We start from the raw sequence: 56,748 nt of genomic DNA, 5'->3' as shown, positions 1-56,748 counted from the left end.
CGACGACGCGCATCCCGGCGAGCACCGCGGAGGCAGCGTTCGTGCCGTGCGCCGAAGCGGGGATGAGGCACACCGTGCGCTGGTCGTCGCCGCGCGAGCGATGGTATCCGCGGATCGCGAGGAGACCCGCGTACTCGCCCTGTGCGCCCGAGTTCGGCTGCAACGAGATGCCCGCGTAGCCGGTGATCTCGACGAGTCGCCCCTCGAGGTCGGCGATGAGCTCGCGCCAGCCGCGCGTCTGGTCTTCGGGCGCGTACGGGTGGATCCCGGCGAATTCGGGCCAGGAGATCGCCTCCATCTCGGCGGTGGAGTTGAGCTTCATCGTGCACGAACCGAGCGGGATCATCGTGCGGTCGAGCGCGAGGTCGCGGTCTGCGAGCCGACGCAGGTAGCGCAGCATCTGGGTCTCGGAGTTGATGGTCGTGAAGATCGGGTGCGTCAGGAAGTCGCTCGTGCGCGTGAGTTCCGCGGCGAAGCCGAAGCGCTCCGATTCGGCCTCGGGGGCCTCGACGATCTCGGCCCCGAAGGCGCGCACCACGGCCGCGACATGCTCGGGAGTGGTTGTCTCGTCGGTGGAGACGCTCACCGTGTCCGCGTCGACCCGACGCAGATTGACGCCGTGCTCCGCCGCGGTCGCGATGATCTCGTCAGCCCGTCCCGGCACGCTCGCCCGCACCGTGTCGAAGAAGGACTCCGCGGCGAGCGGGATGCCCGCCGCGGCGAGCGAGGCGGCGAGCGTGCGCGCGTGTCGATGCGCTCGGGTCGCGATCTCGGTCAGCCCGTCGGCGCCGTGGTAGACGGCGTACATCGATGCGGTGATGGCGAGGAGTGCCTGCGCGGTGCAGATGTTGCTCGTGGCCTTCTCACGGCGGATGTGCTGCTCTCGGGTCTGCAGTGCGAGACGGTAGGCGGTGCGGCCGGCCGCGTCTTTCGATACGCCGACGAGCCGGCCCGGCAGCGCCCGCTCGAGCCCTGAGCGCACCGCGAGATACGCCGCGTGCGGTCCGCCGTAGAAGAGCGGTACTCCGAAACGCTGCGTGTTGCCGACGGCGACGTCGGCCCCCTGCTCCCCTGGCGGCACGATGAGGGTCAGTGCGAGCAGGTCGGCGATCACCGTGACCATCGCGCCGCGCTCCTTCGCCGCTGCGATCACTGCGGCATGATCGACGACGGCACCGTCGTCGCCCGGCTGCTGCAGCACGATGCCGAAGATGTCGCCCTCGGGCAGCCCCTGCGACAGGTCGGCGACTTCGACCTCGAAGTCGAGCGCTTCCGCGCGGCCGCGGATCACCGCGATGGTCTGCGGGAAGAGATTCGCGTCGATCACGGCGCGTGCGGCGGCGGGCGCGCGATTGGCGCGCCGCATCAGCAGCACGGCCTCGGCCGCGGCCGACGACTCGTCGAGCATGGAGGCGTTCGCGATCTCGAGAGCGGTGAGATCGGAGACCATCGTCTGGAAGTTCAGGAGCGCTTCGAGACGCCCCTGCGAGATCTCGGGCTGGTACGGCGTGTAGGCGGTGTACCAGGCCGGGCTCTCGAGCACGTTGCGCCGGATGACGGGCGGAGTGTGCGTTCCGGAGAATCCCTGTCCGATCATCTGGGTCTTGACGACGTTCTTCGCGGCGAGCGCCCGGAGGTCGGCGAGAATCTCTTCTTCGCTGCGGCCCTGGGGCAGGTCGAGGGGTTCGGACTTGCGAATCGAGGCAGGCACCGCATCGTCGACGAGTGCGTCGAGCGACTCGTAGCCGAGCTCGGCGAGCATCGTCGCGACATGCGCCGGGTCGGTGACCCCGATGTGTCGATCGGGGAAGGTGCGGGGTGCGGAAAGGGCTGTCACGAGGATCTCCGAGGGCTGTCGCGCGCGAACGCGCGGATGTACTGGGATCCTCCCCGCTCTGTATGGGACCTGAGAGATTCGGTCGCCGCCAGAGCGGGTCCCTTGCACCGTCGGTGAGCCGACGCACGCGTCAGCTGCTTTCCAGAGTTGCCGTGCTGGGGCGGTACGGGGGCCTGAGAGATTCCCGGGGAGGGATTGCTCCTACGGCGCCAGGGTCGAATCGTTCTGCCCTGAACTCTCCCGCCACAACTTGATGGCCGGTATTCACAATGTGTGCTCACTCTAGCATCGGGGCGGGATCGCGGCGCGGACGTTCCAGCACCGAATCGCGGTCGCCGTCGAAAGCGCTCGGGGCGGGTGAGCGCCCGCCCCGAGCGGCGCATCAGCGATCCTCGTCTCTCCCGTCCATCGCGAGCAGTTGATCCTCGACGGTTCCGCCGTACCCGTCGCTCTGCGGATCGCCGTGCAGGCCCCCCGAGACCGCGTACTCCTCCTCTGGGGAGAGCACGAGCCGGTGGCGCGTATAGACGCCGAAGATGATCAGACCCAGAACGTAGACGACGACGATGGCGATGATGGCGGGCCGGAAGGTCTCGTTCAGCAGGAAGCCGACGAAGATGAGCGCCGAGATGACGGCGGCGATGATGGCGCCTGGCACGCCCCACGGGCTCAGGTACGGGCGCTTCACGTTCGGATACTTGCGTCGAAGGATGACGAAGGAGAGCATCTGCATGAAGTACGCGAGCACCGCGCCCCAGACGGCGATGTTGAGCACGATCGCGCCGCCCACGCCGCTGTCTCCACCCGTGAGCTCGACGATGATCAGCGCGGCCAGACCGATCAGCGCGCCGGCGATCAGCGCCACCCACGGGGTCTGGCGCTTGCCGGTGAGGGACAGGAATCTCGGGTAGTAGCCCGCGCGCGACAGGGAGTACATGTTGCGCCCGTAGGCGAACATGATGCCCTGCAGCGAGGCGAGGAGGCCGAAGAGCGCGAAGAGTGCGAGGAGGCCGGCGACCCACGCGAGGTCGTCACCGAGGATCGCGCGGAAGCCGTCGAGCAGCGGTTCGCCGGCGACTCCCGTCGTCTCGGATCCCAGGACGCCGGTGTTCAGCACCAGCACGAGCAGGCCGGTGACGATCAGCGTGCCGCGAGCCCACAGCCCGGCTCGCGGGATGTCGCGCACGGGATTGTGCGATTCTTCGGCGGCGAGCGGCAGCTCCTCGATGCCGAGGAAGAGCCACATCGCGAACGGCATGGCGAAGAGGATCGGCAGCACCCCGTGCGGCAGGAAGAGGCTCTGGCCCGGGTCGGGCTCGATGTCGAAGAGGCTGCCCCAGTTCATGGCTCCGCTCGCGAGCGCCATGACGGCGAAGAGCACGAGCACTCCGATGGAGATGAGCGAGACGATGATGGCGAACTTCAGTGAGATGGCCGCGCCGGCCGTGTTCAGGCCGACGAAGGCGGCGTAGAGGATGATCCACCAGAGCCACGTCGGCAGGCTGAAGCCCATGAGCCCCTCGGTGACGCCGTTCGCGTACCCCGCGGAGAAGTAGACGATCACCGCGGTTGTGGCGACGTACTCGATCGTCTCAGCCAGACCGGTGACGAACCCGCCCCACGGGCCGAGCGCCGCCCGGCCGAAGGAGTACGCGCCGCCGGTGTGCGGCATCGCGGCCGCCATCTCGCCGATCGAGAAGATGAGCCCGTAGTACATGACCACGAGGATGGCGAAGGCGATGAGCATGCCGCCGAATCCGGCGGCCTCGATGCCGAAGTTCCATCCGGAGAAGTTGCCGGAGATCACGGCGCCGACGGCGAGGCCCCAGAGCCCCCACACGCCAGCCGATCGCTTGAGCTTGCGTTTCTCGAAGTACCCCGACTCTGCGGTGGTGTACGTGGCACCTGAAACCTTCAGGGTGTCCTTGGCCATGTCGACCTCTTTCACTACGGTGTGATGGATACGAGATGCTGCGTTGCGATGCCCGTCGCTGGGAATCGGCTGAGCGGTGCGCCACTGCCGACTATAGCGAGCTATTGGTCGTTTGCAACCACCTTTGTGCGCTGGCTGCGGCGGGAAGCTTGCATCAAGCCCCGGGCTTCATGATGTAATGGTCTTGAAACCTACCTTTTCAGCGCTGCGGCGCCGGGCAGGCGGAGCACGCATTCTCACCTCGACGACGAGCACAAGGAGAGCACATGATTCCCGCGAGCGGCAATCTCACCCCCGAAGAACTTCGCGGAGCGGTCGCCGCCGGCGAGATCGACACCGTCATCGTCGCGTTCACCGACATGCAGGGACGCCTCGTCGGCAAGCGCGTCTCGGCCCGGCTCTTCCTCGAAGACGTCATGGCGCACGGCGCCGAGTGCTGCAACTATCTGCTCGCGGTCGACGTCGAACTCAACACCGTCGACGGCTACGCCCTGACCAGTTGGGAGAGCGGCTACGGCGACATGGCGATGATCCCCGACCTCGACACGCTGCGACGCATCCCGTGGTTGCCCGGAACCGCCCTCGTCATGGCCGATCTCACGCTCGCGAGCGACCACTCCCCCATCTCCGTGTCTCCGCGCCAGATCCTGAAGCACCAGATCGATCGCCTCGCCGCGCACGACCTCGTGCCCTTCATCGGCACCGAGCTCGAGTTCCTCGTCTTCGACGACGACTACCGCAGCGCGTGGCGCAGCGGCTACCGCGACCTCACTCCGGCGAGCGACTACAACACGGACTACGCTCTGCAGGGCTCCACCCGCATCGAGCCGCTGCTGCGCGACATCCGCAATTCGATGGACGCCGCGGGCATGTACTGCGAGGGCGTCAAGGGCGAGTGCAACCTCGGGCAGCAGGAGATCGCCTTCCGCTACACGCACGCACTGCCGACGTGCGACAACCACTCGATCTACAAGAGCGGATCGAAGGAGATCGCCGAGAAGCACGGCAAGAGCATCACGTTCATGGCGAAGTTCAACGAGCGCGAGGGCAACAGCTGCCACGTGCACGCGAGCCTGCGCAACACCGCAGGCGACCCGGTCTTCGCGGACGACGAGGCTCCCGACGGCATGTCGCAGACGTTCCGCCATTTCATCGCGGGGCAGCTCGCGGCGATGCGCGAGTTCACGCTGCTCTACGCACCCAACATCAACTCGTACAAGCGCTACGTCGACGGCAGCTTCGCGCCCACCGCGGTCGCGTGGGGCCACGACAACCGCACCTGCGCGCTCCGCGTCGTCGGGCACGGCCAGGGCATGCGCGTGGAGAACCGCGTGCCAGGGGGCGATGTGAATCAGTACCTCGCCGTCGCAGGCATGCTCGGCTCCGGCCTCGCGGGCATCGAGCAGCAGCTCGAACTCGGTGAGCCGCTCCGGGGCAACGCCTACACGAGCGACGTCGCCCGGGTACCCACCACCCTACGCGAGGCGGCCGACCTCTTCGAGCAGTCCTCGCTCGCACGCGACATCTTCGGCGACGAGGTGGTCGAGCACTACACCCATGCGGCTCGCGTGGAAGTGCGAGCCTACGACGCCGCCGTCACCGATTGGGAGCGGGTCCGTGGCTTCGAACGACTCTGACGCGCCGGCTCCGCCGCTCATCGGCATCACGAGCTACCTCGAGCAGGCTCAAACGGGAGTCTGGGATGTCCCGGCCTCCTTCCTCCCGCAGGTGTATCTCGATGCGGTCACCGACGTCGGCGGCGTCGCGATCGTGCTGCCCCCGCAACCGGTCGCACCCGGTGTCGCTCGGGGCATCGTCTCTCGGCTCGACGGGCTCATCCTCTCGGGCGGCGCCGACGTCGATCCTGCGCGCTACCGGGCCGACCCCCACGAGCGCACCGGAGCTCCGCGCACCGACCGCGACGCGTTCGAGGCAGCGCTGCTCGATGCGGCCATCGACGCGCAGCTCCCGCTGCTCGGCATCTGCCGGGGAGCGCAGGTCATCAACGTCGAGCTCGGGGGCACGCTGATCCAGCATCTCCCCGACATCGTCGGCGACGACCGGTACCAGGCCGGCCAGGGGGTGTTCACGGAGATCGATGTCGAGGTCGACGCCGGGTCGCGCATCGGAGAGCTGCTCGGCGATGACCGCAACGCCCGCGCGCACCTGTATCACCACCAGGCGATCGATGCGCTCGCCGACGGGCTCACCGCGACCAGTCGCACCGTCGACGGCATCATCGAATCGATCGAGATCGACGCCCTGCCCTTCGGGGTCGCCGTGCAGTGGCATCCAGAGGAGAACCGTGAGGATCGCCGGCTCTTCGCCGGCCTCGTCTCAGCCGCGGCGACGTACCGTTCCCGGCGCGAGAGCGTCATCCCGTCACCCGTCCCGTCATCCGAGCACGCATCGAAGGAGCAGCCGTGAGCTACACCGTCATCAACCCCGCGACCGGAGCCCCGGTCACCGAGGTGGCCCACCTCGACGTCGACGCCACCGACGCCGCGATCACGCACGCGGTCCGAGCTCAGCGCGACTGGGCGTCCGTCGCACCCGCCGACCGCGCTCGCGTGCTCCGACGATTCGCCGACGCGGTGGATGCCGACGTCGAGCACCTCGCACAACTCGAGACCGTCAATTCCGGTCACCCCATCACCCAGTCGCGGTGGGAGGCCGGGCACGTGCGCGACGTGCTGGAGTACTACTCCGGCTCGCCCGAGCGCCTGATCGGCCAGCAGATTCCCGTCGCGGGAGGCATGAACGTCACGTTCCACGAACCGCTCGGCGTCGTGGGCGTCATCACGCCCTGGAACTTCCCGATGACCATCGCCTCGTGGGGCTTCGCCCCGGCGCTCGCCGCGGGCAACGCCGTCGTGCTGAAGCCGGCCGAGTGGACGCCGCTCACGAGCCTGCGGCTCGGCGAGCTCGCGCTCGAAGCGGGGCTGCCGGAGGGCCTCTTCCAGGTGCTGGCCGGGCGCGGCTCGGTCGTCGGCGAACGCTTCGTGACGAATCCGTCGGTGCGCAAGGTCGTCTTCACGGGGTCGACCGAGGTCGGCAAGCGCATCATGGCTGGGTGCGCCGATCAGGTGAAGCGGGTCACGCTCGAACTCGGCGGCAAGAGCGCGAACATCGTGTTCGCCGACGCCGACATCGAGCGGGCCGCAGCGACCGCGCCGTACTCGGTGTTCGACAACGCCGGCCAGGATTGCTGTGCCCGAAGCCGACTGCTCGTGCAGCGCAGCGTCTACGACCGCTTCATGGAGCACTTCGAACGGGCTGTGCAGGGTGTGCGGGTCGGCGATCCGACGCTCGAATCGACGGAGGTCGGGCCCCTCGTCACGCAGGCGCACCGCGAGAGCGTCGCCGGCTTCCTCACCGACGACGTGCCCGTCGCGTTCCGGGGTTCCTGCCCGGACGGGCCAGGCGCGTGGTTCGCTCCCACGGTGGTCACTCCCGAGCGAGGCTCGCGCATCGCCACTGAGGAGGTGTTCGGGCCGGTCGTCTCGGTCCTGCCCTTCGAAGACGAGGCCGACGCGCTGCACCTCGCGAACGACTCCGATTTCGGGCTGAGCGGTTCAATCTGGACGTCCGACCTCGGCCGCGGCATCCGCGTCGCCCGCGGCGTCGAGGGCGGCAACCTCTCGGTCAACTCGCACTCGTCGGTGCGGTACACGACGCCCTTCGGCGGCTTCAAGCAGTCGGGGCTCGGGCGGGAGCTCGGCCCTGACGCGGCAGAGCATTTCACCGAGACGAAGAACGTGTTCTTCGCGAGCGAGTAACCCCGGGCCCGCCCGTCCCCGCATCTCCCACGCTGTACCCTGCTTTCCTCAGGAAGGATCCGTCATGAGCGACATCACCCCCATCGACCTCACGCAGCGCCTCGCCGGCAAGGTCGCCGTCATCACCGGCGGCGGAAGCGGCATCGGTCTCGCCACTGCCCGACGCATGCGCGCCGAAGGGGCGCGCATCGTCATCGGCGACATGGACGAGACGAGCGGCGCAGCGGCCGCCGCCGCAGTCGACGGCCTCTTCGTCAAGGTGAACGTCACCGACGAAGCGCAGGTCAACCATCTCTTCGACACGGCAGCGCGCGAGTACGGCGCGGTCGACATCGCCTTCAACAACGCCGGCATCTCCCCGGACGACGACGACTCGATCGAGGTCACCGAACTGCCCGCGTGGGAGAAGGTGCAGGATGTGAATCTCAAGAGCGTCTACCTGTGCTCGCGGGCGGCGCTCCGCCACATGACGGCGCAGGGATCCGGATCGATCATCAACACGGCCTCGTTCGTCGCGATCATGGGTTCGGCCACCTCGCAGATCTCGTACACCGCGTCGAAGGGCGGCGTGCTCGCCATGACGCGCGAGCTCGGCGTGCAGTTCGCGCGGCAGGGCATCCGCGTGAACGCGCTCTGCCCCGGGCCGGTGAACACTCCGCTGCTGCAGGAGCTCTTCGCGAAGGATCCGGAGCGCGCCGCCCGACGTCTCGTGCACGTTCCCGTCGGCCGCTTCGCTCAGCCGGAGGAGCTCGCCGCATCCGTCGCCTTCCTGGCGAGCGACGACGCCTCCTTCATCACCGCCTCCACCTTCCTCGTCGACGGCGGGCTGACGAGCGCGTACACGACGCCGCTCTGAGCGCCGCACGATGGAAGCGGCAGAGGGCATCGAGCTGCTCATCAGGGCGGCGCGGCCCACCAATGCGTACGAGGAGACGATGCAGCGGCTGCTGCAATCGATCCGCCTCGGCATGATCGGTCCGGGCGAGCGGCTCCCGGCGGAGCGCGACCTGGCGACGATGCTCAAGGTGAGCCGCGACACGGTGCGCGAGGCGCTCGCGACGCTCGCCGACGCCGGATACGTCGTCTCTCGGCGAGGCCGGTACGGCGGCACCTTCGTCGCCGAGCGCATTCCCGAGGACTCCGCGCTGGGAGGCGGCTCCGCGACCCTGCCGAGCGCTGCGGAGATCGAGGACGTCACGACACTGCGCCGCGTGCTCGAGGTGGGGGCGGCCCGCGAAGCGGCAGGGCGAGAGCTCTCCGCGGAGGAGCGGGCCGCGCTCGCTCACGCACTGGAGGAGTGCTCGAGCTCGGAAGCGGCGGATCACCGACGGCTCGACTCGCGCCTCCACCTGCTGATCGCCGAGCTCTCGGGCTCCACGAGCCTCGTACCGCTCGTCGCCAACCTGCGCACGCGCGTCAATGCGCTGCTCGAAGCGATTCCGATGCTGCAGCCCAACATCGTGCACTCGAACGATCAGCACGAAGCGATCGTGTCGGCGATTCTCGCCGGGCGACCGCAGTCGGCGGCGGAGGCGATGCTCGAGCACGTCGAAGGCTCCTCCGCGCTGCTGCGCGGGTTCCTCACGAGGCACTGACGAGGACGGCCGCGCTCTGCACGGCTCAGCGCAGGCTCGCGATGACCTCCGACGCTGATCGCACGCGCGTGAGATGCCCGACCCCTTCGCCGGCATCGACGGGAACGATCGAGTAATCGCCCGCCGCTGCGGCGGCCGCGAACGCGGAGCGCGCCTCGGCGTCGCCCGCGAGTTCGTCCTCGCGCCCATGCCACTGATCGATGAAGGGCGTGCGCAGCAGCCGCTCCGGAAAGCGCTCCGGCCAGGGCCGCTCGAGCGCCACATCGAAGACCCGGGTGACCAGCGTGTCGGCGGCGGATCCCCGGAGCAGCGCGTTCCGAGCCGGTGGCGGGGTCAACGCCTCCTCGCACGCCGCGAATGCGGTGCCGACCCACGCTCCCGCGGCGCCGGCGTCGAGCACCCTGGCCACGTCGCTCGACGTGCTGATCGCCCCTGCTGCGAGCACCGGAGCGTCGACGGCGGCGATGATCTCGGCGAGCAGCGCATCCCGCGGGTGCTGATGGTCGCCGTGACCGCCGCCCTCCCTGCCGCGGGCGACGATCGCACCGACGCCGGCGGCCGCGGCGCGCATCGCCTCGTCGACCGTCGCCGACTGCGTCACGGCGATGGCACCGGAGGCGTGCACCCGTTCGACCCACGATGCGTCGGCGTGCGCGTCGCCCCATTCGCCGAAGCTCACCGAGACGAGCGCTGGCCCTGCGGCGAGCGCGCGCTCGAACAGCTCGGGATCCCGCGCGATGCCCCAGGCGACCAGCCCGATGCCGAACGGCGCTCCTCCGGCGCCGATTCCTTCTCCGAGAGCCCCGAGCTCCCGTTCGAGTGCGGTGACGGAACCCGCACTGCCCATGCCGATCATCCCGAGCCCGCCTGCTCGCGACACGGCGGCGGCCAGTCGTCCGCCGGCGACACCCCCCATGGGTGCGCACACGATCGGGGTGGACAGTCCCAGGGAGCGGGCCCAGTCGGTGAGTCTGCCGTTGCTCATGCCGCCCAGGCTACCGCCGCGCGGTCGCGCCGGAAACTACTCCTGGCCGGCGCAGTAGGTCGACAGCCGCTCCTCGCCAGCGGTGAGCGCCTCGTCCCATGCGGTGAACGCTGCGTCTGTCTCGGCGATGTACGCATCGAGCTCGTCGGCAGGGAGCTGGAGCACCTGCTCCTCCGTGAGCAGAGTGGTGACCACGTCTTCGTAGTACGTCTCGTAGGCGTCATACATGCGCGCCATCTCCGCGTAAGCCTCGGGATCGGTCACCTGCGCCAGCGCCGCCGTGAGCTGCGCGAGCCCGTCGGCCGCCTGGAGCTGCGCCGCGGCGACGTCACCCCTCGCCGCGGCATTGGAGGCGCCGCTGAACACCAGGCCGGCATCGACCCAGTCGCCATTGGCGACCTCGCACGCCTGCGCTGCAGTTTGACCGCTCTGCATCACGCCGCACAATTCGTAGCGCCGCACGTCGGCATCGGACATCTGCTGCTCGAAGGCGCTCTTCTGCTTCCCCAGAATGAGGACGAGATTCGCAGGGTCGTCGGGGTTGGCGACGTACCCTTCGGGAATATCGGCGAGGCCCGTCCAAATGGTGTCGGCGTACTGCTGATGCGCGGCGATCGACGCGTCAAGGGCATCGTGCAGTTCGGGAACGTCGACGCGTTCGGCGATGTCTTGCAGGGTGGAGATCACCGCTTGGTGCTCGGTTCGCTTCCTCTCGAAATCCTTGCTCTCGGTATCCGCCTCGAGGGCCACCCACAGGTCGAGAGCGAATCCCCATTCGGCATTCACCGTCTCGCACGCGCCGTCCAGGCTCTGCTCGGCCTGCGACGTTGGCGCCGGGGCGGGCGCGGCGTCGTCCGTGAACGATGGGATCAGCGCCGTGCACCCCGCCGCGCCCATCGTCAGCGCGATGGCCGCCGCGACGATTCCTCCGCGCCTCATGGCGGTCCTCATGGTGTCTCCTCGATGGTCGCAGTCATCGCGGATGTCGCCGTCCCGCGACGGTACGTCAGGTCGCGGATCCGGCGATCCTTGTCGATGCCCTTCTCCTCGAACGCGGTGAGGATGCGCCCGTCGAAGCGATCGGCCCACTCCCCCGAGAAGTCGCGCTCGAAGCCCTCGGCGGCATCGAGCACCTGCCGCATGTGCTCGGCGTAGTTCTCCCAGTCCGTCGCGAGCCGCAGCACGCCGCCGGGCCGCAGCGCGCGACGGGCCACGCGCGCGAAGTCATCATTCACCAGACGCCGTTTGTGGTGCCGCACCTTCTTCCACGGGTCCGGGAAGAACACCCAGATCTCGTCGACCGAGCCTGCTGGCAGGTACTTCTCGAGCAGTTCCGGCGCGTTCACCTCTGCGAGGCGCAGGTTCTCGACGCCCGCCACCTCTGCCCGGATGATGGTGCGGGCCAGCCCCGCGCGGAATACCTCGATCGCGAGGAAGTTCGTGTCCGGCCGGGTCTGCGATGCGTGCAGGATCGCATGCCCCTGCCCGGACCCCACCTCCACGATGAGCGGCGCCGTCCGCCCGAAGATCTGCTCCGGGTCGCCGGTCTCCCCATCGGCGACGCTCGTGGCCGCCGGGCCGTGCGCGATGTCGAGCACGTACTTCTCATGGTGGTCGGCCCACGCGCGCTCCTGCGACGGGGTCATGCGGCCGCTCCGACGCACGAACGACACGGGCTTCTCCCGGAACGTCGTCGGGTCGAAGCTCTTGGGCGGAAGGGGCTGCTGCTCGGTCACCCCATAACGGTAGTCGCGGCTGCGGCCGGGGGCAAAGCGGGATGGCGCCGTCGCGAAGCGGGAGAGCCGGGAGCGGAGCAGGTTGGCCGGGAGCGGAGCAGGATCAGCCCGCCGCTAGCATGGAACCGACTGCATCGACCCGTGGCCGAGCGAAGGAGCGCAACATGACCGGACGAATCCTGCTGGTGAACGGACCGAACCTCAACCTGCTCGGAACGCGCGAGCCGGAGATCTACGGGTCGGCGACGCTCGCCGACGTCGAATCGCTGGTCACGCGGGCGGCGCGGGACTTCTCGCTGGAGGTGCGCGCGGTGCAGAGCAACCACGAGGGCGAGATCATCGACGCGATTCACGCGGCGCGCGAGGACTGCGCGGCGATCGTGATCAACCCCGGCGCCTTCACGCACACCTCGATCGCGATCCGCGACGCGATCTCGGGCGTCGCGCTGCCCACCGCCGAGGTGCACATCTCCAACGTGCACGCCCGCGAGGCCTTCCGTCAGCACTCCTACCTCTCCGACATCGCCGCATGCGTCATCGTGGGCTGCGGGGTGCAGGGGTACGAGTTCGCGGTGCGCAGGATCGCGTCGCTGCTGGCCGAGTAACCGGGGCCCGGCCCTCGGGCGACTACGGAGCCGTGGGGAACCAATCGAAGACGGCCGGCTGGTGCGCGTGCACGAGCACGGCGAACACGACCGCGTCGAAGAGCAGGTGCACGGTCACCACGTATGACAGCGAACGGGTCCGCAGGTAGATGATGCCCTGGATCAGTGCGAACGGAATCGTGAGCAGCGGCCCCCACGAGCGGTACCCGAGCTCCCAGAGGAACGACACGAAGACGACCATCTGCAGCAGATTCGCCAGCCACACCGGGAAGTGCCGCAGCAGCACGGCGAACACCGTGCAGATGAAGAACAGCTCGTCCCAGATGCCGACCGCGCCCACCCCGACGAAGAGCCGCGCCACGAGTTCCGGGGTGTCGACGACCGGCCAGTTCGTGTAGACGCCTGAGGAGATGAAGTACCAGGGCAGGATCACCCAGGCGAGCACGATCACGGCGACGAGCCACGCCCAGTGATAAGGACCCCAGCGCTCACCCCGCGCAGACCCGGCGCCCCGCCAGGGGAAGCTCGTCGCCCGATCGCGGTAGATGAAGCGCGAGACGACGTAGGGCAGCGCGACGGCGCCGCCGAGCGCCAGCGTGAACTTCACCATCGACCAGTTGTCGAGGTGAGCGGCGAGCGGAATCAAGCGGACGACTCCGAGGCCCATGACGATGAGTGACAGGTCGCGCAGCAGGGACGGCGGCCGCTGCGACCGGTCCGGTTCGAAGCCCACCCGCATGAGGACGTGCGGCGCAGCGCGCCCGTCTCGCGTCCGACTCGCGAGCGCGGCCAGCGCAAGCCCGGTGACGCCGAGGGCGATCCCTGCCCAGATCCAGTGGAGCACGAACCAGACGGGCGCCATGGCGCACACGCAGACGGCCGCCGAAATCGCGAGGGGGCTCGGGCGCCGCGTTTCCGGGCGCTGCGCCCACTCCGCTGCCGGCATCAGAGGAAGCGACTGCGCACGGGGCCGGGGGCCGCCGCCAACGGGACGAGTCGATCATCGATGGGAAACGGCACCCGGTACGCGGAGACCGGGGCCCCGATGTCGCCGAAGTCGTCTTCCTTGACCCCGATTCCGGTCGCAGACGCCTCGACGATGCGTACGCGGACCCACTCCCCGCTCTCGGTGCGCAAGGCGTAGGCATCCGCGAGGTACCCGATCCCGAGTGCTTCGAGTAGTTCCTCGGCCGCGAGCCAATCGATCGGCTCGGGCGACCGCGGGCGACCCAGCAGGTCGTAGGGGACGAACCCGTCGCCGACGGGTTCGATCCATCCCACGGGCTCGCGGTCCTCTCGGCGGTGCGCGATCCACGTCTCGGGAAGGGTCATGCTGCGAGCCTAGCAACCGAGCGGAAGTCGGGGCGCGGATGTCGGCGGCTCCCACTACTCTGACTGCATGACCACCACGCACATCGCAGATTCGCACGACCGCATCCGTGTGCGGGGCGCGCGCGAGCACAACCTGAAGAACGTCAGCGTCGACCTCCCCAAACGCCGCCTCACGGTGTTCACGGGCGTTTCCGGCTCCGGCAAGAGCTCCCTGGTGTTCGGCACGATCGCTGCAGAGTCGCAGCGCCTGATCAATGAGACCTACAGCGCGTTCGTGCAGGGTTTCATGCCGTCTCAGAGCCGACCCGATGTCGACGTGCTCGAAGGGCTGACCACCGCCATCATCGTCGATCAGGAGCGCATGGGGGCGAACCCGCGTTCGACGGTGGGCACGGCGACCGACGTGAACGCGATGCTCCGCATCATCTTCTCGCGGCTCGGCAGCCCCCGCATCGGTTCACCCAACGCGTTCTCGTTCAACGTCGCGTCGATCAGCGGCGCGGGCGCTGTCACTCTGGAGAAGGGCGGCAAGCAGGTGAAGGAGCGTCGCAGCTTCGAGATCCTCGGCGGCATGTGCCCCACCTGCGAAGGGCGAGGCTCCGTGAGCGACTTCGCCCTCGAAGAGCTCTACGACGCTGAGCTGTCGCTCGCCGCGGGCGCGCTGCAGGTGCCGGGCTTCAGCATGGACGGCTGGTACGGGCGCATCTTCGCGGCCCTGCTCCCGATGGATACTCCGATCCGGGATTTCACGGATGAGCAGATCCACCTCCTGCTCCACGAAGAGCCGCGCAAGATCAAGGCCGATGGTGTGAACGTCACCTATGAGGGGCTCATCCCGCGCATCCAGAAGTCGATGCTCTCGAAGGACCGCGAGGCCATGCAGCCGCACATTCGTGCGTTCGTGGATCGCGCGATCGTCTTCCGGGCGTGCCCCGAATGCGCTGGCACGCGCTTGAATGCGACCGCGCGCTCCTCGAAGATCTCGGGGAAGTCGATCGCCGATGTCTGCGCGATGCAGATCACCGATCTCGCGGAGTGGGTGCGCGGCATCGAAGACGCCGGCATCGCCCCGCTCGTGGAGAAGCTCGTCGAGACCCTCGACTCGTTCGTGCAGATCGGGCTCGGCTACCTGAGCCTCGACCGCCCGACCGGCACGCTCTCGGGCGGCGAGTCCCAGCGCACGAAGATGATTCGGCACCTCGGCTCCCCCATCACCGACGCGACCTACGTCTTCGACGAGCCGTCGATCGGCCTGCATCCGCACGACATCCAGCGAATGAATCAGCTGCTCCTCAAGCTGCGCGACAAGGGCAACACCGTGCTCGTCGTGGAGCACAAGCCGGAGATGATCGCGATCGCCGATCACGTCGTCGACCTCGGTCCTCGAGCGGGCATCGATGGGGGCGAGATCTGCTTCGAGGGCACAGTCGCGGCTCTGCGGGCGTCGGGAACCCTGACCGGCACGCATCTCGACGATCGGGCGAAGCTCAAGGATTCGGTGCGCGCCTCGAGCGCTGCACTGGAGATCAGGGGCGCTGATCGCCACAACCTGCGGGGCATCGATGTCGATGTGCCCCTCGGCGTGCTGTGCGCGGTGACCGGTGTCGCCGGTTCCGGCAAGAGCACGCTCATCGGCAACTACATCGCGAATCGAGACGACGTCGTCGCGGTCGACCAAGGGGCGATCAAGGGTTCTCGGCGTTCGAATCCGGCGACCTACACGGGCCTGCTGGATCCGGTGCGCACGGCGTTCGCGAAAGCCAACGGCGTGAAGCCGGCGCTCTTCAGCGCGAACTCCGAGGGTGCCTGCCCGGAGTGCAAGGGCGCGGGGATCATCTTCACCGACTTGGGCATGATGGCGACGATGGAGAGCGTGTGCGAAGTGTGCGAGGGGAAGCGCTTCGCCGCCGCCGTGCTCGAGTACAGGTTCGGCGGCAAGAACATCGCCGAGGTGCTCGACCTGTCGATCGCGCAGGCGCAGCAGTTCTTCTCCGACCCGGAGACGCGCATCCCGAAGGCGGCCAAGATTCTGGATCGCCTGGTGGACGTGGGCATCGGCTACATCAAGCTCGGCCAGCCGCTCTCGACCCTGTCGGGCGGCGAGCGGCAGCGACTCAAGCTCGCCATCCACATGCTCGACGAGGCAGACGTCTACGTGCTCGACGAGCCGACGACCGGGCTCCACCTCGCCGACGTCGAGCAGTTGCTCGCACTGCTCGACCGTCTCGTCGACGCCGGCAAGAGCGTGATCGTGATCGAGCATCACCAGGCCGTCATGGCGCACGCCGATTGGATCATCGACCTCGGGCCCGGCGCCGGGCAGCAAGGCGGCACCATCGTGTTCGAGGGAAGCCCAGCCGACCTCGTCGCATCACGCGCGACGCTCACCGGGGAGCACCTCGCAGAGTACGTGGCAGCGTGAGGCGCGTCGCACGTGGCAGGCCCCGCGCCGCGGTCACACGTCACCGCGGCGCGGAGTCCAGCTCATTCAGCGCCCGAATCAGTCGATAGAGATCCCCCACCGCACGACGACGTGGGGTGAGCACGAGACGCGGCAGATCGAGCGCATCGTCGTCGGCGATCTCCGACGCGAGAGGCTCCGAGCAGGTGATCGCCCCCACCTCGCACAGACCCGAGAATCGCTCGTTCAGGTCATCGAGCTCCGCATCGCTCGGTTCGGCGCGCACCCGGAGCACGAGCTGTTCGCCCTGCCAGCGCAGCGAATCGTAGTTGCGCCAGAATCCGGTCACCTCCGCGATCGCCGCGTCGGGCGAATCGGTGACGAGCACGCGATCGAGATCGTCGACCGCGATGAGCCCGGAACCCGCGAGCTCTTCGGTGACGAAACGCGCGAATCCCTGCCAGTACGTGCCCCCGGCACGATCGAGCAGCACGATCGGCATCGGTTCCATCTTGCCGGTCTGCTGCAGCGTCAGCAGTTCGAAGGTCTCGTCCATCGTGCCGAACCCCCCTGGCAGGCAGATGAAGCCCCGCGACTCCTTCACCAGCATCAGCTTGCGCGTGAAGAAGTACTTCATCGCGATGCGGTGCCCGTCATCGGCGGCGACATCGAGCGGAGCCTCCTCGAACGGCAGACGGATCGAGATGCCGAGCGATCGCTCGGGTCCGGCTCCCGTCGCCGCCGCCTCCATGATCCCGGGGCCGGCTCCGGTCACCACCATCCAGCCCAACTCCGCGAGACCTCGGGCAGCGGCTTCGGCGCCGACCCAGAGGGGATCGTGAGACTGGGTGCGGGCCGATCCGAAAATCGTCACCTTGGGCACGCCGACGAAGGGAGCGAACAGTCGGAACGCCGCTCGCATCTCCTCGACCGCCGTCGCGGTGATCTTCAGATCCAGCCGCGTCGCACCGTCGGTGCCGAGCCCGATTCCCGTCGAGAGAATGCGACGGATCAACCCGCGGTGGCCCGAAGCGCCGGCATCGGCGATCACTGCATCGAGTCGTTCGCGCAGCTCCGCGGCCTGCGCATCTTCTGAGTGTTGCTGCTTCCCGGTCGTCACGCTCACAGTCTACGAGCGCACCGCAGTAGGCTGGCCGCATGCCGAACCGGCGCGCCCATCTCTCCCCCCAGACCGCACACGGCGAGCTCGCGGCCGCCCTCGCCGCGCTCCGGACGGACAACGCCGTGCCGTCCGACTTTCCCGCTGACGCTCGTGCGGAGGCGAGCACCGCCGAGACGTCGGAGCCCGGTGAGGACCTCCGGCACATTCCGTTCGTCACGCTCGATCCCGCCGGTGCGAAGGACCTCGATCAGGCCTTCCACATCGAGCACCGCGACGACGGATTCCGCGTGCGCTACGCGATCGCCGACCTCCCGGGGTTCGTGAGACCGGGAGGCGCGCTCGACCGAGAGGCACGGCGTCGCGGACAGACCCTGTACCTGCCGGACGGCCGTATTCCACTCCATCCCGCGGAGCTCAGCGAGGGCCGCGCCTCACTGCTTCCCGGCGCCGATCGTGTCGCGTACGTATGGAAGCTCGACCTCGACGCGTCCGGCGCTGTCACGAGCGCCGACGTCGAACGCGCCCGCGTGCGTTCCCGAGCGCAACTCGACTACGCGACGGCGCAGACCGCGCTCGACGCTGGTACCGGCGGCCCGCTGCTCGAACTGCTGCGCGACGTCGGCCTGCTGCGCGCCGAGCACGAGCGCTCGCGCGGAGGTGCGAGCCTGAACATGCCGGATGAGGAGATCGTGCGGGAGCCCGACGGTTACCGCATCGTGCGGAGCTTCGCGCGTCCCATCGAGGAGTGGAACGCTCAGCTCTCGCTCCTCACCGGCATGGCTGCCGGTCGCATGATGCTCGATGCCGGCGTCGGGATCCTGCGCACCATGCCGGCGCCCGACGAGGCTGCGCTCGCCGCGTTTCGTGCGCGGGTCGCCAGCCTCGGGCACCCCTGGCCCGCGGACACGACATACGGCGAGTACCTGCAGCAGCTCGATCACGCGTCACCGACGACGCCCGGGGTGCTGCAGGCAGCAGCGTCGTTGTTCCGCGGCGCCGATTACACGCCGTTCGACGGCGTCGTTCCGGAGCAGACGATGCAAGCCGCGATCGCCGCGCCGTACGCTCACGTCACCGCTCCGCTCCGCCGTCTGGTGGACCGCTGGGGGCTTGTGATCTGCGCCGCGATCTGCGCGGATGAGCCGATTCCGGAGTGGGCCAGGGCGTCGCTCGACGAGTTGCCCGCGCTGATGCGCGCATCGAATCAGCTCGCCGGTCAGCTGGGATCGCAGGCGCTCGATCGCGTCGAAGCCGCGCTGCTGCGAGACCGTGTCGGAGAGGTGCTCCCCGCGATCGTGGTCGAAGTCCGAGGCGAGCGCGCCCGCGTGCAGCTCGACGACCCCGCGGTCACCGCGCAGGTCGCGTCTGCCGGATACACCGCCGGGACCCGAGTGGACGTGCGGGTCACCGCTGCGGACGTCGTGAGCGGCACGATCGAGCTCGCGCCGCTCACGGACGCTTCCGGCGATCGTCCCGCCGTCAGCGCCGCCTGAGGCGCTGCGCTAGGCGGTCACGACCTCTGGCGTCCCCGTCCCCTCGGAGGCCGGCATCTCGGCAGCCAGACGATTCGCCTCGGCGATCAGCGTCGCGACGATCTCGTTCTCGGGCACGGTCTTGATCACCTCGCCCTTGACGAAGATCTGCCCCTTGCCATTGCCGGAGGCGACGCCGAGGTCGGCTTCCCTCGCCTCGCCCGGCCCATTCACCACGCATCCCATCACTGCGACCCTGAGCGGCACGCTCATGCCTTCCAGGCCCTTCGTGACCTCCTCTGCGAGCGTGTACACGTCGACCTGGGCGCGCCCGCACGAGGGGCACGAGACGATCTCGAGCTTGCGCTCGCGGAGGTTCAACGACTGCAGAATCTGCAACCCCACCTTCACCTCTTCGACGGGAGGCGCCGACAGGGAGACGCGAATCGTGTCGCCGATGCCCTCGGAGAGCAGAATGCCGAACGCCGTGGCGCTCTTGATGGTCCCCTGGAATGCGGGGCCCGCCTCGGTCACGCCGAGGTGCAACGGCCAGTCGCCGCGCTCGGCGAGCTGGCGGTAGGCCCTGACCATCACGATCGGATCGTTGTGCTTCACGGAGATCTTGAAGTCGTGGAAATCGTGCTCCTCGAACAGCGACGCCTCCCACACGGCGCTCTCGACCAAGGCCTCTGGGGTGGCCTTGCCGTACTTCTCGAGCAGCCGAGGGTCGAGGGATCCGGCGTTCACGCCGATGCGCAGTGAGACTCCGGCGGCTTTCGCGCGCCGAGCGATCTCGCCGACCTGATCGTCGAACTTGCGGATGTTGCCCGGGTTCACCCGCACCGCGGCGCACCCCGCATCGATGGCGGCGTACACGTAGTTCGGCTGGAAGTGGATGTCGGCGATGACCGGGATCTGGCTCTTCATCGCGATGATGGGCAGCGCCTCAGCATCGTCACGGCTGGGGCACGCGACCCGCACGATATCGCAGCCCGACGCGGTGAGCTCCGCGATCTGCTGCAGCGTCGCGTTGATGTCCGTGGTCGGCGTCGTCGTCATCGATTGCACCGAGACGGGAGCGCTCCCACCGACGGTCACCGACCCGACCTTGATGGCGCGCGACTGACGCCGCGGAGCGAGCACTTCGACGGTCTGCGGCATTCCCAAATTGACTGCTGGCACGGGCCGAGTCTACTCGCGTAGGCTGCGTGCCGGAGGCGAGTCCCACCGGCAGCGGCGTCGGAGCACCGCGGTCCGGCGCTACCCGAAGAGCGAGACCGGTTTGACGAGGTCGGCGTAGATGAGCAGCACGGTCATCGCGCCGAGCACAATGGCCACCGCCATCGTCACGGGCACCATCTTGGCGGTGTCGATCGGCCCGGGGTCCGGCTTCCGCCGCAGCCTGGCGATGCCGCGCTTCAACCATTCGTAGACCGCGCCGACGACGTGGCCGCCGTCGAGCGGCAGGAGCGGCACGAGATTGAAGACGAAGAGCGCGACGTTCAGCGAGCCGAGCAGACCGATCATCGTCTGCGCACGGGCAGCGACCGGCGCGTCGTCGAGGCTGACGATCTCCCCGGCCATGCGGCCGACACCCACGACGCTGATCGGCCCGTTCGGATCGCGCGCCTCGCTGCCGAACGCGGCGTTCCAGACGTCGACCATGCGTTCGGGCATGCGGATGATGATGCCGGCGACCCGCTGCACGTTCTCGCCGACGAACGCCGGCACGGCGGTGATCGGCTGCGCGACGTTCTCGCTCGCCGGAACCGCACCGATCATGCCGACCGATTCGGTCTGCACCGTGCCGTCGGCGCGCGTCACCGCGTTTCCGTCGGCGTCGGTGACCGTCCGCGTATTCACCACGGGTTCCAACGAGACGGTCTGCTCTGCGCCACCGCGCTCGATCTCCACGGAGAGTGATTCGCCCGGCGACTCTCCGATGATCGTGCGGAACTGATCCCAGCTGGTGATCCGCGTCCCGTCGACCGAGATGACGCGATCACCGGGGCGCAGTCCGGCCGCGGCGGCCGGCGCGGCCGGATCATCGCTGCTGCACGAGGACGCATTGCTGTTCGCCGGCGCCAGGCACTCGTTGACCTGACCGAGCGTGGTGCTGTTCTGCGGCACACCGAACACCACGAGCACGATCGCGAAGAACACGAACGCCAGCACGAGGTTCATCAGCGGCCCGCCCAGCATGATGATGATCTTCTTCCACGGGGGAAGCCGGTAGAAGGTGCGGTGATCCTCCCCAGAATCGATCGACTCGGCACTCGCCAGCCGAGCGTCTTCGACCACCGCCGCCATGCCTCGCTTGGGCTCGGCGTCGGGCTTGCCGAACGAGGCGCCCTCCTGCACGACCGAGTTCAAGAACCCCGTGGTCGACGGCCGCGCTGCCGCGCCGGGCTGCTCCGGCGGGTACATGCCCGACATCGCGATGTACCCGCCGAGCGGAATCATCTTCACGCCGTACTCGGTCTCGCCCCTGCGCTTCGACCAGATGGTGCGGCCGAACCCGAGCATGTACTGCGTCACCTTGACGCCGAAGAGCTTCGCAGGGATGAGGTGCCCGAATTCGTGCAGGCCGATCGACACGGCGAGACCGATCACGAAGATCAGAATGCCGAGCACGTAGAGCAGTACCTCAGTCACCCGCTCAGGCTACTGCGCACCGCTGGGGAGTTTCGGGGAAGCCGCAGGCCTTCTCAGGATCACCGTCGGTCGCAGCGCGGTTCGACTGCGGCTCGCGTCAGCGCCCGCGCGCGTCAGCGCCCGCGCGCGTCGATCGCCAGTTGCGCGCGCTCGCGCGCCCAGCGCTCGGCCTCGGCGAGGGACTCGAGCGTGAGCTGCGCCGGCGTCTCGTGCGCCTCGACCACCCGGCGCACGGTGTCGACGATGTCCAGGAACCCGATGCGACCGGCGTGGAACGCGTCGACCGCCTCCTCGTTCACGGCGTTGTAGACCGCCGGATACGTGAGTCTGGCCCGACCGACCTCCTTGGCGAGGTCGACGGCGGGGAACGCGGCCGAATCGAGCGGCTCGAACTCCCACGCCGTCGCCGACCGCCAGTCGAGCGGAACTCCGACATTGCCCATGCGATCCGGCCATGACAGCCCCAGTGCGATGGGCAGCCGCATGTCCGGGGGCGAGGCCTGGGCGATGGTCGACCCGTCGATGAACTCCACCATGGAGTGCACCACCGATTGCGGGTGCACCACGACCTCGATATCGCCGTAGGAGACACCGAAGAGCAGGTGAGCCTCGATCACCTCGAGCCCCTTGTTCACCATCGTCGACGAGTTCGTCGTCACCACGCGGCCCATGTTCCAGGTGGGATGCGTCATCGCCTCGGCGGGCGTCACATCGCGCAGCTGCTCGCGTGTGCGACCCCGGAATGGTCCGCCAGACGCGGTCAGGATGAGGCGGCGCACCTCGTCGCGGCTGCCCGACCGCAGCGCCTGCGCGATCGCGGAGTGCTCGGAATCGACCGGAACGATCTGCCCGGGAGCCGCGAGCCCGGTCACCAGATCGCCGCCGACGATGAGCGATTCCTTGTTCGCGAGCGCGAGCGTGCGCCCCGCTTCGAGCGCGGCGATGGTGGGGCCGAGCCCGACGGAGCCGGTGATGCCGTTGAGCACGACATCCGCCTGTACGTCGCGGATGAGCTGCACCGCGGCGTCGGCGCCGAGACCGGTGTGCTCGACGTTGAACTCGTCCGCCTGCTCGCGCAGGCGATCCGCCTGCGTCCCTGCGATGAGGCCGGAGACCTGATACTTCGCAGGATGCTTGCGGATGACGTCGAGCGCCTGCTCGCCGATGGATCCGGTGGAACCGAGGACGATGACGCGCTTCATCGCTCCAGGCTACTCGGCGGGCGCGTCCGCGTGCACCGTGCCGAGGATGTCGAGCACGAAGACCATCACGTCGTCGCCCTGATGCCCCTGCTGCTCCAGCGTCGCCGCACCGTAGCCGCCGTCCTCGGCCGGCACCACGGAGATGACCTGGGAACCGACCTTCTGGCCCTCGAGGGCCTTCTGGAATCCGCCGATGACCTGGGTCGTGAGGAAGTCGGTGGGCTCTCCGCGGCTCCAGCTCGAATCGAACTCCTCACCGGTGCGCCAGATCACGCCGCGGTAGTTCACGTAGACGCGGTCTCCGGGCTGCACCTCTTCGCCGTCGCCCTCGACGAGCGTGGCGATCTCGAGCTTGTCGGGTGCCTCGAGGCCGTCCGGGACGGTGATCGTCGGCTCGCCGTCCTCGGCGACCTTGACCGTCGGGAACCCGGCGGGCGCGGCGACCTGCTTGCCCTCCGCCTTGGAGAGCAGCTCATCGCTCTTCAGCGTTCCCGGCTCGCCCGTCGCAGCGGCAGCGTCGCCCGCATCGGTGATCTCCCCGAACTCCATCACGATGACGAGCGAGTCGTCGGCGGTGATGTTCTCGAGACCGGTCTGCTCGGGCGGCGTCTCGCCGAAGACGTCGGCGTACGGAGCGGCGAGCGCGATCTGCTCGCCGGCGGTGGCGCACCGCAGACCGTCGTACGCCCACTCGGCGAGCCCCGACTTCTCGACCGGGATCGCGCTCGCGGGAAGCTGCTGCAGCGCCGACCCGTCGGCACCGTTGAAGAGCGTCATCGATGTGAGCACCGACTGCCCCTCCTCGACGACGTCCCCCTCGCCCGCTTCCAGCACGGAGCGCTGCATCTTGTCAGCCTCCACCGGGGTGTCCGAGGTGAGTTCGAGATCCTCGCCGACCGAACCGGAGACCTTCACACTGGAACTGGCCGAACCGGAAGCGAGGCAATCGGTGCCGGAAGCATCGGCGCTCGCCGATCCGCTGCCGCTCGAGCAGCCGACCATGAGCAGTGCGCCAACGAGGGCGGCGGGGGCGATGGCGCGCGTCAGTTTCACGGTGATAGGAGTCCTTCGAGTCGCGAGGAGCCGCGTCCGTTCCGATGCACAGGGAGGTGCGGTGGGCGCGCGGCCATGAATGCGTTTCGAGTATGGCGCATTGCGCTGCCCGGCGGCTGGGAGGCTTCCGACCTTCGCCTGTGATCGCGAGCCGACGCGCAGACGCCGCGCTTCACCGACGGCTGGCGAGCGCGGCCGCGTACAGCTCCCGCGATGAGAGTCCGGTGGCCTCGGCCACGGCCCGAGTCGCGTCCTTGAGACGCTCTCCCGCCTGCACTCTGGCCTGCACCTCGACGAGCGCCGATTCGGGCGATGCAGCGCTCGACGCCGCGCCGCTCACCACCACGACGATCTCTCCTCGCACCCCGTCTGCGGCCCAGGCGGCGAGCTCGCGCAGACCTCCCCGCCGCACCTCCTCGTGCAGCTTCGTGAGCTCGCGGCAGACCGCCGCCGCGCGATCATCCCCGAACGCGTCGGCGAGGTCGCCGAGCGACGCCGCGAGCCGGCTGGGCGACTCGAAGAAGACCAGCGTTCGCCGTTCGGCGGCGAGTGCGCTGACGGCACGCGCGCGCTCGCCGGACTTGCGGGGCAGGAAGCCCTCGAAGGCGAAACGATCGGTCGGGAGGCCGGCTACGGCGAGGGCCGTGATGACCGCGCTCGGGCCGGGGATCGCACTGACGGGGACCCCGCGCTCGGCGGCCAGTTGCACCACTCGGAACCCGGGATCGGAAACGGTCGGCATGCCGGCGTCGCTCACCAGCACGATGTCTTCAGTCTGCGCGCGTTCGACGAGCGCTGCCGCCCGCTCGTGCTCGTTGTGATCGTGCAGCGCGATGAGTTCCGGTCGATTCTCGATTCCGAGGAGACGGAGCAGCTGGGCGGTGTGACGCGTGTCCTCCGCGGCCACGACGGTCGCTTCCTCGAAGGTGCTGCGGAGCCGCGCGGAGGCGTCACCGAGGTTTCCGATCGGCGTCGCCGCGAGAAGGATCATGCCTCAATCGTATGCGCGCGCGTCACCTGGCGGGTGCGGCGGGTGCGGCGCCCTGGCCTGGGCCTGCTGACAGAATGAATCCATGACCGATCCACAGCAGCCAGTGCCAGCACCGCCCCACCCCTACGCCGAATCGGGCTCGGCATCGCGGCGACGCGGCAACGGCAACCTCTCGATCGCAGCCATGGCGCTCGGTCTCGCCGCTCTGGTCACGGTGATCGTCTCCGCGTTCTACTTCGGTCTCGGTGCGATTCTCGGAGCGCTGCTCGCCGTCGCAGCGGTGGTGCTCGGCATCGTCGGTGTGATCTCCCGCAGCCGCCGTGCTCCGGCGGTCGTCGGGCTCGCCTCCGGAGCGCTCGCGCTGCTCGTCGCGCTGGTGCTGGGCGTGGTGTCGGCCGTGACTCTCGCAGGCTCGATCACCGCCCCGTCCGGCTCCCATTCCGGCGCCCCCGGCGCTGCAGACGAGCCACAGGGTTCGGAGGATCCGATGTCGTGGCCAGAGAACATGGCCACGGGAGGCATCGTGTTCGATCAGGACGGCGTGGTCCGATCCGAGATTCCGAGCAGCGGCGCCCCCGAACCGCAGGAGGCAGGAGCCGAGGCGCACGCGGTTCGCGTGTACGTCGATTACCGCTGCCCCTCCTGCTCCGTCTTCGAGACCACGAACGGGGAAACGCTCGAGCGGCTGATGGAGAGCGGCCAGGCATCGGTCGAGATCACTCCGCTGACATTCCTCGATCGCATCTCCCCCGACCAGTACTCGTCGCGCGCCTCGGCCGCCATGGCGTGCGTGGCGGAAGCGCAGCCGGAAGCCGCATGGAAGGTGCACCGCCACCTGTTCGATCCGGCGGTGCAGCCGGCGGAGACGACCGGCGGACTCGACAACGGTGCGTTGATCGACGCGGTCGACGAGGCGGCGGGCGGCGCGAACGACGACGTGCGATCATGCATCGAGTCAGAGCGGTTCGTGCCCTTCGCCCAGGCGCTCAACGAGTGGGTGTTCGACAATCCCGTGCCGGGCGCTGAGGATCCGCAGCTCGCCGTGACCGGCACGCCGTTCGTCGTCGTCGACGGCGTTCCCTTCACGGGCTCCCCCGGTGACGCGCAGGCGTTCACCGATTTCCTCGCCGAGCAGGAAGTCGCCGTGGGATCCGTCTCGTAACGAGCTGCTAGACTCGGCCGGCTATGCATCAGACGAGCGAGCACCCGGTCCCTGACACGTCGCCCCGCGGGGTCACGCTCCTGAGTCGAACCGGGAAGCTGTACTACCCGCTCGCCCTCGTCTCGCGTCTGCCGTTCGCGATGATGGTGATCGGCGTGCTCACGCTCGTCGTCTCCGCGCGCGGCTCCGTTGAACTCGGCGGTCTCAACTCGGCGATGGTCGGGCTGGGCGTCGCCTGCGTCGGGCCTCTCATCGGCGCGGCGGCAGACCGTTACGGGCAGCGGCCAACACTGCTCATCGCCGCCATCGCGAACAGCGCACTGCTCGGCGCCCTGGCCTGGATCGCGTTCAGCCCGCTGCCGACGTGGGTGCTGTTCCTCGGATCATTCCTCGCCGGCGCCACGGTGCCGCAGACGTCGCCGATGTCGCGTTCGAGGCTCGTCGCGATCGTCGCGCACGATCTGCCGGCGCAGCGGCGGCCGAGGGTGCTGTCGAACGTGCTCGCCTACGAGTCGGCCGCCGACGAGGTCATCTTCGTGTTCGGCCCGGTGATCGTCGGCGTGCTCGCCACCACGATCGGCGCATGGGCGCCGATCGTGGGTGCTGCCGTGCTCACGCTGCTCTTCGTCACCGCCTTCGCCCTGCACCGGACGAGCGCGCCCGCGCAATCGCCGGAGCAGCGCGCGGCAGTGCTCGCTCCCGCGTCGGAACTCGCACGACCCGCGCTCCTCGTGACGGTGTTCGGCATCGTGACCGTTGGGTTGTTCTTCGGCTCGATGCTCACGTCGCTCACGTCGTTCATGCAGGATCGCGGCGACCCCGAGAGTGCCGGCCTGATCTACGGGGCGATGGGCGTGGGCTCCGCGATCTTCGCCATCGGGGTCGCGGCGCTTCCCCCGCGCTTCTCGCTCCGCGCCCGGTGGCCCGTGTTCGCGGTCTGCATCGTGGCTGGCGCCGTGCTGCTGCAGTGGTCGCACGACGTGCCCTCCATTCTGCTCAGCCTGACGATCATGGGCATCGGCGTCGGGCCGCTCCTCGTGACGCTCTACAGTTTCGGCGCCGCACGCAGTCCCATCGGCCGCTCGGCGACCGTCATGACGATGCTCGGCTCCGGACTCATGGTGGGCCAGTCGGCTGCCGCCGCCCTGACCGGCGTCGTCGCGACCGATCTCGGCACGCGCGCGGCGCTCGTGCTGCCGCTCGCGGCCGCCGTGCTGGCGCTCGCGGCCGGCGCGATCAACTGGTGGCTGAGCGGAGCGGACGATCGCGCCGGGCACGGTCCGAACACTGCGCCGGTGACGCTCGACGCGGAATAGCGCGGTGCTCGGCGGCGTTGCACTGCAGGCCGGTACCGCCACCCCGAGAGGTGGAAGAATGGAGAACATGCCTGACCTCGCGCTGCATCCCGCGCTCACCCCCGAAGACGTCGCGCTGCTGCGCGCGGAGTTCCCGTACTTCGTCGCGCAAGACGCGCTCGAGTCCGCTCCCGCCTACCTCGATTCCGCCGCCACGTCGCAGCGCCCGGGCCGGGTGCTCGACGCCGAACGCCGGTTTATCGAGTCGTCGAACGCCGCAGTGCATCGCGGCACCAGCGGCGCGGTCGGAGCCGCCACCGAGGCGTTCGAGGGTGCTCGTGCCGCCGTGGCGTCCTTCGTGGGAGCGGAGGCGCCCGAGCAGGTCGTGTGGGCGGAGAACGCGACCGACGCGCTCAACCTCGTCGCCACCGGCATCGGTGAGGCGAACGCCGGTCTCGGCGTCTCCGGCAGTGAGCGCTACCGACTCGAACCCGGTGACGAGATCCTGATCACGGAAGCCGAGCACCACGCGAACCTCATTCCCTGGCAGCGGCTCGCGAAGCGAACGGGAGCGAGCCTGCGGTACATTCCGGTGCGGGCGGACGGCACCTGGACGATCGACGACGCGCGCGCTGCAGTGACCGAGCGCACCAGGGTGTTCGCATTCGCGCACATCTCGAATGTGACCGGCTTCGTCGCACCCGTCGCGGAGCTCGTCGAGCTCGCGCACGCGGTCGGGGCGGTCACCGTGCTCGACGCCTGCCAGTCGGTGCCCCACATTCCCGTGGACTTCACCGCGCTCGGCGTCGACTTCGCAGCGTTCTCCGGGCACAAGATGTTCGGTCCGAACGGCATCGGAGTGCTCTACGGGCGCCCGGAGATGCTCGACGCACTGCCGCCGGCACGAACCGGCGGCTCCGCGATCACGAAGGTCACGATGGAGTCGGCGCAGTTCATGCCGGCTCCGCAGCGTTTCGAGCCGGGAACGCAGCCGGTTTCACAAGCGGTCGGCATGGGCGCAGCGGTCTCCTTCTTGAACGCGATCGGCATGAGCCGCGCAGCCGCACGCGAGCACGAACTCGTCGAGCGGCTGGTCGCCGGCATCCTGGAAACGCCGGGTCTGCACCTGCTGGGGCCGGCCGATACGGCGCAGCGCGTGGCACTGGCCGCAGTCTCGGTCGAGGGCGTGCATGCACACGATGTGGGGCAGTATCTCGACGAGCAGGGGGTGCGGGTGCGCGTCGGGCACCACTGCGCCCAGCCGCTGCATCGCGCGCTCGGCCTGACGTCGAGTACGCGCGCAAGCGTGCACGTCACCACGACCGAAGACGAAGTCGATCGTTTCGTCGACGCGCTCCGCGGCGCTCAGCGGTATTTCGGGGCGGAGGTTTCGGCATGAGTGCACTGGACGGGTTGTACCAGGAGGTGATCCTCGATCACTCCAAGCGACCGATCGGCAAGGGCGAACTCGAGGCGGATGCGGCCGCGTTGACCGCGTCGCACCATGAGTTCAATCCGAGCTGCGGCGACGAGATCGATCTGTCGATCTCAGTCGACCCCGAGACCCGCCTCATCCGACAGGTGGCGTGGCAGGGTCAGGGGTGCTCCATCTCGATGGCATCGGCCTCCATCCTGTCGCAGTTGGTGCGCGACGACGCCCTCACCGTCGACGAGGCTCGGACGCGCATCGACGCATTCCGGGAGATGATCCAGGCGCGCGGCGAAGGCGATCCCGACGAGGAACTACTCGGCGACGCGGTCGCGCTCCAGGGCGTCTCCAAGTTCGTCATGCGGATCAAGTGCGCGATGCTCGGCTGGGTGGCTCTCGAGGCCGACCTCAAGCAGGTCGAGGCGCAGCGCTCCTAGCTTCCGCAGCTCCTCCGACGCGCGTCACGAGATTCGACAGTTCGGCGCCGGGCGCGGTGACGCGGTCGGCGACCTCGCGGATCACCGCCTGCAGCGCGGCGCAGGCGCGCGTGGGAGCCATGTCGACGCGGCGCGCGATGCTCACGGTGCGCGAGAGCGCCGCGTCAGCGAGTGGAGCCGTGCGCAGCATCGGGCGGTCCGCCGCCACCATCGCTGGCACCACGGCGACGCCGATCCCTCGACCGGCGAAGCTCAGCGCCGCGTCCATCTCCGCTCCCTCGACCGCGACGAGCGGGGTCACTCCGCGTGCGCGGAACGCGGCGTCCACCGTGACCCTGAGATCGTAGTTCTCCGGAAACACGACCTGCGGCACTCGCGCGAGCTCCTCGAGTTCGACGGGACGGTCGGGGTCCTCCGAACCGGTTTCGTCGCGGCAGAACGGATCCGGCCGGGTCGGATCCGACACCACGACGAGACGCTCGCTGAGAATCTGCTCGCGTTCGAGCACCGCACGCGCCGCTCCGGACGACACGCTCGTCACGATCAATGCAAGATCGAGTGCTCCTTCGACGAGCGCGGCGATGAGGCTCCGCGAGCCCCGCTCCAGAATCTCGATCTCGATGCCCGGGTAGCGGTCGCGGAACGCGGCGAGCACATCGGCGACGAGGCTCGTGCAGAGCGTCGGTGTCGCGCCGAGCCGTATGCGCCCGCGTCGCAGCTCGGCGAGATCCGTCATCTCGTGGCGCGCTGTCTCGGCGTCGGCGAGCATCCGCCGCGCGATCGGCAGGAGCCGCTCCCCTGCTGGGGTCAGAGCGACGTTGCCGCGGACGCGGTGCAGCAGTTCGACGCCGAGATCCGCTTCCAGGGTTGAGATCTGCCTGCTGAGCGATGGTTGGGCCAGGTGGAGCCGCTCGGCGGCGCGGGTGAAGTGCCCGAGCTGCGCGATCTCGACGAAGCCACGGAGCTGTTCGAGGTTCATTTTCATAGCGTAAACGCATCTTGGCGATCAGGTCTATTCATTGGAGTAATCGATCGGCCGGTCGTAGCGTGATGAGCATGAATCGCATCTCTCCCACCCCCGCCCAGGGAGCCGCTCGCAACGAGCGCCTCCTCTCCACCTCGGTACTCGTCATCGGCACCGGCGGAGCCGGACTCCGCGCGTCCATCGAACTCGCGGAGCGCGGCGTCCAGGTGCTCGCCGTCGGGAAGCGGCGCGCGCACGACGCGCACACGACCCTCGCCGCAGGCGGCATCAACGCCGCCCTCGGCACGATGGATCCCGAGGACAGCTGGGAACAGCACGCCGCCGATACGCTCCGCGAGTCGTACTTCCTCGCCGACCCCGCGATCGTCGAGACGGTCACCCGCAACGCCGCGCGCGGCATCGAGGATCTGGAGCGCTGGGGCATGCCGTTCGCCCGTGAGGACGACGGCCGCATCAGCCAGCGCTTCTTCGGCGCGCACAAGTATCGCCGCACCGCGTACGCCGGCGATTACACCGGCCTGGAGATTCAGCGCACCCTGATGCGGCGCGCAGCCGAACTGCGCGTCTCGATCGTGGATACGGTGTACATCACGCGCCTGCTCGTCGCCGACGGGCGCATCTTCGGCGCCTACGGGTTCGACATCGTCGACGGAGCCCCAGTGGTCATCCACGCCGACGCCGTGATCCTGGCGGCGGGCGGCCACACGCGCATCTGGCGCAACACCTCCTCCCGGCGCGATGAGAACACCGGCGATTCGTTCCGACTCGCCGCGCTCGCCGGCGGAAAGATCCGCGACGCAGAACTCGTGCAGTTCCATCCCTCCGGCATCCTCGAACCCGCCGACGCCGCCGGGACGCTGGTCTCGGAAGCGGCTCGCGGAGAGGGAGGAATCCTGCGCAACGCGCTCGGAGAGCGCTTCATGGAGCGCTACGACCCCGAACGCATGGAGCTCTCGACCCGGGACCGCGTCGCTCTCGCGAGCTACACCGAGATCTCTGAGGGCCGCGGCACCACCAACGGCGGCGTCTTCCTCGACGTCTCGCATCTTCCGCGCGAGCAGATCCTCTCGAAGCTGCCACGGGTGTACCGCACGCTGATCGATCTGCAGATGCTCGACATCACCGAGGAGCCGATCGAGATCGCGCCCACCGCCCATTACTCGATGGGCGGGATGTGGGTCACGCCCGACACGCACAGCACCGGGGTCGCAGGACTCTACGCGATCGGTGAGGCGTCGAGCGGCCTGCACGGCGCGAATCGCCTCGGCGGCAACTCCCTCATCGAGTTGCTCGTGTACGGCCGCATCACCGGCTCCGATGCCGCGGACTACGTGTCGGGGCTCACCGAGATCCGCCGCGACCCGGCCGCCGTCGCCGAGGCGCGCGCCGAGATGCAGAACCTGCTGGAGGGAGCGGGGACCGCCGATAAGAGCACCGAGAGCCCGCGTCGGCTCCAGCGCGCTCTGCGGGACATCATGACCGAGCACGTCGGCGTCGTGCGCAGCGAGGCCGGTCTCACGACCGCGCTCGGAAAACTGGAAGCGTTGCAGGAGCGCGTGGCGCGGGTCACGGCGCATCCGGACATCGCGGGATTCGACGACCTCGCTCATGCCTTCGATCTGTACGGGTCGATGCTCGCCGCACGGGCGACGATCGAATGCGCGCGCGAGCGTCGGGAGACCCGCGGCTGCCACAACCGCTCCGATTACACCGAGCAGGATCCTTCTCTGCGGGGGAACTTCGTCTGGACGCCGGATCGCGGTGCCGTGTTCGAGCCGCTCCCGGAGGCGCCGGCGGCCTTCCGCGATCTCGCGCTCGCCGCCGCTGACGACACCGTTCAGGGCAAGCTCGTCGAGTAGCCGGGGCGGTCGGTTCCGCAGCACGAGTTCCGCGCGGCGGTGGTCAGAGCAATGCGGAGTCCCGCTCACACCGCCGCGTGGAAACGAAATCGCGGTGCTCCGCGCCGAGTTCTGTGCATAACCGTTCATCGTGCGGCGCAGCATCGGAGGATCGGATCATGACCGAACGCGAATCCGACCCCCGCCCCGTCATCCGATGCTCTGGCACCGCAGACTTCCTCGCGGCCCTGCCCTATCTCACCGGGTTCACCGCCACCGACAGCCTGTTCGTGATCTGTTTCATCGGCGCACGCTCCGGCCCTGCGGTCCGCATCGACCTCCCCCGCAGTGACGATCCCGGCGATGCACTCGCGATCCTCGATCTCATGAGCGAGCTTGCACACGATCTCTCCGCGATGCACGAGCACCCAGTCGCGGTGGCCGTCGTCATCGTCAGCAACGCGTCGTTCGACATGACGGGCCCTCCCCCATGGCAACGACTGGCGCGGCGCATCGAGCGCCGCCTCCGTCGCGACGGCGTCGAGATCCGAGAACTCTGCCTACTCGCTGCAGATGGATGGCTGAGCTTCCTCGACCCGCACCCGCAATTGGCCGGCCGACCCCTCAGCGAGATCGCGGAGAGCCCCGTCATCCGCGGCCCACTCCGACAGCTCGAGGCACCGGTCGAACTCCAACGGCTCGGAGAGATTCCGACCGCCGATCCCGCGCGTGCCGCGGCACTGGCGCGCGCGCTCGAACACCATCCTCCCTCCGATTTCCCGGGTTCGGAGCGCGTCCCCCCGCTGCGCTCCGAGTCCGGGAGCACCTCCGATTCGTACTTCGCCTGGATCTCCGAAGCCGCGGAGTCGACCCGCGATCTGTGCACCGACGGCCCGCTGAGCAGTGACGCTGCGGCGCGCCTGGTCCGCAACAGTGCGCATTCCGATCGCTGGCTGATCATCGCACTGGGACTCCTCACCCGTCCTGAGTTCCCTCTCGAACTCGCCGCGGAACTGCCCATCGGCAGATTCACCGGCGTGCCGGTGGAACTCGAGATCGATCTCCCACCGCTCACCGACGAACCGGCCGCGGGGCTCCGAACGGAGTACCGCGCGAACACCTCGGCCGGGCGAGAACGCACACGCGTCGCCGCATCGGATTGGTCCGTTTTCCGCATCCTCGACGGTGCGTGCCCAGAGTTCACCGAGCACGGCCGCCTGCGCGGGGTGCTCGCCCGTCTGCGAGAGACGATGAGCGAGACGCCGGAGCCCCTCAGACCCGGCATGCTCGCACTGAGCGCCTGGCTCTGGTGGTTGCAGGGCAATCAGTCGGTGGCACGCCGCCAGGCGCATGAGGCTCTCGCCATCGATGCTGGGCATGAGCTCGCCGCCATGGTGCACCGGTTGACGACGAAACCGCTGTATCGGAGACTCACTGCGACCCATTCCACGAGCCTCGGCGGTGCGCGGCAGACGCAGTCTCGGCGCGCAGCACCTCGATGATGCGGTCGATCGCGGCCGCGGTCACGGGGCCGGCGAGCGTGAATCGGATACCGGTCTGCGCGAGTTCGGCGGAGAATCCGAGTGCGAGCAGCACCGGAGAGGGGTCATCCGAGCCCGCAGCACATGCCGAACCAGAGGACACCGCGAACCCGGCGGCGTCGAGGGCCACCAGGAGCGACTCTCCGCTCACCCCGTCGACGACGAACGACGCGTGCCCCGGCAGTCGCTCTGCGCGATCGCCCGTGAGACGGGCTCCCGGCACCTCCGCGAGCACGCGTTCGATCAGCGCTTCGCGCGACTCGATCAGCGCCACGCCCTGCGAGCCGATCTCCGCACTGGCTGCGCGCACCGCAGCGGCGAAGCCCGCGAGCGCCGGTCCGTTCTCGGTGCCCGCTCGGCGCCCCTGCTCCTGCCCGCCGCCGTGGAGCAGCGGTTCCACGGCGAGACCGGATCGCACGAGCAGCGCCCCGGTTCCCTGCGGCCCGCCGAACTTGTGGCCTGCGATCGTCATCGCATCGATACCGGGTCCCGGCCAGGCGGCTCCTGAGACGCCGAACGTCGCGGACCCGAAGCGCACCGGCAAGGAGGCAGCGGCCTGCACGGCGTCCGTGTGCAGGAGCACCCCGCTGGCGTGCACGATCTGCGCGATCCGCGGCAGATCCTGCACGGTACCCACCTCCGCATTCGCGAGCCCCACCGACACGAGCGCCGTGTCTGAGCGCACGAGCGCTGCGACCGACGAGGCGCTCACGCGTCCGACCTCGTCCACCTCTGCGAAGTCGAGCGAGAAGCCGAAGACGCGCTCCAGATACCGGCAGCTCTCGATCACCGACGGATGCTCGATCGGCGTGGTGACCAGGTGCCGACCGCGAGGGTTCGCGAGTGCGAGCCCGATGATCGCGAGGTTGTTGGCCTCGGTACCGCCCGACGTGAAGATCACCTCGGACGGACGCGCAGCGAATGCCGTCGCGATGTCAGACCGTGCCGCATCGATCCGTGAACGGGCACGATGACCGGGCTGATGCACGCTCGAGGCGTTCGCCGCGCCGTCGTCGAGCGCATCGATCATCGCGGCCCGCGCCTCAGGCCGCAGCGGCGCCGTCGCTGCGGCGTCGAGATACCCGACGGCACTCGAGCCGAGGCGCGGCGCTCCCCCGATCATGCGCGGTGCTCCCAGCTCATGCGCGGCGCTCAATCCGCATCGAGACCCAGGTCCAACGCGCGAGCACCGTGCGTCAGCTGCCCGACTGAGATGACATCGACTCCCGTCTCCGCGATCGAGGCCACCGTCTCGAGCGACACCCCTCCGCTCGCCTCCGCGACGACGCTGCCCGCAATCCGCTGCACCGCCATGCTCAGATCGTCGAGCGGGAAGTTGTCGAGCAGCACCCCCGTGATGTCGGCGGCGAGCACCGCATCGAGTTGATCCAGCCGGTCGACCTCGACGATGATCGCGGTCGTGTGCCCGGCTCGCTCCCGCAGAAGCCGCAACGCGCGCGTCGTCGTCGCGGTGTCGAATGCGCCGAGGGCTGCAAGGTGATTGTCCTTCACCATGATCGCGTCGGAGAGACTGAAGCGGTGGTTCACACCGCCCCCGGCGCGGACCGCATGCTTCTCGAGAGCGCGCAGACCCGGCGTCGTCTTGCGGGTGTCGGCGATGCGCGCAGACGTGTGGGCGACGGCTGACACGAAGCGCGAGGTGAGCGTCGCCACACCGCAGAGCCGCTGAGCGAAGTTCAACGCCACGCGCTCGCCGGTCAGCACGCCTCTGGCGGGGCCGGCAACGCGGGCGAGGACCTCTCCGGCGGCGAACACCGCACCGTCCTCCACGAGATCCGTGATCTCGATGCGCGCATCCGCCTGCCGAAAGGTCTCGCGCACCATCGCCCCGCCCGCGAACACACCCGATTCGCGGGCCACCAGGCGTGTTGCGATGTCGAGCTCGGCGGGGATCGCGAGGTCGGCGGTCAGGTCGCCCCACGGAGCGTCTTCCGTGAGAGCGGCGCGAACCGCGGTATCGACGATGGACTGCGTCAGCATACGGAAACGCTCCTCTGTTGAGTCAGTTGTCGGGGGCGTGACGGTGCGGGCGGGCTGGGCGGCGGTGCCGTGCCGAACTCGATGCGAAACGCGCGTCGGCGGGAGAGGGCTGGATCGACGTCTGGAAAATCCGATCGCACGTGCGCCCCGCGCGTCTCCCTGCGGGCCGCCGCAGCACAGCAGATCATGGTCGCGAGCCGCGCTGCATCCCCCGCACCGCGCTCGAACACCCGCGCTGCGAGGGCGAGCCCGGAGCCGTTCCGCTCGATTCCCAGGTGGGCGCCCAGCTCCCGTGAGACCTCCAGCTCGAGCGCCCCGGTGTGCCGCGGCTCGCCGTCACCGACGACGCACCTGTCCGCATCGAGCACCAGTCGCCCGAGAGCGCTGCCGCTTTCGAGCCACTCGTCCTGCCGACCTCGGTATCCCGCCGCAGCCGCTCCCGCGCGGCCGCCGAACACCAGACCTTCGAGCAACGAGTTCGAAGCGAGTCGATTCGCACCGTGCACGCCCGTCGAGGCGGCCTCGCCCGCGACGAACAGCCCCGGCACACTGCTGCGGCCCGAGGTATCGCTCGCCACCCCGCCCATCGTGTAATGCGCGGCAGGCGCGACCGGTACCGGCTCACGAGCCCAATCGTGCCCACGCGCTGCGAGCGCCCGCGAGATCGCGGGAAATCGGCGCCGCAGCGCTCCCGAGCCCTCACGATGCTCGATCGGGGTGGCGTCGAGCCACACCTCAGCAGCACCTGCGCGATGCATGGCGCGGTGCGTCTCCAGCGAGACCACATCACGCGGCGCGAGCTCAGCACGCGGGTGACGCCCGAGCATGAACCGTTCGCCCCGAGCGTCGCGCAGCACCGCCCCGGCACCCCGGACCGCCTCCGAGATCAGCAGGCCTCGGCCGTTCCGCCCCTCTGCGAGCACCGTGGGATGGAACTGGACGAACTCCAGGTCGGCGACCACCGCCCCCGCACGAGCGGCGAGCACGATGCCCGAACCGCGCGCTCCAGGGTGATTCGAGCTCATCGGGTACAGCGAGGCGTAGCCCCCGGTTGCGAGCACCACGGCATCGGCGGAGAGGCTCGCTTCAGCTCCGTCGGCCTCGCGCACCGTCGCCCCGGTCACCGCGCCGGCCTCGCTGAGGAGCCCGGTGACGGTCGTTCGCTCGCGCACGACGAGGGCGCCGTTGAGCGATCCGTTCCGACGTCCGGGCACGGAGTCCAGCACGCGACCCACGAGGTGCGCATGCAGCACCGCTCCGCTCCGATCGCCGCCCGCGTGCACGATGCGATTTCTCGAGTGCGCCGCCTCGAGGCCGAGGGCCACGCCCCCATCGCTCCCCCGGTCGGCGGCGAAGCCCTCCGCGAGCAGTCCGCGCACCAGCCGCGCCCCGTCGCGCACGAGCACGTCCGCGGCGGCACGAACGGTCAGTCCCGCTCCGGCCTGCAACGTATCCGCCAGGTGGTCGGCCGCGCGATCCTCAATGCCGATCGCCGCGGCGATCCCGCCCTGCGCCAGTGGGGTGTTCCCGAGCACCCGTTCGCGCCCATCGGACGATCCGTTGCCCGTGCCGAGCTCCCCCGCCGTGACGATCATCACATCGGCTCCTGCACGCACCGCGGTGAGCGCCGCGCACAGACCGGCGACTCCCGATCCGATGACGAGGATCACGGCTTCGCGGCGAGCATGCGCTCGAGTGCGACGCGGGAGTCATCGGCGACGCCGTCCGGCACGCTGATGCGATTCGGCGCCGAGCCGTCGAGCAACGCCTCGAGGGTCCACGCGAGGTACGCCGGATGGATGCGGTACATCGTGGAGCACGGGCACACGACGGGGTCGAGGCAGAAGATCGTCAGGTCCGGTCGCTGCTGCTGCAATCGGTTCACCAGGTTGATCTCGGTACCGACCGCGATCACACTGCCCGCAGCGGCCTGCTCGATCTCCCGTCTGATGTACTCCGTCGAGCCGGCACCATCGGCCGCTTCGACGACCGAGGCCGGGCACTCGGGGTGCACGATGACGCGCACATCGGGGAATTCGGCGCGCGCGCGCTCGATCTGCGCAACGGTGAAGCGCTTGTGCACGGAGCAGAACCCGTTCCACAGGATCACGCGCGCATCTCGCACCTGCTGCTCCGTGTTGCCTCCGAGCGGCAGATGCGGCCGCCACAGCGGCATCTCCGCCTCGTCGATCCCCATGGCCTTCGCCGTGTTGCGGCCGAGGTGCTGGTCCGGGAAGAAGACGACCCGCTGCCCCCGTTCGAAGGCCCATTCGAGCACGGCGCGAGCGTTCGACGACGTGCAGACGATCCCTCCGTTGCGACCGCAGAACGCCTTGATCGCCGCCGATGAGTTCATGTACGTCACGGGAATGACGGTGCGCCGTCCGTCCTCCGCCGTCGTGCCGAGGGCGGCCATCAGGTCGCGCCAGCACGCTTCGACCTGATCGATCGTGGCCATGTCCGCCATCGAGCACCCCGCTGCGAGGTTCGGCAGGATCACCGCCTGGTCGCGCCCGGAGAGGATGTCGGCGGTCTCGGCCATGAAATGCACTCCGCAGAAGACGAAGGCTTCGGCCTCCGGGCTCGATTTCGCCGCTTGCGCGAGCATGAATGAGTCGCCGACGAAGTCGGCGTACTGCACGATCTCGTCGCGCTGATAGAAGTGTCCCAGGATCTGCACGCGCGGACCCAGGGCCTCGCGCGCGGAGGTGATCCAGTCGGCCAGCTGATCGTCGCTCGCCGCGGTGTATCGCTCGGGAAGCGGGCCCTGGCGCGGGGAGTGCTCGGGAACCGGATCGATCGTCGACGCACCAGGACCGTACCCGGGCGCCCGGTCGACCTGCCAGGGATCCTGCGAGAGGTCCGAATCGCAACTCGACGACCCGGTCGCACGGAGAGCGATCGGTCGGCGATGGGATCGGGCTGCGGGAGACGTCGGCGCTGATGCCGGCCGCATCTCGCGCTCTCGCTCTGCGGCCTCGCTGATGAGCTCGTAGACGCTGGTCATGCTGGCCTCCGGGGTTGCGGGCGTGCATCCGGAAACTCCGGTGCCGCCTCGTTCGAGAATCGGTACAGTCGAGCGGGCCGGTGCGGTGAGCCGGTCTCACGCTCTCCGGTGTCGATGAGCGCGCCCCGCGCGAGGATCTGTCGCCTGAAGTTCGCCGGATCGACGGCGTACCCGAGCACGGCCTCGTGCACGGCGCGCAACTGGCCGATGGTGAACACGGGTCCCAGAAAGCGGTGGGCGACGGCTGCATACTCTGTCTTGCTGCGCAACCGGGCGAGCGCGTAGTCGGTAATCGCGGAATGGTCGAAGGCGAGGTCGGGCAGCGCATCAGCGGAGCACCAGGCGACGTTGGCATCGGCGCGGCCGCTCTCATCGATCGCAGCTCCGATCTCGGCGCGCGGGGGATCGACGCGCGGGGGATCGACGCGCGGGTCATCCCATCTCCGCCCGCCCGCCTGCTCTGCGGTCGATGCACCCGTGGAACCGCCCTCGGCAACGCCGGGCACCGCAGTCGAGAGATCGTCTTCGCCGAGCATCGCCCAGTACGCGATGGTGACGAGGCGCTGCGCATCGGCCGACCGCTCGACTCCGCCGAACGCGTAGAGCTGTTCCAGGTACCCCGGAGTGCACTGCGCCGCCGCACGGATCGAACGCAGTGCCGTGTCGGCGAGGGTCTCGTCCCAGCGCGTCGGACCGCCCGGGAGCGCCCAGCGTCCGAGATACGGTGCGCGCGTGCGGCGCACGAGCGGGATCCAGAGCGTTGCGCTCGACTCCCCTGCCGCGTCGTGCCGCACCCCCTGTCCGACGACCAACGCGCCCGACGGCGGGTTGAGCGCGAAAGCCACGGTGGAGACCGCAACGGCAGGCGGGAGATAGGGGCGTTCGCTCGCGCTGACATCCGCGAAATCCACTTCGACCTCCCTCTCCGCCATACCCTCAACCGGACCAGGTTAGAGTCAATGTGACTTTAAGCAGCATACGCGCACATCGGGAGCTGTCAAGATGCGAGTACAGATCCTTCGCCGAAAGTAACGATTACGCAGCCAGGCCTCGCGTGATTGCGAACCGTGGGATAGGCTCAACGGGTAAGACCAGTAATGCCGAACGTAGGGATTCTCCAGCACGTTTTATTTGCCGCTGAAATGCAGCAAGCTACCAGTCTCCACGTCGGCGCCGTCGCCGTGGCACCCCGGCCGCTCTCGCGGCCAGCAACACAAGAAGGAAATACAGTATGGCCACCGGCACCGTGAAATGGTTCAACTCGGAAAAGGGCTTCGGCTTCATTACCCCCGACGACGGAGCATCCGACGTCTTCGCGCACTTCAGCGCGATCTCGGGTAACGGCCGTCGCGACCTGTTCGAAGAGCAGCGCGTCGAGTTCGACGTCGAGCAGGGCCCCAAGGGCCTGCAGGCAAGCAACATCCGCGCACTCTAAGTCGCGCGACTGAACGAGGTGCAGGGCTCACGCCCTGCACCTCGTTTTTTTGTATGTAGCGCACACTCGCCTCGACTTCGCATCGGCGCATCGCTACATTCGGAACATTCTGACCCCGACACGGGAGCTGCATGTCGACGCTGACGTATCCGAACCTGTTCCGGCCCCTCACGCTGGGCGCCATCACACTTCCGAATCGAATCATCATGGGTTCGATGCACATCGGTCTCGAAGAGACGCCGGGCGGCTTCGACCGGCTCGCGGCGTTCTATCGCGAGCGCGTCGTCGGCGGCGCGGGGCTCATCGTCACCGGCGGCGTCTCCCCCAACGACGAGGGCCGCCTGACTCCGGGGGCGGCGATGCTCACGAGTGATGACGACATCGCCGATCACCGCGTCATCACCGACGCAGTGCATGACGCGGGTGGGCGCATCGTCCTGCAGATCCTTCACGCTGGACGCTACGGGGCGCACCCCGATATCGTCGCCCCGAGCCCCCTCCCTGCACCGATCTCCCCGATCACGCCGCGTGAACTCGGCGACGCAGACATCGAACGCACCATCGACGACTTCGCGCACACGGCTGCGCTCGCATGTGCCGCCGGCTACGACGGTGTCGAGATCATGGGCTCGGAGGGATACCTCATCAACGAGTTCGCAGCGCCGCACACGAACCACCGCGCGGATGCGTGGGGCGGCGATGCGCAGCGTCGCGCGCGATTCCCGGTCGAGATCGTGCGTCGGGTGCGTGCCGCGCTCGGCGAGGAGCGCATGCTCATCTACCGCCTCTCCATGCTCGACCTCGTACCCGACGGCTCCACACTCGACGAGGTGGTCGACCTGGCGCTCCGCGTCGAGGCCGCCGGCGCCTCGATGATCAATACCGGAATCGGTTGGCATGAGGCGCGGATCCCGACGATCGCGAGCTCGGTGCCCCGCGCGGCCTTCTCCTGGGTCACGCATCGCCTGATGGGCGCCGTGTCGATTCCGCTCATCGCCACGAACCGGATCAACACCCCCGAGAGCGCCGAAGCCGTGCTCGCCGAGGGATGCGCCGATATGGTGTCGCTCGCACGCCCGTTCCTGGCGGATCCAGCGTTCATCGCGAAAGCGGCTGCTGGCACCCCTGAACGCATCAACACCTGCATCGGGTGCAACCAAGCGTGCCTCGATCACACATTCGCCGGGAAAGTCGCATCGTGTCTCGTGAATCCCCGAGCCGGGCACGAGACTGAGCTCATCATCTCGCCGACGACCGCCCCCCGACGCATCGCCGTGGTCGGTTCGGGCCCTGCCGGCCTCTCGTGCGCGACGACCGCCGCCTCGCGCGGGCACGACGTGACGCTGTTCGAGGCCGATACCCGTATCGGCGGCCAGCTGAACGTCGCACTGCAGGTACCCGGCAAGAGCGAATTCCGGGAGACGCTGCGGTACTTCGGAGTGCGTATCGCGGAGACCGGCGTCACCGTCCGGCTCGGCGAACGGGTCGACGCAGCATCGCTCGCCGCACAGGGCTTCGATGAGATCGTGCTCGCCACCGGAGTGCTGCCGCGACGACCGGTGATCGACGGCCTCGATCATCCGAGTGTCGTCGGCTATCTCGATGTGCTGCGCGATCGCGTTCCGGTCGGCCGGCGCGTCGCGATTCTCGGCGCCGGAGGCATCGGCTTCGACGTCGCCGAGTTCCTCACCTCGGATACCGAAGAGGATCCCGCAGACGTCGCTGGTTTCCTCTCCCACTGGGGGGTCGACGCGGAGTACCGCCGCCCCGGCGGACTGACCGTCGCCGTCGAAGCGCCCGCGAAACGCTCCGTCGTGATGCTGCAGCGCAGCGGCGGCAAGCTGGGCGCTGGGCTCGGCAAGACCACCGGGTGGATCCACCGGACCGAGCTGGCCCGCCGGGGCGTGCGCATGGTTCCGGGGGCGGAGTACCGGAGGATCGATGATGCAGGTCTGCACCTCGGACTCGAGGGCGAACCGGTGACCATCGAAGTCGACACCATTGTGCTGTGCACCGGCCAGGACCCGGCCCGCGATCTGCACGTCGAGCTCGCCGAGCTCGGCATCGATGCGCATCTCATCGGCGGAGCCGATATCGCGGCAGAGCTCGACGCGAAACGCGCGATCGATCAGGGCACGCGACTTGCAGCGAGATTGTGAGGTGCACCCATGACGGACCACTCGGGTGCAGCTGACCGGCTCTCGCGCATGATTCGAATCCCCACCGTTTCTGCGGAGATCGAAGAACGGGGCAGCGCACCGTTCGAGGCGTTCGTCGAGCTGCTCGAAGAGCTGTATCCGAACGTGCATCGTCGGCTCGCGCGAGAGCGCATCACGGAACTCGGGCTGCTCTTCCACTGGCGCGGGGCCGACTCGGACAGTGATCCCGTTGTGCTCATGGCGCACTACGACGTGGTTCCGGTCGACGCGAGCGACGCCTGGACTCATCCGCCGTTCGAGGGCCGCATCGCCGACGGCTTCGTCCACGGGCGCGGTGCGCTCGACGACAAGGGGCCGCTGCTCGTGATCCTCGAGGCCGTCGAAACGCTGCTGCTGGAGGGATTCGCTCCCGCACGCGACGTGTACCTCTCCTTCGGCGGCAACGAGGAGACATTCGGAGATGCGGCGCGCACCATCGCGGAGACGTTCTCGGTACGGGGCATCACTCCATGGCTCGTGCTGGATGAGGGTGGCGCGGTGGTCGATGCTCCGCTGCCGTTCGTGCGCGGGCAGGCGGCGATGGTGGGCGTCGGCGAGAAGGGCGCGATGACCCTGCGGCTGAGCGCACGGGGCGACGGCGGCCACGCATCGGCTCCACCGCCCCTCACCGCAGTCACCCGTGTCGCGCGCGCCGTGGCCCGCCTGCACCCCCGCACATTCCCGACCAGCACTCCGCGCGGGGTCAGCCGCATGCTCGAGCGCCTCGTGCCGAGCACTCACGGACCCGCCCGCCTGCTGTACCGGCTGCTGGCCGCGCGGCCTCGTCTCACGGCGCGCCTCTTCGCACGGATGGGAGGCGAGCCGGCTGCGATGATCCGTACGACGATCGCGGCCACGATGCTCGAAGGCGGCACGGCGGCGAACGTACTCCCCTCGCGAGCAAGCGCCACCATCAACCTGCGCATCGCGCTCGGAGAGACCGTGGCTTCCACCGTGCAGCGCGTGCGGCGCCGAGTCGCCGACCGCGCTATCCGGATCGACGTCGTCGACGGCGAGGACCCCTCACCCGAATCATCGACCGAGAATGCGCAGTTCGGAATCATCGCGGACGCGGTGCGCACGTCGCACCCTGGAGCGAGCGCGGTGCCGTACGTGATGCTCGCGGCGACCGACTCACGGCACTTCCATCGCTTCGCTCCAGCGGTGTACCGATTCGCGCCGCTCGCGATGTCGTCAGCACTCAGGGCGACGATCCACGGCGTCGACGAACGCGTGGCCGTCGGCGAACTCGAACGCGGCATCCGGTTCCACCGCTCGCTCCTCCAGCGGCTCCCCGCTCGGCAGCTCCCGTGACGCGCGTACGACTCGGCGCGCTCGCCGGCGTGGTCGGGTTCCTCGCGTTCGTCGAGTTCACGAGCGGCTTTCTCCAGGGCTATTACACCCCGATGCTGTCCGATATCGCGCGGCACCTGCAGGTGCCGGATGCCGACGTGAACTGGCTCGAGGGTTCGCAACTCATGCTGTCCGCGCTGGTCGTGCCGGTGCTCGCGAAACTCGGCGACATGATCGGGCACAAGCGGATCCTGCTCTGGTCCACGGCGGTGACCGCTGCGGCGACCCTCGCGCTGCCGTTCGCCGATACGTTCCCGCTCTTTCTCGCCGCATGGACGGTGCAGGGTGTGTACGTCGTCTGGCTGCCGCTCGAGATCGCGCTCATCTGGTCGCGCACGGCCGGCCGTGACGGACGCTCGTTGCTCACCGCACGGGCGGCAGGCCTGCTGGTCGCCGCGCTCGAACTCGGCGCGATCTCCGGCGCCCTCATCGGGGGGCGGCTCATCGACGGCTTCCCCATCTTCGGCGTGCTCCTGGTTCCGGGCGTGCTCGTCGTCATGTGCTTCTTCGTCATCATGTTCGGCGTCGGCGAATCCTCCGTGAAACTGGGCGGCCGACTCGACGCCGTCGGGCTCATGCTCATCACCTTCGCGCTCCTGGCATTCACGGGCGGACTGAGTCTGCTGCGGATCGAAGGGGTGGAGAGCCCCCTCGCCTGGGGCGTCGTCGCGCTCGGACTCCTCCTGTTCGTGCCGTTCGGACGGTGGGAGCTCCGGCACCCCGATCCCCTCATCGACGTGCGCCTCTTCCGATCACCGGCGCTCGCGCCGGTCTTCGTGACCGCGGCACTCTTCGGCATGAGCGTGCTCGGCGCACAAGCCCCGCTGTCGACCTTCATTCGAACGGATCCAGCCACCGCCGGGTACGGTCTCGGCATCGGCGGCTTCCTGACCTCGCTCGTCATCGGCGTCTATCTCATCGCGATGGTCGTCGGCGCGCTCGCGTATCCGCTGGTGGCCCGCTGGTCGACGCCGCGGAACGCGCTGGCAGCCGCCGCCCTCCTCGTCGCGATCGGCTACTTCATGTTCCTGCCGTTCCACACCGCTTACCCGCACATGATCATCAACATGATCGTCGCCGGGCTCGGTTCGGGCGCCCTGGTCGCGGCTCTGCCTGCGGCTGCGGCGGCCGGGGCCCCCGACCGTCTCACCGGCGTTGCGACGGGACTCACCAACTCGACGAAGACGGTGGGCGGCGCGATCGCATCGGCGATCTTCGGCATCGCGCTCCTGCACGGCGTCGCGGGCGCAGCCGGCGCGGATTCGGGGGGCAGCACCGCCGGCTCGTTCACCGGGTACGTCATCGTCTGGTGCGTCTGCGGGGGATCCGCTCTCGCGGCGTCGGCCGCGCTCCGGTTCGTAGTGCCGCAGCGCGCATTCGAGGATCGCCGTGCTATCGCGAGCGATCGTTCGGCGCCGCGCTAGCCGTCCGACCCGTGCATCTCCTCGGCCGTGACGATCGCACCTTCGAGCAGTGCGTCGAGGCGGTGGCGTCCGGCGCCGAGCAGCGCCCACCGCCACACGGTTCCGACGAGCGCCGCCGCGTACCCCGCGGCCACGATCTCAGCCCGGCGCGCATCATGACCGTCGCGACGCAGGCGCGCCTCGATGGCGGCGGCGATCCTGAGCTGACGGACGGCTCGTCCTGTCTCCAGCTCGCCCTCCACGTCCATCGTCCGCCCCTCGGCGATGGCGAGAGCCAGGATTTCCGGGACCTCCCCCGCGGCGAAGGTGCGAAGCGCCGTTCCAACGTCTCGGTCGTGCTCGCGCAATGCGCGTTCAAGGGCGGCGACCCTCGCGTCGAAGACGAACCACAGCATCTCCGCCTTCGATGAGAAGTAATTGAAGAAGCTCGAACGGCTGACGCCTGCGCGCCTGGTGATCTCGGTCACCGACGTCGCTTCGTACCCGCGTTCCAGGAAGAGCTCACACGCGGCGTCCGCAAGCATCTCTCGCGAGGAGGCATGCGGACGTCCGCGGGTCGGAGACATGCTCACCACTGTAGCGAACGCACGCCCCGCCCTCGTGAGCCGCTGAGCGTCAGAGGTGCTTGCCGCCGGTCACCGGGAGCACGGCCCCCGACACGTACGACGCGTCCTCCGAAGCGAGGTAGACGTATGCGCCGGCGAGTTCGGCCGGCTGCCCCGGGCGGCCGAGCGGCGTGTCCTCGCCGAAATGCACCTGCTTCTCGTCCCAGCCGGTGGCCGGGATGAGCGGCGTCCAGATCGGCCCGGGCGCGACGGCGTTGACGCGCACTCCGCGTTCGCCCTGCTGCTCGGCGAGCGCCTGCGTGAACGCAACGAGCCCCGCCTTGGTCATTGCGTAATCGAGCAGATCGGGCGACGGATTGTACGCCTGCACCGAGGCGGTGACGATGACGCTCGAACCGGGCTGCAGGTGCTCAGCCGCTTCGCGGAACAGCAGAATCGGTGCGACGAGATTCGTCGAGAACACGTTCTCGACGGCGTCCCGGGTCACCTCCGCGTTCGGCCCGCGCTCACGCTGGGTCGCCGCGTTCAGCACGAGGATGTCGAGGCCGCCGAGTTCCGAGACCGTGCGGCTCACCGTCTCTACGCAATCCGCCTCGTGTCGGAGATCGCCGGGCAGCAGCACCCCGCGCCGATTCGCGAGTTCGATCTGTTCGAGCGTCGCCTGCGCGTCCTCGTGCTCCTCTGGGAGGTACGCGATGGCGATATCCGCGCCTTCGCGCGCGAAGGCGATCGCCACGGCCCGTCCGATCCCGGAATCGCCCCCGGTGATGAGCGCGCGCATTCCGGCGAGCTTTCCCGTGCCGGTGTACGTGTCCTCGCCGTGGTCGGGCGCCGGCTGCATCGGCGCCGTGAGTCCGGGCTGCGACGGCTGCTCCTGCTGCGGCAGCGGGGCCTTCGGGTACTTCGTCCGCGGGTCCAGGTTCGGGGTCATGCGTCCTCCTCGGTGATCCGGTTACTGCGATGTTCAGGGGTATTCGATGCCGCCGAAGCGGCGGTCAATGCGAGCGCAGCAAGTCGATGAGCTCCTGCTTGCGCAGATCCGAGTAGCCGCTGAGCCCGAGCTCTTTCGCCCGTTTCTTCAGCTCCGGCACGGTGCGCTCGTCATAGTCCTCCGCGTGGCCGCCGCGCTTCCCCACGTTCGACCGGCCATCCTTCGCCGCCGCGTTCGAGATTCGGGCCGCCTTCTCAGCCGAGGCCCCGTCTTCGCGCAGTCGGTCGTACAGTTCGGGATCCTTCAGCTGCGGGGTCTTCGATTTCGGCATCGATCGTCCTCTCCTCAGTCGGGTGGTCCTTGGCATTCGACGCTAACCGAGCCATGCTCCGTCTCGCAGCCCCTCGACAGTCGCCGATGGGGTCGCTAGCCTTCGGCTGCGCTCCGGTCGTCATCGACCGCTGCGAGGTTTCGAACGGCGGGCCCCTCGAGCACCTCTCCCGTTGCGGAGAATCGCGAGGCGTGCAACGGGCAATCCCAGCTGCGCTCTGCAGGATTCCAGTTCACGATGCCGCCGAGGTGCGTGCACACAGCCGACACGCGGCAGAGCTTCCCGTCGACGCGTGAGACCGCGACCGGCCGGGCGCCCTCTCGCACGATCGCACCCTCCCCCTCCGCGAGGTCGGCCGCGCCAGAGCCGCTCAGCACCGCCTTGGTCCAGTCGACGGCGACATGCGCTGCGACCTCCGCGTTGACGCGCACCGCATCGGCGACGCCGGCGACACCGGGGCCCGCGTGGCGCATGGTGTCCGCCCAGTCGAGCCGGCCGCCGAGCATCTGCGACACGATCGCGAGGCTCGCGGCCACTGCATTCGTCATCCCCCACTTGTCGTAGCCCGTCGCGGTGAAGATGCGGCCGTGCCCTCCTGCGAGCGGACCCGCGAACGGGAGCGACGCGTGCCGCTGATAATCCTGCGCGGCCCACCACGTGACCCGCGGCCCGGCGCCGAGCTTCTGCTGCGCCCAGGCGTCGAGTTCCGCCAGCGTGCGCACCGTGTCTCCGCCCCGTCCGGTCGTGTGCGCGCCGCCCCCGACGACGACCAGTGTCTCCCCATCGGTGCCGCGAGCGGTGCGCAGGGAGCGGTCCGGGGCGTCGATCGAGATGTGCATACCGCGTGGGATGCGGTCCTCCGGCACGTCATAGGCGGTGACGAAGGAGCGCGAGGGCTCCAGTCGCGCGAAGAACAGACCTCGGTCGAGGATCGGCACACCCGTCGCGAGCACGCAGCGGTCGGCCGACACGACGCCGCCCGCAGTCTGCACCTGCAGGGCGTCGCCGTCCTCCTCCACCCCGTGCACGCGCCTCCGCTCATGGATCTCGCCGCCGCGCTCGAGCACTTCGGCGGCGAGCGCCGCCAGCACCTCGATGGGCTGCAACTGGACCTGGTCGTCGAGCGTGATCGCCCCGGCGGTCGCGAACGGCAGGCCCGTATCGTCAGCCCAGCGCGCATCGACTCCTGCGACACGGTATGCCTCGAGCTCGCGCTCCAGGGCGTCGAGATGGTCCTCGCCATTGGCGTACGTCACGGCATCGCGCCGATCGATCGGCAGACCGAGTCGTTCGAGCTCCCGCACCATCCACGCCTGTCCCTCACGATTCGCCTCCGCATAGGCGACGAGCGCCTCGTCGCCGACGTGCCGCCGCACCTGCGAGAAGACGCTTCCCTGGAGGAGGCTGAGCTTGCCCGTCGTGTGGCCCGTCGTGACGGCTCCGACCGTGCGGGCCTCGAGCACGGCGACGCGCTGACCCGCTCTGCAGAGCAGGACCGCCGTCACGAGGCCGGTGAGTCCCGCGCCGACGACGACCGTGTCGTAGCGACGCCCGAGCGGCGTCGGCTCCGACGGGGAGACGGGGATGGTCGGGCCGGTGCGGTGCCACAGTGCAGTCATGATTCCAAGCTAGGAAGGACCTCGAACGGAGGGCAGGCCCTTGACAGGGCGCGGCCTCGTGCCGTCCGCCGCATCCTCGCACCCGTCGAGGCGCGGGCGGCCGATGTTAGGTGAAGTTCGGCTCGGATGCAAGGCGCTGCCCGTCGCTGGGACCCGTGGCGATCCTGGAGCGGTAGCTGTACCCGTTCGGGCCGCACCGCGTGCGCCCGGCACACCGCGTCGGTCACTCACCACCGACCGCTCTCATTGGAGGAGGCCCATGCTCGCACCGAACCCGGCGTTCGCAGCATCCCCTGCACCCGTCGCTCCGGGCGGACGCGCCGACCGAGCAGCAGCAGACGCTGCGCGCAACGCGCACGCGATCGCCCTCCTCGCCGCTGCGCGGCGGGCCGACCCTGCAGGGCGTCGGCGATTGCATCAGCGGGTCGTGGTCGAATATCTCGATCTGGCGCACTCCATCGCGCGCCGATACCGCGTGCGCCAGCAGGATGCGGCAGATCTCCGCCAGGTCGCGTGCATCGGGCTCGCGAAGGCCGTCGAGCGCTTCGACCCGGATCTCGGAGACGACCTCGTATCGTTCGCCGTGCCCACCATCGCCGGGGAGATCAAGCAGTATCTGCGCGACACGTCGTGGTTCGTGAGGCCCCCGCGACGTCTCCAGGAGCTCGCGATCGAGGTGCCTGCGGTGCGCGAAGTACTCGAGCAGGAACTCGGGCGCGCGCCCCGGGTGGCGGAGCTCGCCGAAGTGCTGCACCGCCCACTGGCGCTGGTGGCCGAAGCGGTGCAGTGCCACTCCGCCCGTCAGGCGATCTCGCTGCACACTCCCATCCCCGGCGGCTCGGAGGACCTCACGCTCGCGGACTCCCTGCCCTATCGGGAGTCCGAGTACGCGAGAACCGATCTCGCGCTGACGCTGGAACGAGCGACGCGCACCCTCACCTCGGAGGAGCGTCGCATCGTACGGTTGCGATTCGAGGAGCAGCTCACCCAATCCGAGATCGCGCTCGAGTGCGGCGTCAGCCAGATGCAGGTGTCACGACTCCTGGCGAGCATCTTGCAGCGCTTGCGAGCTGCGCTCAACACCGACGTCGCTCGCGCCTGACGCCGCCGCGCGCCGGGCTCCTGGTTCCGCCGCGGAACCGGCGGAGGGCGCAGCATCGAGCGTCGACCGAGGCTCGGGCGGGAGCATGACGCCGCGCGCCGCCGAGACGACGGCTTCGGCCGTCACCGCGAGGAGCGCGGGATCCGGCTCCGTGGCGAATGCTTCGCCCCTGCGCACCGCGGCGTCGGTCAGCACCACGTGCGGGCCGGGAGGCGGCCGCCACTCCTCCGGCGGCGCAGGGCCGAAGATCACCACCGACGGCACCCCGTACGCGGAGGCGAGATGACCCGCTCCAGTGTCGGCCGTCACGACGAGCGGCGCGCGCGCGATGACCGCCGCGAATTCAGCCAGGCCGATCCTCCCGGCGAGCACATCGTCATCCGTCAACCCGGCCGCCTCGGCGACGGCGACGGCCCGCGGACGGTCCCGCTCATCGCCCGTCACGACGACGCGGCGCCCGTCCGCACGCAGGGCCCGCGCCACCTCGGCGAAGCGGTCGACGGGCCACTGCCGCGAACCGTAGAACGCGCCGACGTGCACGACGACCGCTCCCGTCACGGGCGGCACCGCCTCCGGCACCGCGATGCGCACCTCATCCGGGTCTCCCGCCGCCCCGAAGGCCGAGACCAGGCGCACCCAGCGCTCCCGTTCGAGCATCCCGTCCACCCAGGCTGGCGCCGCCTCGTCGTAGATGACGGGGTCATCCGGCAAACGGTGCACGATGCGCCGACGCGGTTCGAGCGCGTCGATGACCGCCCGGCTCTCCGGCCCGTTCCCGTGCAGGTTCACCGCGATATCGACGCTGCCGGGTTCGAGCGGCAGCGGATCATCGAGGCCGGGTGTCGGGAGGAGTTCATCGACGGCGTCGACGAGTCTGACGATCGGCGACAGCCAGCCGGGCGCCGCGAGCACGATCCGATGCTCCGGAAACGCGCGTCGGAGAGCGCGGAGCGCAGGAACCGCGACGAGCAGGTCTCCCAGTTTGAGCGTTCGCAGTACGAGCAGCACAGGACGATGCCGTCGAGTCATATGTGGTTCCCCTCTCGTGCGCCCCGCCCCGAGATCGCCTCGTCTGCGCAGAGCACCCACCACTGGACTACCGCAGACTGGGGCGCGGCGCAAGGGGTCGGGCTCTGCGTTTACTCCTGCTCCTTCGGGGAATGAGGGAGGTATGACTGAACCCGCAGTACCCGTGCACGCCGTGCTGTTCGATCGCGATGACACCCTCATCGTCGACGTTCCGTACAACGGCGACCCCGAGGCCGTGCGCCCGATGCCGTCGGCCCGCGCCGCGGTCGATCGGGTGCGGGCGGCCGGGATTCCCGTCGGCGTCATCAGCAATCAGTCGGGCATCGCTCGCGGGCTGCTGAGCGAGGAACAGGTGCGTCGCGTGAACGAACGCGTCGAGCAGTTGCTCGGCCCGTTCGACGTCTGGCGCATCTGCCCGCACGCCCCGCGCGACGCGTGCGACTGCCGCAAGCCGAGGCCGGGAATGATCGTGTCGGCTGCCGCTGAGCTCGGGGTGGCTGCTGAGAACGTCGTGATGATCGGCGATATTGGCGCCGACGTGGATGCGGCAGAGGCTGCGGGTGCGCGCGGCATCCTCGTACCGACTCGTCTCACGCTGCAGCAGGAGCGCGACGACGCGACGACGGTCGCCGAGACGATCGCGGAAGCGGTGGAGATCGCGCTCGGCAGCAGGTCGGGAGCGGATCGATGAGCGCGCCGGTGCTCGTCGCCAGGCTCGACAGCATGGGCGACGTGCTCATCTCGGGCCCGGCGGTTCGCGCTGTCGCGCACCAGGCAGAGGTCGTCATGCTGTGCGGGCCGTTGGGTGCCGGCGGAGCGGCTCTGCTGCCGGGCGTCAGCCGCACCATCGTCTGGGAGGCGCCGTGGATCTCGGAGCCCTGGCGCGAGGTGAGCCGGGAGCACGCCGAGCAGCTCATCGCGAGCGTGCGCGATACCGGCGCCGCAGAGGCGGTCATTCTCACCTCGTTCCACCAGTCGCCGCTCCCCCTGGCGCTCCTGCTGCGACTTGCGGGAGTGGAACGCATCACGGGCGCCTCCGTCGACCACCCCGGGTCCTTGCTCGACGTGCGACTGCGCCCCGGTGAGGATCTTCGCGAAGACATCCCTGAGCCGGAGCGCGCTCTCGCGATCGCGGAGGCCGCCGGGTACCCGAGCATGGACGACGGGCGTCTCGCGGTCGTGCCGACGCCTGACACCCGGGCGCTCACAGGCGGCGCGCCGTACGTCGCGCTGCATGCCGGCGCAGCGGTGGCGGCCAGGCGGTGGCCCGTTCTCCACTTCGCACGCCTCGCTCGGCTGCTCGGCCAGACCGGACGTCAGGTGGTGCTGACGGGGAGCGCCGGGGAGGCGGATCTCACCGGACGCATCCGCGCGGAGGCGCCGGAGGCGATCGACCTCGCGGGAGCGTGCTCGACGCTGGAGCTGGCAGGCGTGCTCGCGGGTGCGGACGTGCTGGTATCGGGAAACAGCGGACCGGCGCATCTGGCAGCTGCGGTCGGCACTCCCGTGGTGAGCCTGTTCTCACCGGTGGTCCCAGCCGTGAAATGGGCGCCGTACGGAGTCCCCGTGCGGCTGCTGGGCGACCAGCTCGCACCCTGCAAGGATTCGCGCGCCCGTGACTGCCCCGTCGCGGGGCACCCCTGCCTCGCCGGTGTGGCACCTGCAGCGGTGCTCGCGGCGATCGAGGAGCTCGAACCACTCGGACGCGTCCGAGATCGCGCTCATCACGCACAGCCCGCGCGCGCAGTTCCGCGCGCGCAGGGCGTACAGGAAGGACGACGATGAAGATTTTGGTGTGGTACCTGCACGGCGGCTGGATGCAGGCGTTCCTGAGCGGTTCGCACGAGTATCTCGTGCCGGCGGAGCCTGGGCGCGACATGCCGCCGCTCCCCCCGCACGCCCGTCGAATCGAGGCGGCCGAACTCGCCGGCGTCGACGTCGACCTCGTCGTGCTGCAGCGCATCGAAGAGCTCGAGTGGGCCGAGTCGCTGCTCGGGCGGCGCCCCGGCCGAGACGTTCCGGCCGTGTTCGTCGAGCACAACACCCCGAAGCGCTCGCCGGTGGCAGAGCGCCACTTCCTGAGCGATCGCACCGACATCCCGGTCGTGCACGTCACGCACTTCAACCGCCTCATCTGGGACTGCGGCTCGGCACCGACGGTCGTCATCGAGCACGGCATCCCCGACCCGGGTCAGCAGTACACGGGCGCCGTCGAAGCGCTCGGCGTCGTGATCAACGAACCAGTGCGGCGCGGGCGAGTCACGGGCACCGACCTGCTGCCCGCATTCGCGAGTGCCGGGCGGCTGGACTGCTTCGGGATCGCCACCGACCGTCTGCCGGCCGCACTCGATCTGGGGCCGGACCGTCTCCGCGTCGTCGGAGATCTGCCGACGGAGCGACTGCACGCAGAACTCGCCCAGCGTCGGGCCTACGTGCATCCGATGCGGTGGACATCCCTCGGACTCTCGTTGCTCGAGGCGATGTTCCTCGGCATGCCGGTGCTCGTGCTCGACGCCACCGAAGCTGCGCGCGCCGTGCCGCCCGAGGCCGGGGCCCGCTCGGCGGATCCGGCAGAACTGGTCGCGACCGCCGACCTGCTGCTCCTCGATCCCGACGAGGCGCATCGACGTGGTGCCGTCGCGCGAGAAGCCGCGATCGCGCGGTACGGCCTCCGACGCTTCCTGGATGACTGGGACGCGGTCCTGGCCGACACCCGTGATGCCCACACCCGTCGCGCCCGGGCGCGCGTAGACGCCCCCCACCTGATCACCGAAGGAGCTTCATCGTGAAGATCGCCATGGTGTCCGAGCACGCCAATCCCCTCGCCACCCCGGGCAGCGTGGACGCCGGCGGCCAGAACGTGCACGTCGCCGCGCTGTCACGGGCGCTCGCGGAGCGCGGCCACCGGGTCACCGTGTTCACGCGCAGGGATGACCCGACCACCCCGACGCGCGTGCCCCTGTGCCCGGGAGTCGAAGTCGTGCATCTCACCGCGGGCCCGCAGCGCCACGTGCCGAAGGACGACCTCCTCCCGCACCTCCCGGCCCTCTCAGCCGGGCTCGCAGCTGCGTGGCGCTTCGACCGCCCCGACGTCGTGCACAGTCACTTCTGGATGTCGGGCATCGCCGCCCTCGACGCCGCAGCCGAGCGGGGCACGGGCCATCCGCCAGTGCTGCACACCTTTCATGCGCTCGGCTCGGTGAAGCGACGGTACCAGGGCGCTGCCGATACGAGCCCGGCCGAACGCGCGCGGCTCGAGCCGCTCGTGGGCCAGCGTGCAGCTACAGTGATCGCCACGTGCCCGGACGAGGTCGCAGAACTGCGGCTCCTCGGCGTCCCGGAAGACCGCATCGAGATCGCTCCGTGCGGCGTCGACCTCGGCATGTTCCAGAACACCGGCCGCGCCGCCGCTCGAGGAGCGACCTTCCGCGTGCTCAGTCTCGGGCGTCTCGTCCCGCGGAAGGGCGTCGACATCGCCATCCGCGCAGTCAGTCTGCTGCATGAGCAGGGAATCGACGACGTCGAGCTGCACATCGTCGGGACCGGGGATGCGCCCGCTGGCGAATCCGGACCCGACGCCGAGACGGTCCGCCTCACGGCGCTCGCCGAATCACTCGGCGTCTCGGATCAGGTGCGATTCCTGGGCCGCGTGCCGCGCGATGACGTCCCGGCACTGATCCGCGAGGCCGACGCCGTCGTCTGCACCCCCTGGTACGAGCCGTTCGGCATCGTTCCCCTCGAGAGCATGGCCTGCGGCACACCGGTCGTCGCCGCGAACGTCGGCGGCCTGGGAGACACGGTGGTCGACGGAGTGACCGGGCTGCTCGTGCCGCCGCAAGACGCACCGGCCGTCGCCGATGCATTCGCCCGGCTCCGTGCCGATCCCGCCTTCGCCGCGACGCTCGGGGCGGCGGGGCGCATGCGCGTCGAAGCCAGATACAGCTGGGAGCGCGTCGCCGCTCGCACCGAGCGCATCTACGAACGCGCACTGCAGCACACCAGACAACGCACCGACCGCGCTTCGAGCGCACAATTCGCGGAGGCCGCACTATGACCACCCCAACGCTCACCCAGGCGCCGATCGCCGCCGAGCGATCGACGGCGAACGCCGTCACCGACCACTTCGACGCGCTCGCGCAAGCTCTCGCGCAGGCTCGCCGGCACGCGACCCACCTCGAGGCATGGGGCGTCGAGCTCGCGACCCGACTCCGCGCGGGCAGACGCCTGCTGGTCGGCGGCAACGGCGGCTCGGCCGCCGAGGCTCAGCACCTCACCGCTGAGCTCGTCGGTCGCTATCGCGATGACCGCGCCGCCTACTCTGCGATCTCGCTGCACGCGGAGACGTCGAGCATCACCGCGATCGGCAACGACTACGGATTCGACCAGGTGTTCGCACGTCAGGTGCGGGCGCACGCAAGAGCCGGAGACATCGTGCTGCTGCTCTCGACCAGCGGAGGCAGCCCGAACCTGCTCGAGGCCGCGCGCGCGGCAGAGGAGTCGGGCGCGACGAGCTGGGCGCTCACCGGGCCGGGACCGAATCCACTGGCGCGCCTCTGCGACGATGCGATCTGCTTGGACGGCGCGTCACCCCATGTGCAGGAGTGCCAGCTCGCGGCGATCCATGCGATGTGCGAAGTGTTCGACGCCTGCGTGGGAACGGAGCCCCAATCATGAAGATCGTCATTGTCGGAGACACGCTCCTCGACGAGGACATCGACGGCGTCGCGGAACGCTTCCAACCCGACGCCCCGGTCCCGGTGGTCGACGTGCAGACGCGCCGCTCCCGCGCAGGGGGCGCAGGGCTCGTCGCACGCATGCTGCAGCACGACGGGCACGACGTCACGCTCGTGACCGCGCTCTCCTCGGACGAACCGGCGGAGCGGCTCCGCGCCCACCTCGACGGCATCCACCTGGTCGCCGGGCTGCTGCCAGCCCCCACCCCGGTGAAGACGCGACTGCGAGCGGCCGGCCAGCCCGTCGCCCGCATCGACGACGGCTGCGGCGATCCCGTGCTGCCCCACATCACCCGGGAGATGCTCGGCGCCATCGGCGAGGCGGACGCGATCATCGTCTCCGACTACGGCCGCGCGCTCACGGCGCACCCTGAAATCCGGGTCGCCCTGCATCGACGGGGGTCGCGCGTACCGCTCGTCTGGGACCCGCATCCGCGGGGCGCCGATCCGGTTCCCTCTGCGAGCCTCGTGACGCCCAACCTCTCAGAGGCTGCGAAGGCCGCCGGCACCTCCGCCGACGCCGCGTCTGCAGGCGGTGCCGCCGCGCGCCTGCGAGAGCGCTGGGGGTGCGCGGCGGTCGTCGTCACGCTCGGCTCGGAAGGCGCGCTGCTGCTCGACGCCGATCACGCTCCGGCCCTCATCCCCGCACGTCCCGTCGACGCCGCCGACGCCTGCGGAGCCGGAGATCGTTTCGCCGCCTCGGCACTCCTCGCCCTCGCCGCCGGCGACTCCCTCCCCGACGCGGTGCGGAGCGCGGTCGACGCCGCCGGCGATTTCCTGTCGTCGGGAGGCGTCGCAGCGCTGGGCGCAACCGGGCTTCCACGTGCTCGTACTGCGGGCGCCGACGCCTTCGCGATCGCCGAGCAGGTGCGGAGTTCGGGCGGCACCGTCGTCGCGACGGGCGGATGCTTCGATCTGCTGCACGCGGGGCATGTGCGCACGCTCGCAGCCGCGCGCGGACTCGGAGACTGCCTGATCGTGTGCCTGAACTCCGACGAATCGGTCCGCCGTCTCAAGGGCGATGAGCGTCCGCTCATCAGCGAGCACGATCGGGTGGAGCTGCTGACGGCGCTGAGCTGCGTCGACGCTGTCGTGGTGTTCACCGAGGACGACCCCCAGGCCGTGCTCGACCGCCTGCGGCCCGACGTCTGGGTCAAAGGCGGCGACTACAGCGCCCAGGCCCTCCCCGAAGCCGCGCTCGTCGAGTCCTGGGGCGGGCGGGTCCTCACGCTCCCCTATCATCTCGGCCGGTCGACCACGGCCCTTGCTGAGGCCATCGCCCGCGTCGGCTGACACGATCACCCGCGCGGCCCTGCGTCGCGCACTGCTCACCTCGTCCCACCTGAGAAAGGACCCTCGATGACCCTCTCCACCACTCCCTCCCCGCTCGGCCGCGTCCTCATCACCGGCGGGAGTTCCGGGCTCGGCGCCGCCGTGGCGCACGCCGTCGCTGAGGCGGGAGGCACCCCGGCCATCATCGATCTCGACGTCAGCGCCTGGCACGATCGCGCGGTCGCGCAGGCGGCCGACGTCTCCGACCGCGCGCAGGTGGAGTACGCCGTCGCCGCCATCGCCGAAGAGCTCGGCGGCATCGACGCCGTCGTCACCGCCGCCGGCATCGACCGGTGCGGTC

The 56,748-nt window shown here is 69.4% G+C and carries 50 protein-coding genes and 2 riboswitches (2 of these 52 only partly in view); of the genes, 26 read left to right on the top strand and 24 right to left on the bottom strand.

The annotated features are described in order from the left end of the window. Positions 1-1,837: the 5' portion of an aminomethyl-transferring glycine dehydrogenase gene (gene gcvP / locus WFH23_RS11060; protein WP_336662542.1), read on the bottom strand. 1,019 nt of this gene lie to the left of the window's left edge; the window shows 1,837 of its 2,856 coding nt (coding positions 1-1,837); it begins with the start codon at positions 1,835-1,837; its stop codon lies beyond the left edge, outside the window. A gap of 48 nt (positions 1,838-1,885) precedes the next feature. Then, a riboswitch (glycine riboswitch) is annotated at positions 1,886-1,987 on the bottom strand. 1 nt (position 1,988) lies between these two features. Continuing rightward, positions 1,989-2,090, bottom strand: a riboswitch (glycine riboswitch). 129 nt (positions 2,091-2,219) lie between these two features. Further along, positions 2,220-3,770, bottom strand: a complete 1,551-nt coding sequence (locus WFH23_RS11055) for an amino acid permease (RefSeq protein ID WP_200331502.1) — start codon at positions 3,768-3,770, stop codon at positions 2,220-2,222. 266 nt (positions 3,771-4,036) lie between these two features. Between WFH23_RS11055 and WFH23_RS11050 the strand changes: the two genes are divergently transcribed. The 5 genes from WFH23_RS11050 (at position 4,037) to WFH23_RS11030 (ending at position 9,144) form a co-directional block, all read left to right on the top strand. Then, positions 4,037-5,407 (top strand): glutamine synthetase family protein, encoded by a 1,371-nt coding sequence (locus WFH23_RS11050; protein ID WP_336662541.1) that lies wholly within the window; start codon positions 4,037-4,039, stop codon positions 5,405-5,407. Next, a complete protein-coding gene (locus WFH23_RS11045) occupies positions 5,388-6,197 on the top strand; it encodes a gamma-glutamyl-gamma-aminobutyrate hydrolase family protein (RefSeq protein ID WP_090150614.1) in 810 nt (269 codons plus the stop codon). The genes WFH23_RS11050 and WFH23_RS11045 overlap by 20 nt, the downstream gene beginning before the upstream one ends. Continuing rightward, complete coding sequence (locus WFH23_RS11040; protein ID WP_442918740.1) at positions 6,194-7,549, top strand: aldehyde dehydrogenase family protein; 1,356 nt, start codon at positions 6,194-6,196, stop codon at positions 7,547-7,549. The genes WFH23_RS11045 and WFH23_RS11040 overlap by 4 nt, the downstream gene beginning before the upstream one ends. Positions 7,550-7,613: 64 nt before the next feature. Beyond that, positions 7,614-8,405, top strand: a complete 792-nt coding sequence (locus WFH23_RS11035) for a 3-oxoacyl-ACP reductase (protein WP_090150619.1) — start codon at positions 7,614-7,616, stop codon at positions 8,403-8,405. 10 nt (positions 8,406-8,415) lie between these two features. Then, the gene (locus WFH23_RS11030) at positions 8,416-9,144 is read left to right on the top strand and encodes a FadR/GntR family transcriptional regulator (protein ID WP_336662540.1); all 729 of its coding nucleotides are present in this window, start codon (positions 8,416-8,418) and stop codon (positions 9,142-9,144) included. 25 nt (positions 9,145-9,169) lie between these two features. Here WFH23_RS11030 and WFH23_RS11025 read toward each other — a convergent pair whose 3' ends face one another. The 3 genes from WFH23_RS11025 to trmB are packed head-to-tail and all read right to left on the bottom strand — an operon-like array spanning position 9,170 to position 11,865. Then, a complete protein-coding gene (locus WFH23_RS11025) occupies positions 9,170-10,129 on the bottom strand; it encodes an NAD(P)H-dependent flavin oxidoreductase (protein WP_336662539.1) in 960 nt (319 codons plus the stop codon). Positions 10,130-10,165: 36 nt separating this feature from the next. After that, the gene (locus WFH23_RS11020) at positions 10,166-11,080 is read right to left on the bottom strand and encodes a hypothetical protein (protein WP_336662538.1); all 915 of its coding nucleotides are present in this window, start codon (positions 11,078-11,080) and stop codon (positions 10,166-10,168) included. Then, the gene (trmB, locus tag WFH23_RS11015; RefSeq protein WP_336662537.1) at positions 11,077-11,865 is read right to left on the bottom strand and encodes a tRNA (guanosine(46)-N7)-methyltransferase TrmB; all 789 of its coding nucleotides are present in this window, start codon (positions 11,863-11,865) and stop codon (positions 11,077-11,079) included. The genes WFH23_RS11020 and trmB overlap by 4 nt, the downstream gene beginning before the upstream one ends. Before the next feature lie 164 nt (positions 11,866-12,029). Here trmB and aroQ point away from each other — a divergent pair, with 164 nt between their 5' ends. Continuing rightward, a complete protein-coding gene (gene aroQ, locus WFH23_RS11010; protein ID WP_090150624.1) occupies positions 12,030-12,470 on the top strand; it encodes a type II 3-dehydroquinate dehydratase in 441 nt (146 codons plus the stop codon). Positions 12,471-12,492: 22 nt separating this feature from the next. On the opposite strand, the gene WFH23_RS11005 is transcribed toward aroQ, so the two are convergent. Together WFH23_RS11005 and WFH23_RS11000 are read right to left on the bottom strand one after the other, a co-directional pair. After that, positions 12,493-13,416, bottom strand: coding sequence for a CPBP family intramembrane glutamic endopeptidase (locus WFH23_RS11005; protein ID WP_200331485.1), 924 nt, complete (start codon positions 13,414-13,416; stop codon positions 12,493-12,495). After that, positions 13,416-13,802, bottom strand: a complete 387-nt coding sequence (locus WFH23_RS11000; RefSeq protein ID WP_336662536.1) for a hypothetical protein — start codon at positions 13,800-13,802, stop codon at positions 13,416-13,418. Before WFH23_RS11000 ends, WFH23_RS11005 begins: the two co-directional genes overlap by 1 nt. A gap of 67 nt (positions 13,803-13,869) precedes the next feature. On the opposite strand from WFH23_RS11000, the gene WFH23_RS10995 reads away from it, so the two are divergent. Further along, positions 13,870-16,224: an excinuclease ABC subunit UvrA gene (locus WFH23_RS10995; RefSeq protein ID WP_336662535.1), complete on the top strand. Its 2,355-nt coding sequence runs from the start codon at positions 13,870-13,872 to the stop codon at positions 16,222-16,224. Between the two features lie 40 nt (positions 16,225-16,264). Here WFH23_RS10995 and WFH23_RS10990 read toward each other — a convergent pair whose 3' ends face one another. Further along, a complete protein-coding gene (locus WFH23_RS10990; protein ID WP_336662534.1) occupies positions 16,265-17,323 on the bottom strand; it encodes a TIGR00730 family Rossman fold protein in 1,059 nt (352 codons plus the stop codon). A 38-nt stretch (positions 17,324-17,361) separates the two neighbouring features. Here WFH23_RS10990 and WFH23_RS10985 point away from each other — a divergent pair, with 38 nt between their 5' ends. Further along, positions 17,362-18,819 (top strand): RNB domain-containing ribonuclease, encoded by a 1,458-nt coding sequence (locus WFH23_RS10985; protein ID WP_336662533.1) that lies wholly within the window; start codon positions 17,362-17,364, stop codon positions 18,817-18,819. A gap of 9 nt (positions 18,820-18,828) precedes the next feature. Here the strand turns inward: WFH23_RS10985 and ispG are convergent, their stop codons facing one another. The 5 genes from ispG to rsmI all read right to left on the bottom strand — a co-directional run bounded on the left by ispG (position 18,829) and on the right by rsmI (position 24,699). After that, complete coding sequence (gene ispG / locus WFH23_RS10980; protein ID WP_336662601.1) at positions 18,829-19,959, bottom strand: flavodoxin-dependent (E)-4-hydroxy-3-methylbut-2-enyl-diphosphate synthase; 1,131 nt, start codon at positions 19,957-19,959, stop codon at positions 18,829-18,831. A gap of 99 nt (positions 19,960-20,058) precedes the next feature. Then, positions 20,059-21,453, bottom strand: a complete 1,395-nt coding sequence (locus WFH23_RS10975) for a M50 family metallopeptidase (RefSeq protein ID WP_336662532.1) — start codon at positions 21,451-21,453, stop codon at positions 20,059-20,061. A 113-nt stretch (positions 21,454-21,566) separates the two neighbouring features. Then, a complete protein-coding gene (gene dxr, locus WFH23_RS10970) occupies positions 21,567-22,655 on the bottom strand; it encodes a 1-deoxy-D-xylulose-5-phosphate reductoisomerase (RefSeq protein ID WP_211648771.1) in 1,089 nt (362 codons plus the stop codon). A gap of 9 nt (positions 22,656-22,664) precedes the next feature. Then, the gene (locus tag WFH23_RS10965) at positions 22,665-23,708 is read right to left on the bottom strand and encodes an FKBP-type peptidyl-prolyl cis-trans isomerase (protein WP_336662531.1); all 1,044 of its coding nucleotides are present in this window, start codon (positions 23,706-23,708) and stop codon (positions 22,665-22,667) included. Positions 23,709-23,880: 172 nt separating this feature from the next. After that, complete coding sequence (gene rsmI, locus WFH23_RS10960; RefSeq protein ID WP_090150652.1) at positions 23,881-24,699, bottom strand: 16S rRNA (cytidine(1402)-2'-O)-methyltransferase; 819 nt, start codon at positions 24,697-24,699, stop codon at positions 23,881-23,883. A gap of 82 nt (positions 24,700-24,781) precedes the next feature. Between rsmI and WFH23_RS10955 the strand changes: the two genes are divergently transcribed. The 4 genes from WFH23_RS10955 to sufU are packed head-to-tail and all read left to right on the top strand — an operon-like array spanning position 24,782 to position 29,022. Then, positions 24,782-25,861, top strand: a complete 1,080-nt coding sequence (locus WFH23_RS10955; RefSeq protein WP_336662530.1) for a DsbA family protein — start codon at positions 24,782-24,784, stop codon at positions 25,859-25,861. Positions 25,862-25,884: 23 nt separating this feature from the next. Continuing rightward, positions 25,885-27,177 (top strand): MFS transporter, encoded by a 1,293-nt coding sequence (locus WFH23_RS10950; protein ID WP_090150657.1) that lies wholly within the window; start codon positions 25,885-25,887, stop codon positions 27,175-27,177. A 58-nt stretch (positions 27,178-27,235) separates the two neighbouring features. Then, positions 27,236-28,555 carry an aminotransferase class V-fold PLP-dependent enzyme gene (locus tag WFH23_RS10945; RefSeq protein ID WP_336662529.1) on the top strand — a complete coding sequence of 440 codons (1,320 nt, stop codon included), beginning with the start codon at positions 27,236-27,238 and terminating at the stop codon, positions 28,553-28,555. Then, positions 28,552-29,022, top strand: a complete 471-nt coding sequence (gene sufU / locus WFH23_RS10940; RefSeq protein WP_090150664.1) for a Fe-S cluster assembly sulfur transfer protein SufU — start codon at positions 28,552-28,554, stop codon at positions 29,020-29,022. Before WFH23_RS10945 ends, sufU begins: the two co-directional genes overlap by 4 nt. Here the strand turns inward: sufU and WFH23_RS10935 are convergent. Further along, positions 28,994-30,001 carry a LysR family transcriptional regulator gene (locus tag WFH23_RS10935; protein WP_336662528.1) on the bottom strand — a complete coding sequence of 336 codons (1,008 nt, stop codon included), beginning with the start codon at positions 29,999-30,001 and terminating at the stop codon, positions 28,994-28,996. The two genes, sufU and WFH23_RS10935, sit on opposite strands and share 29 nt — an antisense overlap. A gap of 77 nt (positions 30,002-30,078) precedes the next feature. Between WFH23_RS10935 and WFH23_RS10930 the strand changes: the two genes are divergently transcribed. Continuing rightward, positions 30,079-31,866, top strand: a complete 1,788-nt coding sequence (locus WFH23_RS10930) for an FAD-binding protein (RefSeq protein ID WP_336662527.1) — start codon at positions 30,079-30,081, stop codon at positions 31,864-31,866. Positions 31,867-32,024: 158 nt separating this feature from the next. Continuing rightward, positions 32,025-33,347 carry a DUF4192 family protein gene (locus tag WFH23_RS10925; RefSeq protein ID WP_336662526.1) on the top strand — a complete coding sequence of 441 codons (1,323 nt, stop codon included), beginning with the start codon at positions 32,025-32,027 and terminating at the stop codon, positions 33,345-33,347. On the opposite strand, the gene WFH23_RS10920 is transcribed toward WFH23_RS10925, so the two are convergent. The 5 genes from WFH23_RS10920 to WFH23_RS10900 are packed head-to-tail and all read right to left on the bottom strand — an operon-like array spanning position 33,277 to position 39,326. Continuing rightward, positions 33,277-34,509, bottom strand: coding sequence for a cysteine desulfurase family protein (locus WFH23_RS10920; protein ID WP_336662525.1), 1,233 nt, complete (start codon positions 34,507-34,509; stop codon positions 33,277-33,279). The genes WFH23_RS10925 and WFH23_RS10920 overlap by 71 nt on opposite strands. Positions 34,510-34,538: 29 nt before the next feature. Next, positions 34,539-35,387, bottom strand: coding sequence for a carboxylating nicotinate-nucleotide diphosphorylase (nadC, locus tag WFH23_RS10915; RefSeq protein ID WP_336662523.1), 849 nt, complete (start codon positions 35,385-35,387; stop codon positions 34,539-34,541). Continuing rightward, complete coding sequence (locus tag WFH23_RS10910) at positions 35,381-37,057, bottom strand: L-aspartate oxidase (protein ID WP_336662522.1); 1,677 nt, start codon at positions 37,055-37,057, stop codon at positions 35,381-35,383. The genes nadC and WFH23_RS10910 overlap by 7 nt, the downstream gene beginning before the upstream one ends. Further along, positions 37,054-38,394, bottom strand: a complete 1,341-nt coding sequence (gene nadA / locus WFH23_RS10905) for a quinolinate synthase NadA (RefSeq protein WP_336662521.1) — start codon at positions 38,392-38,394, stop codon at positions 37,054-37,056. The genes WFH23_RS10910 and nadA overlap by 4 nt, the downstream gene beginning before the upstream one ends. After that, complete coding sequence (locus WFH23_RS10900) at positions 38,391-39,326, bottom strand: NUDIX hydrolase (RefSeq protein ID WP_336662520.1); 936 nt, start codon at positions 39,324-39,326, stop codon at positions 38,391-38,393. The genes nadA and WFH23_RS10900 overlap by 4 nt, the downstream gene beginning before the upstream one ends. A gap of 299 nt (positions 39,327-39,625) precedes the next feature. Between WFH23_RS10900 and WFH23_RS10895 the strand changes: the two genes are divergently transcribed. From WFH23_RS10895 to WFH23_RS10880, 4 genes are all read left to right on the top strand, one after another. Next, entirely contained in the window at positions 39,626-39,829 is a 204-nt protein-coding gene (locus tag WFH23_RS10895) for a cold-shock protein (protein WP_090150682.1), read from the top strand. A gap of 131 nt (positions 39,830-39,960) precedes the next feature. Next, entirely contained in the window at positions 39,961-41,988 is a 2,028-nt protein-coding gene (locus WFH23_RS10890) for an NADPH-dependent 2,4-dienoyl-CoA reductase (RefSeq protein ID WP_336662519.1), read from the top strand. 9 nt (positions 41,989-41,997) lie between these two features. After that, the gene (locus WFH23_RS10885; RefSeq protein WP_336662518.1) at positions 41,998-43,341 is read left to right on the top strand and encodes a M20/M25/M40 family metallo-hydrolase; all 1,344 of its coding nucleotides are present in this window, start codon (positions 41,998-42,000) and stop codon (positions 43,339-43,341) included. Continuing rightward, complete coding sequence (locus WFH23_RS10880) at positions 43,338-44,804, top strand: MFS transporter (RefSeq protein WP_336662517.1); 1,467 nt, start codon at positions 43,338-43,340, stop codon at positions 44,802-44,804. The genes WFH23_RS10885 and WFH23_RS10880 overlap by 4 nt, the downstream gene beginning before the upstream one ends. Here the strand turns inward: WFH23_RS10880 and WFH23_RS10875 are convergent. The 4 genes from WFH23_RS10875 to WFH23_RS10860 form a co-directional block, all read right to left on the bottom strand. Next, complete coding sequence (locus WFH23_RS10875) at positions 44,801-45,370, bottom strand: TetR/AcrR family transcriptional regulator (RefSeq protein ID WP_200331450.1); 570 nt, start codon at positions 45,368-45,370, stop codon at positions 44,801-44,803. The genes WFH23_RS10880 and WFH23_RS10875 overlap by 4 nt on opposite strands. Positions 45,371-45,419: 49 nt before the next feature. After that, the gene (locus WFH23_RS10870) at positions 45,420-46,301 is read right to left on the bottom strand and encodes an SDR family oxidoreductase (RefSeq protein WP_336662516.1); all 882 of its coding nucleotides are present in this window, start codon (positions 46,299-46,301) and stop codon (positions 45,420-45,422) included. A 64-nt stretch (positions 46,302-46,365) separates the two neighbouring features. Continuing rightward, positions 46,366-46,632 carry a DUF7218 family protein gene (locus tag WFH23_RS10865; RefSeq protein ID WP_200331447.1) on the bottom strand — a complete coding sequence of 89 codons (267 nt, stop codon included), beginning with the start codon at positions 46,630-46,632 and terminating at the stop codon, positions 46,366-46,368. Positions 46,633-46,727: 95 nt separating this feature from the next. Beyond that, the gene (locus WFH23_RS10860; protein ID WP_336662515.1) at positions 46,728-48,251 is read right to left on the bottom strand and encodes an FAD-dependent oxidoreductase; all 1,524 of its coding nucleotides are present in this window, start codon (positions 48,249-48,251) and stop codon (positions 46,728-46,730) included. Positions 48,252-48,510: 259 nt separating this feature from the next. Between WFH23_RS10860 and WFH23_RS10855 the strand changes: the two genes are divergently transcribed. Next, positions 48,511-49,353 carry a sigma-70 family RNA polymerase sigma factor gene (locus tag WFH23_RS10855; protein ID WP_336662514.1) on the top strand — a complete coding sequence of 281 codons (843 nt, stop codon included), beginning with the start codon at positions 48,511-48,513 and terminating at the stop codon, positions 49,351-49,353. On the opposite strand, the gene WFH23_RS10850 is transcribed toward WFH23_RS10855, so the two are convergent. Then, positions 49,285-50,382 (bottom strand): glycosyltransferase family 9 protein, encoded by a 1,098-nt coding sequence (locus WFH23_RS10850; RefSeq protein WP_336662513.1) that lies wholly within the window; start codon positions 50,380-50,382, stop codon positions 49,285-49,287. The genes WFH23_RS10855 and WFH23_RS10850 overlap by 69 nt on opposite strands. A 142-nt stretch (positions 50,383-50,524) precedes the next feature. Between WFH23_RS10850 and WFH23_RS10845 the strand changes: the two genes are divergently transcribed. The 7 genes from WFH23_RS10845 to WFH23_RS10815 form a co-directional block, all read left to right on the top strand. Then, positions 50,525-51,073 (top strand): HAD-IIIA family hydrolase, encoded by a 549-nt coding sequence (locus WFH23_RS10845; RefSeq protein WP_176698362.1) that lies wholly within the window; start codon positions 50,525-50,527, stop codon positions 51,071-51,073. Continuing rightward, on the top strand, positions 51,070-52,167 hold the full coding sequence (locus WFH23_RS10840; protein WP_336662512.1) for a glycosyltransferase family 9 protein: 1,098 nt from the start codon (positions 51,070-51,072) through the stop codon (positions 52,165-52,167). Before WFH23_RS10845 ends, WFH23_RS10840 begins: the two co-directional genes overlap by 4 nt. Next, positions 52,164-53,171 carry a glycosyltransferase gene (locus WFH23_RS10835; protein ID WP_336662511.1) on the top strand — a complete coding sequence of 336 codons (1,008 nt, stop codon included), beginning with the start codon at positions 52,164-52,166 and terminating at the stop codon, positions 53,169-53,171. Before WFH23_RS10840 ends, WFH23_RS10835 begins: the two co-directional genes overlap by 4 nt. Continuing rightward, positions 53,168-54,436, top strand: coding sequence for a glycosyltransferase (locus WFH23_RS10830; protein ID WP_336662510.1), 1,269 nt, complete (start codon positions 53,168-53,170; stop codon positions 54,434-54,436). Before WFH23_RS10835 ends, WFH23_RS10830 begins: the two co-directional genes overlap by 4 nt. Then, positions 54,433-55,056, top strand: coding sequence for a D-sedoheptulose-7-phosphate isomerase (locus tag WFH23_RS10825; protein WP_200331431.1), 624 nt, complete (start codon positions 54,433-54,435; stop codon positions 55,054-55,056). The genes WFH23_RS10830 and WFH23_RS10825 overlap by 4 nt, the downstream gene beginning before the upstream one ends. After that, entirely contained in the window at positions 55,053-56,408 is a 1,356-nt protein-coding gene (gene rfaE2 / locus WFH23_RS10820) for a D-glycero-beta-D-manno-heptose 1-phosphate adenylyltransferase (protein WP_336662509.1), read from the top strand. The genes WFH23_RS10825 and rfaE2 overlap by 4 nt, the downstream gene beginning before the upstream one ends. Positions 56,409-56,474: 66 nt before the next feature. Continuing rightward, on the top strand, positions 56,475-56,748 hold the 5' end (the start) of the coding sequence (locus tag WFH23_RS10815) for an SDR family oxidoreductase (protein WP_200331427.1). Its footprint extends 437 nt past the window's final position; 274 of the gene's 711 nt are visible here — the first part of the coding sequence; it begins with the start codon at positions 56,475-56,477; its stop codon lies beyond the right edge, outside the window.

It is taken from the genome of Leucobacter sp. USHLN154, from assembly GCF_037145595.1.
Lineage (GTDB): Bacteria > Actinomycetota > Actinomycetes > Actinomycetales > Microbacteriaceae > Leucobacter > Leucobacter alluvii.
The sequence above is the reverse complement of the archived record's forward strand: the minus strand, read 5'-3'. Positions and strand labels throughout refer to the sequence as shown.

Excerpts from the sequence above, each read along its gene's own strand:
- WFH23_RS11055 (WP_200331502.1), bottom strand. The coding sequence starts at position 3,770 with ATGGCCAAGGACACCCTGAAGGTTTCAGGTGCCACGTACACCACCGCA.
- WFH23_RS11050 (WP_336662541.1), top strand. The coding sequence starts at position 4,037 with ATGATTCCCGCGAGCGGCAATCTCACCCCCGAAGAACTTCGCGGAGCG.
- WFH23_RS11035 (WP_090150619.1), top strand. The coding sequence starts at position 7,614 with ATGAGCGACATCACCCCCATCGACCTCACGCAGCGCCTCGCCGGCAAG.
- WFH23_RS11030 (WP_336662540.1), top strand. The coding sequence starts at position 8,416 with ATGGAAGCGGCAGAGGGCATCGAGCTGCTCATCAGGGCGGCGCGGCCC.
- WFH23_RS11025 (WP_336662539.1), bottom strand. The coding sequence starts at position 10,129 with ATGAGCAACGGCAGACTCACCGACTGGGCCCGCTCCCTGGGACTGTCC.
- WFH23_RS11020 (WP_336662538.1), bottom strand. The coding sequence starts at position 11,080 with ATGAGGACCGCCATGAGGCGCGGAGGAATCGTCGCGGCGGCCATCGCG.
- aroQ (WP_090150624.1), top strand. The coding sequence starts at position 12,030 with ATGACCGGACGAATCCTGCTGGTGAACGGACCGAACCTCAACCTGCTC.
- WFH23_RS11005 (WP_200331485.1), bottom strand. The coding sequence starts at position 13,416 with ATGCCGGCAGCGGAGTGGGCGCAGCGCCCGGAAACGCGGCGCCCGAGC.
- WFH23_RS11000 (WP_336662536.1), bottom strand. The coding sequence starts at position 13,802 with ATGACCCTTCCCGAGACGTGGATCGCGCACCGCCGAGAGGACCGCGAG.
- WFH23_RS10995 (WP_336662535.1), top strand. The coding sequence starts at position 13,870 with ATGACCACCACGCACATCGCAGATTCGCACGACCGCATCCGTGTGCGG.
- WFH23_RS10985 (WP_336662533.1), top strand. The coding sequence starts at position 17,362 with ATGCCGAACCGGCGCGCCCATCTCTCCCCCCAGACCGCACACGGCGAG.
- ispG (WP_336662601.1), bottom strand. The coding sequence starts at position 19,959 with ATGCCGCAGACCGTCGAAGTGCTCGCTCCGCGGCGTCAGTCGCGCGCC.
- dxr (WP_211648771.1), bottom strand. The coding sequence starts at position 22,655 with ATGAAGCGCGTCATCGTCCTCGGTTCCACCGGATCCATCGGCGAGCAG.
- rsmI (WP_090150652.1), bottom strand. The coding sequence starts at position 24,699 with ATGATCCTTCTCGCGGCGACGCCGATCGGAAACCTCGGTGACGCCTCC.
- WFH23_RS10955 (WP_336662530.1), top strand. The coding sequence starts at position 24,782 with ATGACCGATCCACAGCAGCCAGTGCCAGCACCGCCCCACCCCTACGCC.
- WFH23_RS10950 (WP_090150657.1), top strand. The coding sequence starts at position 25,885 with ATGCATCAGACGAGCGAGCACCCGGTCCCTGACACGTCGCCCCGCGGG.
- WFH23_RS10945 (WP_336662529.1), top strand. The coding sequence starts at position 27,236 with ATGGAGAACATGCCTGACCTCGCGCTGCATCCCGCGCTCACCCCCGAA.
- sufU (WP_090150664.1), top strand. The coding sequence starts at position 28,552 with ATGAGTGCACTGGACGGGTTGTACCAGGAGGTGATCCTCGATCACTCC.
- WFH23_RS10935 (WP_336662528.1), bottom strand. The coding sequence starts at position 30,001 with ATGAACCTCGAACAGCTCCGTGGCTTCGTCGAGATCGCGCAGCTCGGG.
- WFH23_RS10930 (WP_336662527.1), top strand. The coding sequence starts at position 30,079 with ATGAATCGCATCTCTCCCACCCCCGCCCAGGGAGCCGCTCGCAACGAG.
- WFH23_RS10925 (WP_336662526.1), top strand. The coding sequence starts at position 32,025 with ATGACCGAACGCGAATCCGACCCCCGCCCCGTCATCCGATGCTCTGGC.
- WFH23_RS10920 (WP_336662525.1), bottom strand. The coding sequence starts at position 34,509 with ATGATCGGGGGAGCGCCGCGCCTCGGCTCGAGTGCCGTCGGGTATCTC.
- nadC (WP_336662523.1), bottom strand. The coding sequence starts at position 35,387 with ATGCTGACGCAGTCCATCGTCGATACCGCGGTTCGCGCCGCTCTCACG.
- nadA (WP_336662521.1), bottom strand. The coding sequence starts at position 38,394 with ATGACCAGCGTCTACGAGCTCATCAGCGAGGCCGCAGAGCGAGAGCGC.
- WFH23_RS10900 (WP_336662520.1), bottom strand. The coding sequence starts at position 39,326 with ATGGCGGAGAGGGAGGTCGAAGTGGATTTCGCGGATGTCAGCGCGAGC.
- WFH23_RS10895 (WP_090150682.1), top strand. The coding sequence starts at position 39,626 with ATGGCCACCGGCACCGTGAAATGGTTCAACTCGGAAAAGGGCTTCGGC.
- WFH23_RS10890 (WP_336662519.1), top strand. The coding sequence starts at position 39,961 with ATGTCGACGCTGACGTATCCGAACCTGTTCCGGCCCCTCACGCTGGGC.
- WFH23_RS10885 (WP_336662518.1), top strand. The coding sequence starts at position 41,998 with ATGACGGACCACTCGGGTGCAGCTGACCGGCTCTCGCGCATGATTCGA.
- WFH23_RS10875 (WP_200331450.1), bottom strand. The coding sequence starts at position 45,370 with ATGTCTCCGACCCGCGGACGTCCGCATGCCTCCTCGCGAGAGATGCTT.
- WFH23_RS10870 (WP_336662516.1), bottom strand. The coding sequence starts at position 46,301 with ATGACCCCGAACCTGGACCCGCGGACGAAGTACCCGAAGGCCCCGCTG.
- WFH23_RS10865 (WP_200331447.1), bottom strand. The coding sequence starts at position 46,632 with ATGCCGAAATCGAAGACCCCGCAGCTGAAGGATCCCGAACTGTACGAC.
- WFH23_RS10860 (WP_336662515.1), bottom strand. The coding sequence starts at position 48,251 with ATGACTGCACTGTGGCACCGCACCGGCCCGACCATCCCCGTCTCCCCG.
- WFH23_RS10855 (WP_336662514.1), top strand. The coding sequence starts at position 48,511 with ATGCTCGCACCGAACCCGGCGTTCGCAGCATCCCCTGCACCCGTCGCT.
- WFH23_RS10850 (WP_336662513.1), bottom strand. The coding sequence starts at position 50,382 with ATGACTCGACGGCATCGTCCTGTGCTGCTCGTACTGCGAACGCTCAAA.
- WFH23_RS10845 (WP_176698362.1), top strand. The coding sequence starts at position 50,525 with ATGACTGAACCCGCAGTACCCGTGCACGCCGTGCTGTTCGATCGCGAT.
- WFH23_RS10840 (WP_336662512.1), top strand. The coding sequence starts at position 51,070 with ATGAGCGCGCCGGTGCTCGTCGCCAGGCTCGACAGCATGGGCGACGTG.
- WFH23_RS10835 (WP_336662511.1), top strand. The coding sequence starts at position 52,164 with ATGAAGATTTTGGTGTGGTACCTGCACGGCGGCTGGATGCAGGCGTTC.
- WFH23_RS10825 (WP_200331431.1), top strand. The coding sequence starts at position 54,433 with ATGACCACCCCAACGCTCACCCAGGCGCCGATCGCCGCCGAGCGATCG.
- rfaE2 (WP_336662509.1), top strand. The coding sequence starts at position 55,053 with ATGAAGATCGTCATTGTCGGAGACACGCTCCTCGACGAGGACATCGAC.